At 70.4% G+C, this 45,680-nt stretch carries 40 protein-coding genes and 2 tRNA genes; 35 read left to right on the top strand and 7 right to left on the bottom strand.

Annotated features, from left to right (window positions below; all coding sequences use genetic code 11):
- Positions 1-1,096, top strand: a 1,096-nt coding sequence (locus GWK61_RS19850) for a hypothetical protein (RefSeq protein ID WP_228562597.1), incomplete at its 5' end; no start/stop codon positions are given.
- 72 nt (positions 1,097-1,168) lie between these two features.
- Here GWK61_RS19850 and GWK61_RS19845 read toward each other — a convergent pair.
- The 3 genes from GWK61_RS19845 to GWK61_RS19835 all read right to left on the bottom strand — a co-directional run bounded on the left by GWK61_RS19845 (position 1,169) and on the right by GWK61_RS19835 (position 5,050).
- The gene (locus tag GWK61_RS19845; protein WP_194910180.1) at positions 1,169-3,310 is read right to left on the bottom strand and encodes an alkaline phosphatase family protein; all 2,142 of its coding nucleotides are present in this window, start codon (positions 3,308-3,310) and stop codon (positions 1,169-1,171) included.
- Between the two features lie 139 nt (positions 3,311-3,449).
- A complete protein-coding gene (locus GWK61_RS19840; RefSeq protein ID WP_194910177.1) occupies positions 3,450-4,733 on the bottom strand; it encodes a hypothetical protein in 1,284 nt (427 codons plus the stop codon).
- A gap of 158 nt (positions 4,734-4,891) precedes the next feature.
- Positions 4,892-5,050 (bottom strand): DUF5679 domain-containing protein, encoded by a 159-nt coding sequence (locus GWK61_RS19835; protein ID WP_015796484.1) that lies wholly within the window; start codon positions 5,048-5,050, stop codon positions 4,892-4,894.
- A gap of 105 nt (positions 5,051-5,155) precedes the next feature.
- Here GWK61_RS19835 and GWK61_RS19830 point away from each other — a divergent pair, with 105 nt between their 5' ends.
- Together GWK61_RS19830 and GWK61_RS19825 are read left to right on the top strand one after the other, a co-directional pair.
- Positions 5,156-5,959, top strand: a complete 804-nt coding sequence (locus GWK61_RS19830; RefSeq protein WP_194910175.1) for an enoyl-CoA hydratase/isomerase family protein — start codon at positions 5,156-5,158, stop codon at positions 5,957-5,959.
- A 217-nt stretch (positions 5,960-6,176) separates the two neighbouring features.
- Positions 6,177-6,719 carry a M48 metallopeptidase family protein gene (locus GWK61_RS19825; protein ID WP_194910172.1) on the top strand — a complete coding sequence of 181 codons (543 nt, stop codon included), beginning with the start codon at positions 6,177-6,179 and terminating at the stop codon, positions 6,717-6,719.
- Positions 6,720-6,759: 40 nt separating this feature from the next.
- On the opposite strand, the gene GWK61_RS19820 is transcribed toward GWK61_RS19825, so the two are convergent.
- Positions 6,760-8,349: a zinc-dependent metalloprotease gene (locus tag GWK61_RS19820; protein WP_194910170.1), complete on the bottom strand. Its 1,590-nt coding sequence runs from the start codon at positions 8,347-8,349 to the stop codon at positions 6,760-6,762.
- Between the two features lie 97 nt (positions 8,350-8,446).
- Between GWK61_RS19820 and GWK61_RS19815 the strand changes: the two genes are divergently transcribed.
- The 4 genes from GWK61_RS19815 to GWK61_RS19800 all read left to right on the top strand — a co-directional run bounded on the left by GWK61_RS19815 (position 8,447) and on the right by GWK61_RS19800 (position 11,410).
- On the top strand, positions 8,447-9,553 hold the full coding sequence (locus GWK61_RS19815; RefSeq protein WP_194910169.1) for an NAD-dependent epimerase/dehydratase family protein: 1,107 nt from the start codon (positions 8,447-8,449) through the stop codon (positions 9,551-9,553).
- A 32-nt stretch (positions 9,554-9,585) separates the two neighbouring features.
- On the top strand, positions 9,586-10,041 hold the full coding sequence (locus GWK61_RS19810) for a molybdenum cofactor biosynthesis protein MoaE (protein WP_369125595.1): 456 nt from the start codon (positions 9,586-9,588) through the stop codon (positions 10,039-10,041).
- Between the two features lie 40 nt (positions 10,042-10,081).
- Positions 10,082-10,270, top strand: a complete 189-nt coding sequence (locus GWK61_RS19805) for a hypothetical protein (RefSeq protein ID WP_194910167.1) — start codon at positions 10,082-10,084, stop codon at positions 10,268-10,270.
- A gap of 69 nt (positions 10,271-10,339) precedes the next feature.
- Positions 10,340-11,410, top strand: coding sequence for a YlbL family protein (locus GWK61_RS19800; protein ID WP_194910165.1), 1,071 nt, complete (start codon positions 10,340-10,342; stop codon positions 11,408-11,410).
- A 23-nt stretch (positions 11,411-11,433) separates the two neighbouring features.
- Here the strand turns inward: GWK61_RS19800 and GWK61_RS19795 are convergent, their stop codons facing one another.
- A complete protein-coding gene (locus GWK61_RS19795; protein WP_194910162.1) occupies positions 11,434-11,982 on the bottom strand; it encodes a PPA1309 family protein in 549 nt (182 codons plus the stop codon).
- Between the two features lie 225 nt (positions 11,983-12,207).
- Between GWK61_RS19795 and GWK61_RS19790 the strand changes: the two genes are divergently transcribed.
- The 20 genes from GWK61_RS19790 to GWK61_RS19695 all read left to right on the top strand — a co-directional run bounded on the left by GWK61_RS19790 (position 12,208) and on the right by GWK61_RS19695 (position 34,343).
- Entirely contained in the window at positions 12,208-15,186 is a 2,979-nt protein-coding gene (locus tag GWK61_RS19790) for a UPF0182 family membrane protein (protein ID WP_323747649.1), read from the top strand.
- Between the two features lie 85 nt (positions 15,187-15,271).
- Positions 15,272-15,345: transfer RNA gene (locus tag GWK61_RS19785), tRNA-Met, on the top strand.
- Between the two features lie 204 nt (positions 15,346-15,549).
- Positions 15,550-16,137, top strand: a complete 588-nt coding sequence (locus GWK61_RS19780) for a PadR family transcriptional regulator (protein WP_194910160.1) — start codon at positions 15,550-15,552, stop codon at positions 16,135-16,137.
- Complete coding sequence (locus GWK61_RS19775; RefSeq protein WP_194910158.1) at positions 16,134-16,820, top strand: ABC transporter ATP-binding protein; 687 nt, start codon at positions 16,134-16,136, stop codon at positions 16,818-16,820. Before GWK61_RS19780 ends, GWK61_RS19775 begins: the two co-directional genes overlap by 4 nt.
- An 11-nt stretch (positions 16,821-16,831) precedes the next feature.
- Entirely contained in the window at positions 16,832-19,222 is a 2,391-nt protein-coding gene (locus GWK61_RS19770) for an ABC transporter permease (RefSeq protein ID WP_194910156.1), read from the top strand.
- An 86-nt stretch (positions 19,223-19,308) separates the two neighbouring features.
- Complete coding sequence (locus GWK61_RS19765; protein WP_228562596.1) at positions 19,309-20,136, top strand: sensor domain-containing protein; 828 nt, start codon at positions 19,309-19,311, stop codon at positions 20,134-20,136.
- 482 nt (positions 20,137-20,618) lie between these two features.
- The gene (locus tag GWK61_RS19760) at positions 20,619-21,962 is read left to right on the top strand and encodes an ABC transporter substrate-binding protein (protein ID WP_194910152.1); all 1,344 of its coding nucleotides are present in this window, start codon (positions 20,619-20,621) and stop codon (positions 21,960-21,962) included.
- The gene (locus GWK61_RS19755; protein WP_194910147.1) at positions 21,959-22,963 is read left to right on the top strand and encodes a carbohydrate ABC transporter permease; all 1,005 of its coding nucleotides are present in this window, start codon (positions 21,959-21,961) and stop codon (positions 22,961-22,963) included. Before GWK61_RS19760 ends, GWK61_RS19755 begins: the two co-directional genes overlap by 4 nt.
- Positions 22,960-23,874 carry a carbohydrate ABC transporter permease gene (locus tag GWK61_RS19750; protein WP_194910144.1) on the top strand — a complete coding sequence of 305 codons (915 nt, stop codon included), beginning with the start codon at positions 22,960-22,962 and terminating at the stop codon, positions 23,872-23,874. Before GWK61_RS19755 ends, GWK61_RS19750 begins: the two co-directional genes overlap by 4 nt.
- Positions 23,875-23,940: 66 nt before the next feature.
- A complete protein-coding gene (locus tag GWK61_RS19745) occupies positions 23,941-24,744 on the top strand; it encodes a DeoR/GlpR family DNA-binding transcription regulator (RefSeq protein WP_194910143.1) in 804 nt (267 codons plus the stop codon).
- 96 nt (positions 24,745-24,840) lie between these two features.
- Complete coding sequence (locus tag GWK61_RS19740; protein WP_194910141.1) at positions 24,841-25,203, top strand: nuclear transport factor 2-like protein; 363 nt, start codon at positions 24,841-24,843, stop codon at positions 25,201-25,203.
- 79 nt (positions 25,204-25,282) lie between these two features.
- Positions 25,283-26,092 carry a 3-hydroxybutyrate dehydrogenase gene (locus tag GWK61_RS19735; protein WP_194910139.1) on the top strand — a complete coding sequence of 270 codons (810 nt, stop codon included), beginning with the start codon at positions 25,283-25,285 and terminating at the stop codon, positions 26,090-26,092.
- A 22-nt stretch (positions 26,093-26,114) separates the two neighbouring features.
- Positions 26,115-28,064, top strand: coding sequence for a helix-turn-helix domain-containing protein (locus GWK61_RS19730; RefSeq protein WP_228562595.1), 1,950 nt, complete (start codon positions 26,115-26,117; stop codon positions 28,062-28,064).
- Positions 28,065-28,138: 74 nt separating this feature from the next.
- Complete coding sequence (locus tag GWK61_RS19725) at positions 28,139-28,873, top strand: CoA transferase subunit A (protein ID WP_194910137.1); 735 nt, start codon at positions 28,139-28,141, stop codon at positions 28,871-28,873.
- 1 nt (position 28,874) lies between these two features.
- Positions 28,875-29,540 carry a CoA transferase subunit B gene (locus GWK61_RS19720; protein WP_194910136.1) on the top strand — a complete coding sequence of 222 codons (666 nt, stop codon included), beginning with the start codon at positions 28,875-28,877 and terminating at the stop codon, positions 29,538-29,540.
- A 10-nt stretch (positions 29,541-29,550) separates the two neighbouring features.
- A complete protein-coding gene (locus GWK61_RS19715; protein WP_194910135.1) occupies positions 29,551-30,789 on the top strand; it encodes a substrate-binding domain-containing protein in 1,239 nt (412 codons plus the stop codon).
- Positions 30,790-30,791: 2 nt separating this feature from the next.
- Complete coding sequence (locus GWK61_RS19710; protein WP_194910134.1) at positions 30,792-31,583, top strand: ABC transporter ATP-binding protein; 792 nt, start codon at positions 30,792-30,794, stop codon at positions 31,581-31,583.
- Positions 31,580-32,407 carry an ABC transporter ATP-binding protein gene (locus GWK61_RS19705; RefSeq protein ID WP_194910133.1) on the top strand — a complete coding sequence of 276 codons (828 nt, stop codon included), beginning with the start codon at positions 31,580-31,582 and terminating at the stop codon, positions 32,405-32,407. Before GWK61_RS19710 ends, GWK61_RS19705 begins: the two co-directional genes overlap by 4 nt.
- Positions 32,404-33,279 carry a branched-chain amino acid ABC transporter permease gene (locus GWK61_RS19700; protein WP_194910130.1) on the top strand — a complete coding sequence of 292 codons (876 nt, stop codon included), beginning with the start codon at positions 32,404-32,406 and terminating at the stop codon, positions 33,277-33,279. Before GWK61_RS19705 ends, GWK61_RS19700 begins: the two co-directional genes overlap by 4 nt.
- Positions 33,280-33,293: 14 nt before the next feature.
- Positions 33,294-34,343: a branched-chain amino acid ABC transporter permease gene (locus GWK61_RS19695; protein ID WP_194910184.1), complete on the top strand. Its 1,050-nt coding sequence runs from the start codon at positions 33,294-33,296 to the stop codon at positions 34,341-34,343.
- On the opposite strand, the gene GWK61_RS19690 is transcribed toward GWK61_RS19695, so the two are convergent.
- A complete protein-coding gene (locus tag GWK61_RS19690) occupies positions 34,317-35,528 on the bottom strand; it encodes an ROK family transcriptional regulator (RefSeq protein ID WP_194910128.1) in 1,212 nt (403 codons plus the stop codon). The two genes, GWK61_RS19695 and GWK61_RS19690, sit on opposite strands and share 27 nt — an antisense overlap.
- Before the next feature lie 281 nt (positions 35,529-35,809).
- On the opposite strand from GWK61_RS19690, the gene GWK61_RS19685 reads away from it, so the two are divergent.
- From GWK61_RS19685 to GWK61_RS19670, 4 genes are read left to right on the top strand one after another with little or no spacing between them, the layout of a single operon-like run.
- On the top strand, positions 35,810-37,084 hold the full coding sequence (locus tag GWK61_RS19685) for an ABC transporter substrate-binding protein (RefSeq protein WP_194910125.1): 1,275 nt from the start codon (positions 35,810-35,812) through the stop codon (positions 37,082-37,084).
- A 4-nt stretch (positions 37,085-37,088) separates the two neighbouring features.
- Entirely contained in the window at positions 37,089-38,078 is a 990-nt protein-coding gene (locus GWK61_RS19680; protein WP_194910123.1) for a carbohydrate ABC transporter permease, read from the top strand.
- Positions 38,071-38,889, top strand: coding sequence for a carbohydrate ABC transporter permease (locus GWK61_RS19675; RefSeq protein ID WP_194910121.1), 819 nt, complete (start codon positions 38,071-38,073; stop codon positions 38,887-38,889). Before GWK61_RS19680 ends, GWK61_RS19675 begins: the two co-directional genes overlap by 8 nt.
- A gap of 26 nt (positions 38,890-38,915) precedes the next feature.
- Positions 38,916-40,100, top strand: a complete 1,185-nt coding sequence (locus tag GWK61_RS19670) for a Gfo/Idh/MocA family protein (RefSeq protein WP_194910120.1) — start codon at positions 38,916-38,918, stop codon at positions 40,098-40,100.
- A gap of 66 nt (positions 40,101-40,166) precedes the next feature.
- Here the strand turns inward: GWK61_RS19670 and GWK61_RS19665 are convergent, their stop codons facing one another.
- Positions 40,167-41,000 carry an alpha/beta fold hydrolase gene (locus GWK61_RS19665; RefSeq protein ID WP_194910118.1) on the bottom strand — a complete coding sequence of 278 codons (834 nt, stop codon included), beginning with the start codon at positions 40,998-41,000 and terminating at the stop codon, positions 40,167-40,169.
- Positions 41,001-41,189: 189 nt separating this feature from the next.
- Between GWK61_RS19665 and GWK61_RS19660 the strand changes: the two genes are divergently transcribed.
- From GWK61_RS19660 to GWK61_RS19645, 4 genes are all read left to right on the top strand, one after another.
- Positions 41,190-41,266, top strand: a tRNA-Met gene (locus tag GWK61_RS19660).
- A 54-nt stretch (positions 41,267-41,320) separates the two neighbouring features.
- Positions 41,321-41,809, top strand: coding sequence for a MarR family winged helix-turn-helix transcriptional regulator (locus tag GWK61_RS19655; protein WP_194910116.1), 489 nt, complete (start codon positions 41,321-41,323; stop codon positions 41,807-41,809).
- 390 nt (positions 41,810-42,199) lie between these two features.
- Positions 42,200-43,033 carry an ABC transporter ATP-binding protein gene (locus GWK61_RS19650; RefSeq protein ID WP_194910114.1) on the top strand — a complete coding sequence of 278 codons (834 nt, stop codon included), beginning with the start codon at positions 42,200-42,202 and terminating at the stop codon, positions 43,031-43,033.
- A 22-nt stretch (positions 43,034-43,055) separates the two neighbouring features.
- A complete protein-coding gene (locus GWK61_RS19645; RefSeq protein ID WP_194910112.1) occupies positions 43,056-45,629 on the top strand; it encodes an ABC transporter permease in 2,574 nt (857 codons plus the stop codon).
- Positions 45,630-45,680 lie beyond the last annotated feature (51 nt).

Raw genomic sequence — 45,680 nt, 5'->3', positions numbered from 1 at the left:
CCACCGAGGGGCAGCCGTGACGATCCTCCCCATGCTCCTGGCCGCCACCGGCATCGGCATCGGCCACGCGATCCTCCCCGACCACTGGATGCCCCTGGCCCTCCTGGCACGCACCCGGAACTACCCACCCCGCCGCACAGCCCGCCTGGCCCTGGCCGCGGCGGTGACGCACGTGGTGGTGTCGGTGTTGCTCGGCACGGCCCTGGCCGCGGTGGGTCTGCGCTTTCGCGAGACGGTGGCGCAGCACGCCGGCATGGCGGTCGGCGGGGTGCTGATGGCGACGGGGGTGGTGCTGGCGGTGATGGAGGTCATGGGGCGCGGGCATCAGCATGCACACTTGGGGCACGAGCACGAGCACGCCTGCGACGACGACCATGTCGACCCGCCTGCCACTGCGCTACTCCAACTGCCAGCCCAAGCCGCTCGCCGATCCGGCCGCAGCACGGCAGTGCTCGAACGACCGATCGCCACTCTTGAACCCGAATCGCACCACAGCTCGGCACCACTACTCGGCCCGGCAGCACGGTCCGCGGCCCATGCGCCCCGCCGCGACCTGCCGTTATCACCCGGCCCGGCAGTGCCCGAGACCGATTCGCCGTACCGCAGCCTGCCACCACAGCCCGGCCCGGCAGCCCATCCCGCATCCCGCCGCAGCCTGCTGCCACTTCCTGGCAGGGCAACGCGTTCTGAGACCGATTCGCCCCGCCGCAGCCCGCTGCCGCTGCTCGGCCGGGCAGCCCATCCCGCATCCTGCCGCAGCCTGCTGCCACTTCCTGGCAGGGCATCGCGTTCTGAGCCCGATTCTCCCCGCCGCCGCAACCTGCTGACTCTCCTGGCCCCCTTCGGCGCCGCCGCCAGCCCCGACCTCACCATCCTCCCGCTCTTCCTCACCGCCGGCGCGCTCGGCGTCGGCCCCGCGCTCGGCGTCCTCGCCGCCTTCTCCCTGGCGACCGTCGCCGTCATGGTCGGCCTCACCCTCGCCGCCGCCAGCGGTGCCCGCCGCCTGACCGCGCCCTGGATCGAGGAGCGCGCCACCCTCCTCACCGCCGCCACGCTCCTGGTCATCGGCGTCCTCGTCGTCGGCGGCGCTCTCTAGGCCGTCAAAAGGGCCCCGCTCCACCCGGAGCGGGGCCCTCGCACTTCCTCAGCCGCGGACTCAGCCGCGGACTCAGCCGGCCAGCGTGTGAGCCTGCGCCAGCAGGCACTCCGCCTGCGCCGTCAGCACCCAGGCCTCGGCGTCGCCGACGTGCCCGTGGTGGAACGCCGCGCGGTCCAGCGCGGTCGCGATCCGCTGCGCCAGCGCGTCGCGCTGCGTGCCCAGCTTCGTCAGCGCCGCCTCGGTGTCCTTGAACTTCGCGTCGTTCGGCGTGGTCGACTCGATGCCGGCGGTCGCCGCCTTCAGCGTGTCCGAGCCGAAGGCCCCGACGCTCGCGTCCAGCTGCTTGTACGCCGCCTCCAGGTCGCTGACCTGGTCGCCGTGCAGGCCGCTCGGCAGCGCGTTGCTGCGGATGAACTGCACCAGCGGGATTCCGTCGTGCACGTAGTCGTCCCGCAGCCCGAGCGCCGTCAGCATCGTCGGGCGCAGGTCGGTGTGGTCGGACCAGACCGCCTTCGTCACGCCCAGCTTCCTGAACGTCGGCCCGACGAACCCGACCCACGTGGTGTTGATGTCCGGCGAGAAGTCGCCGTGGTTCCACGCGTAGCCGGCCTCCTGCTGCACGCACGGCGAGTTGCAGTTCGGCGCCCCGGAGTACACGTAGTAGTTCGGGTCCGCGAACTCGGTGAGCGTCGGCGTGCGCAGCGGGTCGGAGGTGACCATGTGCAGCAGCTTCATCTCGGTCTGGTCGGCGAAGTAGTTCGCCATCGTGTCGGTCTTGCCGGTCATCGGGTTGACGGCGGTCAGCCCCGCGAGGTCGTGCTCGAAGGACCGGACCTGCGGCGCGTTCGCCGCCGGGTTCCCGTTGACCCAGAAGTTCGGCGCCGAGTCGGAGTGGATGCCGTAGGCCGTGGTGTCGCCGGTCTGCGTCGCCAGCAGGCCCTTGACGTTCGCGTTCAGCTCGCCGGTCTGGGTGTAGGTGCACGGCACCGTCACGCCGTCGCAGTTCGCCGGGCTGGCCTTGCCGCCGACGAAGTGGTCGTTCTCGTCGGAGGTGACCACGAACATGGTGTTCTTGGCGTTGATCCCGTCCTTGCCCAGCCGCTGGAAGAACTGGTTGAAGGCGGTGTCGTAGGTCTTCAGCTGGGCCACGTAACCGGCCTCGCCCGGACCGAACGCGTTCCCGCCGGTGTGGCTGTCGTGCGCGTCGGAGATGTAGGCGTACGTGACCGGCACCCCGGCCTCCTGCATCTGCGCGACGTAGCCCAGCGAGTTCGCCGCCGACATGCCGTCGAAGCCGGGGAACCCGGGACGGCCCAGGCTGTCGGCGATCGTGGTGCCGCCGGAGACGTCCTTGACCGGGCCCTTCGGGGCGATCACCGGGTCGGTGTACTTCGCCCCGAACAGGCCGTCGTAGCCGGTGTAGCCGCCGGGCTCGTCGGGCAGCACGTCCGGTTTGGCGTTCTTGCCGGCCGCGGCGCACAGCTTGGAGTCCTTCGCGCAGTGCACGCCGATGCCCACGAAGTCGGTCTGCGCCAGGTTCTTGTTGGTCTTGTCGGCGGCCTCCGCGGCTTCCGGGGAGTTGGCCCCGAACACCTTCGGCACGTCCGGCCCGGTGTTCTCCAGCACGGTGTTCGCCGTGGCGACCGCGCCGAAGTCGCAGCCGGCGCGGGTGTAGGCCACCCACGGCGCCGGGGCGATCTTGCCGTTCTGGTCGACCATCGTCGGCGTGGTGTCCGTCGGGGTGCTGGTGTTGAAGTCGTCCACACCGTCGGTCCAGTACGCGAACGTCCCAGCGGCCTGCGACACCCCGGCCGGGTTGTAGTACCGGTAGGAGTTCGCGATCGGCTGCCCGTGCTTGTCCCCGTAGACGCCGGTCAGCGACGTGAGGATGTCGTTGCCGGTGTGCGCGATCAACGGGGTGTGGTGGTTGTCGTCCAGGGTGCCCTGCGACTCCAGGAAGTTCAGCAGGTGCGGCATCTGCTCCAGGTCGCTGGGGACGTTCGGGTTGTCCCGCGTGAAGTGCACGTTGTCGAACTGCAGGTAGATCACATGCTTCACCGCCGAGCCCCCGGCGCCGAGCCGGCAGTCGCCGGCCCCGCCCCCGCCGCTGGTGTGTGCCTGGGCCGTGCCGGTCATCGCCGCCGTGCTGCCGGCGGTGGCCGCGATCACGGCCAGCGCGGCCGCGGCCGCGTAGCTGCGCCTTCTGCGCATCTGTGTTTCCCCTCCGTCGTGAAGTGCCTGAGTCGGACCACGAACATGTCGGAGAGTAATGACAGGGTTCAGATACGGACAGGTGTCCGCTTACTGCGGCCAGATGAATTCCCTGGCAACTGTGCACGAGTGGACGACGTCACCTGTGCACCAGCGGCGTTGGGGCGGCCGCCGCGGCCTCGGTTCCGGTGACCAGGCACCCGCAGTCCGGATGCGGCGGCCGGTCGTAGCGGGTCTGCGCGCCGAACGGCGGCACCACCTCCAGCGCGGCGTTCACCGTCGGCGGCGGGTCGCCCTCGACGAAGGCCAGGACGTGCAGCGTGGCCTGGACCGCCACCAGCGTGGCCAGCATGACGTCGCAGGCACGGTCCTCCACAGCCGGCACCGCGTCCACGCCGCCGAACGGCACCATCGCCCGCGGCCATCCGGGGTCACGCGCCGTGCGGTACAGGTCGCGGCAGCGCAGGCACGAGCTGCGCCCCGGCTGCACGAACGGCCCGAGCACGCCGGTGGTCTCGTGCACCTCGACCGACAGGTGCGGGACGCCGTCGGACTGGAGCGAGGAGGCCAGCGCGGGGTAGCCGTCGGCGATCGGCGCCAGGATCGCGACGTCGGGATGCTGGCGGTTGGTCGGCAGCGTGGTGCGGGTCGAGGGGGCCGTGGCGCGGATCAGGGCCCGGACGAGGTCCTGGCGACGTGGTGGGGGAGCGGCGAGGCCGGATTCGGCGGCGAGCTCAGGGCCGGTGTCAGCCTCTGCTGCGGCAGCCGTGTTGCCGGCCGTCTTGTCAGCCGTCTCGTCAGCTGTTTTGTCAGTCGTCTTGTCGGCCGCCTGCGTCGTACGTCCCCGCCGCGGTCCCGGAACCTCCCGCTCGTCCCGGTGACTCAGTCCTCGCGGATTGCCGAACCCGGCCGGCGCCGCGTCCGCGGGTCGCGCCCGCCCGCCGTCGATCGGCACCACGCACCCGACTCCGGCCGCGGCCAGCATGTGTGCGACCGACGCGCCGACGCGTCCGCACCCGTACACGGCGATCACCGCCGTGCGCCGCCGCGTCATCGCCCGCACCGCGCCGCCCGGAACCAGGTAGCCCAGTGCCAGCGCCGCCATGTCGGGGGCCAGCCGGTCGGTCTCGGCGACGTCCAGCGCGCGCAGCGCGGGACCCGGATCGTAGCCGGCGTCGTCCAGGAATCCGGCCCGGGCCAGGACGTCGAGCAGCGTCGTGGCCTGCGCCCCGGGCAGCCCGAGCTCCTCGGCCAGGGTCAGCAGGCCGGCGATGTCCCGGCGGCCGTCCAGCGCGCCCACGAACGCGGTCGCGGCCGGGCCCAGCCCGTTCAGCAGCAACGACCGCCCCGGTGTCACCCCCACCTGCAACGCACCGCCGGGCCGCCACAGTCTGCGCAGCCCCGCCTTCAGCACCGGACGCACGCCCCGACCTCCCACCGTGCCAGTCCAAGCATTCGCCTCGCCGTACTCACCCGCTGCCTTCCAGCCTGCGGTACCCGCCCCGCTCCCCGCACCTGTCAGCTCTCTAATTCACCCGTACGGCGGCCGGTGGACCGGCCGCCGCCTGCGTGCGCCGAACCTCAGGCCTTGCCCAGGATCCGGTTGAGCTTGGTCCCGCAGGTCGGGCAGATTCCCTGCGCCATCCGCCGGCCCGAGTCGCTGACCTTCACCTCGCCGGTGAAGTTCTTCTTCTCCTTGCACTTCACGCAGTAGGCGTCCCCGGTGTACGACTCCGCCATGGTTTGTCACTACCTTCCGTATCTGAGGCCATACGTACCTTTCACCCCGAACGCGGAACACCATACGGCAGCGCGGGGCCCAAACCGCACCGCTACGCTGACGCCATGCCTGAGTCGCGCGAATATCCCCTCCTGGCCGTTAACCGCACGTCGGATGGTGTGCTGACCGTGACGTTGGACGACCCGGACCGGCGCAACGCGATGACCGCGCCGATGACGGAGTCGTGGAAGCGGCTTATGCAGGAAATCGCGCAGGACGAGGAAGTGCGCTGCGTGGTCGTCACCGGCGCCGGCTCCGCCTTCTGTGCCGGCGGCGATCTCGGGTGGATCGGCGCGGAGCCGGGCGCGCCTGTGGAAAAACTCCGCGACAAGATGCTGCCGTTCTACCGGATCTGGCTGAGCCTGCGGGACCTGCCGGTGCCGACCATCGCGGCGGTGAACGGGCCCGCGGTGGGCGCCGGCGCGTGCCTGGCCCTGGCCTGCGACCTGCGGTACGCGGTGGACACCGCGAAGTTCGCGGTGCCGTTCACCAAGCTCGGCATGCACCCCGGGATGGCCGCGACGTGGCTGCTGCCGGAGGTCGTGGGGATGGCTAACGCGCGGGAACTGCTTTACACCAACCGTGCAGTGAGCGGCGCTGAAGCGGTCGCGCTCGGCGTTTACAACAGGGTGTTCCCCGCCGGGGACTTCCCTGGGGAGATCGAGCGGATCGCCGCCGACGTGGCCGCCGGCGCCCCGGTCGCGGTGAAGCTCACCAAGCAGGCGCTGATCGGCGCCGGTCACGAGTCCTTCGAGGCCGCGCTGCGCTGGGAGGCCCTGGCGCAGCCGATCACGATGGCCACCGAGGACCTTCAGGAAGGTCTGGCGGCGCAGCGTGAGCGGCGGGCACCGCGCTTCACCGGCCGCTGATCACGCCCACCCGTCTCCCACCACCACCCGTTAAGGGGGCGCTTCGCGCCGCAAGCTTGATTTTGTGAGGAAACCCACAGGATCGAGCTCCCTGTGGATAACTCTGTGGATAACCTGTGCATGGCATGTGGACAATCAGATTTCCGCCGTTCCCGACGCCCCGTGATGTCATTTCGGTAACGCCATGAGGGGGTGCCACGCGCTAGGGTCCCTTGCCGTGGGACTCGACGAAGCCCCCCACCAGGGCGCCCAGATCGAGGTGCGGCGCAGCAACCGGCGGCGGCGCACCGTCTCTGCGTACCGGGACGGCGACAAGACAGTGGTGCTGATCCCCGCGCAGATGACGCGCGCGGAGGAGAAGCAGTGGGTCGACAAGATGGTCGCCCGCCTCGCCGGCCAGGAGCGCAAGCGCCGGCCGGACGACGAGGAGCTGTCCCGCCGCGCCCGTGACCTGTCGGTTCGCTACTTCGACGGCCGCGCCGTGCCCTCCAGCGTGCGCTGGGTCGCGAACCAGCAGACCCGGTGGGGCTCGTGCACGCCTGTGGACGGCACCATCCGGATCTCCGACCGGGTTCGCGGCATGCCGGAGTACGTGCTGGACTACGTCCTGCTGCACGAGCTCGCGCACCTGCTGGTGCCCAGCCACGGGCCGCGGTTCTGGGAGCTGGTGAGCGTGTATCCGAAGACGGAGCGCGCTCGCGGGTTTCTGGAGGGGTTCGCGAGCGCGGGCGGCGGGGCCGCTGGGGACGACGCGGACTGAGCTGGACTGAGGGGCAGGCGGCAGCCCGCCCCTCGCCGCACTACTCCTTCGGCTTGTCCTTGTCGGTGCTTCCGTCCTCGTCTTCGTTCTTGTCTTCGTTCTTCGGCTTCTCGGCCTCGTCGCCGGAAGCCGCGGCCGTGCCGCCTCCCAGCAGCTCGTCCAGTCCGGAGAAGTCGAACTCCAGCCCGTCCTCGGAGTCCCGGCCGTGCACGAAGCCGTCCGGGTCGTCCAGGTCGGCCGAGGTCGGCAGCAGGTCCGGGTGCGACCACACCGCGTCGCGTCCGTCCAGACCGCGGGCGTCGGTCAGCGAGGCCCACAGGCGGGACGCGTCGCGAAGGCGCCGCGGGCGCAGCTCCAGGCCGACCAGGGCGGAGAACGTCTGCTCCGCCGGGCCGCCGGCCGCGCGGCGGCGGCGCAGGGTCTCGCGCAGGGCGTCCGCCGCCGACAGCTGCGGGGCCGCGGCGGCGTGCACCACCGCGTCCACCCAGCCCTCGGCCAGGGCGAGCAGGGTCTCCAGGCGGGCCAGGGCCGCCTTCTGGGCCGGGGAGTCGACCGGGGTGAACAGGCCGCCGCCGCCCAGCATGTTCTCCAGCTGGGAGGGGTCCAGGTTGGACAGGTCCATCTGTTCGGCCTGCTGGGCCAGCTCGCTGAACTTGGAGGCGTCGACGGTGATGCCGCGCGCGTACTCCTCGACCGCGCCGAGCAGGCGGGGCTTGAGCCACGGCACGTGCGAGAACAGGCGCTGGTAGGCGGCCTCGCGCAGCGCCAGGTAGAGGCGGACCTGCTCGATGTCGATCTCCAGGCCCTCGGCGAAGGCGTCCACGTTCGCCGGGAGCAGGACCGCCTTGCCCTCCGGGCCCAGCGGCAGGCCGATGTCGCTGCCGGACACCACCTCGCCGGCCAGGGAGGCCAGGGCCTGGCCGACCTGGGAGCCGAACATCGCGGTGCCCATCTGCTTGAGCATGCCGCCGAGCGGGTTCGCGCCGCTGGGCTGGCCGGCCTCGGGGCCGGTGCCGGAGCCCGGCGCCGTGCCGCCGCCGAACAGGTTGCCCAGCATGTCGCCCATCCCCGGCGGCAGGCCCGCCGCCTCCGGGTTCTCCGGCATGCCCAGCTCGCCGACCGCGCCGCCGACGGCCTCGCCCATCGCCGCGGTGATCCGCTCGGCGACCGGCTCGACCAGCTGCTTCCAGACCGGGAGGGTCTCCTCGATCCACTGCGCGCGGGACCACACGCGGGTGCCCGCGGTGCCGGCCGGGAGCGAGGTGACCTGGTCCAGCCAGTGCTCGGCGAGCTGGACGGCGCCGTCGTAGGTGCGCTGCTCGCCGTCGGTGGGCGAGGGGTCCGGGCCGGCCGAGGCCACGGCGTTGCGCGCCATGGTCTTGGCCAGGTCCCAGTTCACGGCGCCGTCACCGCCGCCGGTCATCAGGGCCTGGATCTGGCTGAACACCATCTGCAGCATCTGCGGGTCCGGCATGCCCGGGATGTTCGAGCCCGGGGACTGCGCCCCGGTTCCGCCGAACATCTGCTGGAACATGGCCCCCAACGGATCAACGGGGCCGTCCGGGCGCTTACCCTGGTTCTGCGACTCGTCGTCGTCCGAGGGGTTGTGGTCTTCGGGGTTCTTGTTCACGGCGGGCGACCTCACGGACGACGGGGGAGAAGGATCGGTTTAACAGCGCGGAGACTGACTTCCTCTATACATCTAACGTAACCACAGGAGAGCCTCAGTGAGTTCCTCGCCGGACCGCAAGCGCCCCGGCCGCACCAGCAAGCCCACCATCGCCGTCACCGGCGCGGCCGCCCGGCTGGGCGAGGCGCTGACCGGCAAGCTCGCTTTCGGCGGCGAGGTACGCCGCGTGGTGGGGCTGGACGCCGAGCGCGGGGCCGCCCCGGCGACCTGGCGCCTGGGCGAGGTCACCGACCCCCACCTGGCCGAACGTCTGTCCGGGGTGGACACGCTGGTGCACCTGGCGGTGGACTCCGACCTGAACTCCGAGCCGCGCGAGCGGACCGCGCGCAACGTCCGCGCCGCGCAGACCGCGATCACCGCCGCGGCCGCCGCCGGCGTCCACCATGTGGTCCTGCTGTCCACGGCGATGGTCTACGGCGCGCTGCCGGACAACCCGCTCCCGCTGGAGGACGACGCCCCGCTGCGCGCCATCCCGGACGGCACCCTGGTCGGCGACCTGCTGGAGATCGAGCGGCTGGCGGCGATCGCCCCGCGCGCGCACCCCGGCCTCACCGTCACCGTGCTGCGCCCGGCGGCCATAGTCGGTCCGGGCGTGGACACCTATCTGACGCGGCACTTCGAGGCGCCGCGCCTGCTGGTGGTGCGCGGGACGAAGCCGGTCTGGCAGTTCTGCCACATCGACGACCTGCTCTCGGCCCTGGAGTACGCGGCGTTGGGGAAGGTGAACGGGGTCGTCCCCGTGGCCTCCGACGGCTGGCTCACACAGGAGGAGATCGAGGAGATCTCCGGCATGCGCCGGATGGAGCTCCCCGAAGGCCTCGCGGTCGGCGCCGCCGAGCGGCTGCACCGGCTGCACCTCACCCCGGCTCCCGCGAGCGACCTGCAGTACGTGATGCATCCTTGGGCAGTCTCGAACAAGAAGCTCCGTGAAGCCGGGTGGGAACCTGTCTTTACCAACGAGGAAGCGTTCGGCCAGCTTCTCGAGGACATCGACGGCCACCACGCCGCGCTGGCCCGGCGCCTGGGCAAGAAGGACGCCGCGGCCGGTCTCGGCGCGGCCGGCGCCACCGTCGCGCTGGTCGGCACGGCGGCGCTGGTGCGGCGGGCACGGCGCAAGCGCCGTGGGGGAGGATCAGTGACGTGATCGACAACGTGATCGACGAGAAGGAAACGGCCGTGGAGGCGGAGCGCAGCGTCACCCACGCCGCCATCCACACCGCCATCCACACCGACGTCCGCGAGGAGCCGCTGTCCGTCGACGAGGTCGTCGCCGCGGTCTCGCACCAGACCGCCGGCGGCATCGCGCTGTTCCTCGGAGTCGTCCGCGACCACGACCACGGCCGGACCGTCACCTCTCTGGACTACAGCGCGCATCCTTCCGCCGCGGAACTGCTCAGGAAAGTCGCAGAAGACGTCGCCGCCGCACACCCGGACGTGGTCGCGCTCTCCGCGATCCACCGAGTGGGCGCACTGGCCGTCGGCGACCTCGCGGTCGTGGTCGGGGCCTCCGCGCCGCACCGGGCCGAGGCCTTCGCGGCCTGCCGCGCCTTCATCGACACGCTCAAGGAGCAGGTGCCGATCTGGAAGCGCGAGGGGTTCGCCGACGGCGACCATGAGTGGGTCGGCTGCTAGGTTCACTGCGGGTGACGGATCCGTGCGTTACAGTCACGGTGTGCTGTCGATCCTGGCTTGGTGGGCGATCCCGGTCGGCGCCGTGGTCCTGGCGGCGGCTGTGTCCGCCCTTGCCCGTCGCGTGCGACGGCCCAGTGACGACGACACGATTCACGCCTACCGGCGTTTCCGCGAGGCCATCTCCAACGAGGACCCGATCGCGGTGGCCGAGGCCGCGCCTCCCGTGTAGGCCGTGACCCCTAGGCCGTGACCCCGGTCTCAGCGCCGCTTGCAGACTGCAACAGATAGCATCTGTGGAATGCAGCGCCGTGCCCTCACCCTGAGTCTTGCCGGAACGACGGTCGCCCTGCTCACGGCGTCGGCATTCCTGATCCCGACGCCCTACGCGGAGATGTCGCCGGGCCCGACGTACGACACGCTGGGCAGCTACTCCACGGATACCGGGCAGCCGGCCAAGCCGGTCATCGACATCAGCGGCACCCAGACCTTCCCGCACAGCAGCGGCGGGCAGCTGCGCATGGTAACCGTCGAGGTGTCCCGCGCGGACTACAAGCCGAACAGCGTCGAGGTCCTGTCCGGCTGGCTGTCCAGCGACAAGATCGTCGTCCCGCGCACGGTCATCTACCCCGCGGGGCAGACCGCGCAGGAGGCGACCCAGCAGAACACCGCGATGTTCGATGACTCCGAGGACCAGGCGATCACCGCGGCGCTGGCCGCCAAGGGGATCAAGCCGGTGAAGACCGAGGTGGTCGTGGACTCGGTGACGCCCGGCAGCCCGGCCGACGGCAAGCTGCAGCCGCAGGACGTGATCGACGCCGTGGACGGCACCGCGCTGGTGAACCCCGACGACGTCCACACCCTGATCCAGAAGCACAAGCCGGGCGACACGGTGGTGTTCACCGTGACCCGCGCCGGCAAGCAGCAGCAGGTCTCAGTCGTCACGACGCAGTCGCACGACAGCGGGCCCTCCCGAGCGCTGGTGGGCTTCCTGCCGGGCACCCAGAACGTCTTCCCGTTCAGCGTGAAGATCCAGCTGGACAACGTCGGCGGACCCAGCGCCGGCATGATGTTCGCGCTCGGGATCATCGACGAGCTCTCGCAGCAGGACCTGACCGGCGGCCTGAAGATCGCCGGCACCGGCACCATCGACGCCACCGGCAAGGTCGGCCCGATCGGCGGCGTGCAGATGAAGACGCTGGCCGCCAAGCGGGACGGCGCGACCGTGTTCCTGACCCCGGCCGACAACTGCGCGGACGCCGCCAAGAACGCCCCGAGCGGGCTGCGCCTGGTGAAGGTGAACACGCTGCAGGACGCGCTGACCGCGCTGAACACGCTGCGGGCCGGCGGGACGCCTCAGGGATGCAGCTGAGGTAGGCCGGCCGCCCTACTCGTTCACTCCTCGAACGTCCCCAGCAGCGCCGTCGCGAGGTTCGGCACCAGGTCCGGACCGGACAGCACCTCCATGTCCGAGTCCTTCGACCGCAGCCGGATCGCGGCCTGCCGCGTCCCGTCGCGCAGCACGGCGACCGCCATCCGCACGTCCTGGCGCTCCGGGTGCTTCGCCACCCAGCGCTCCAGCGCCGCGCCCTCCAGGTCCTGCGGGATCTGGGCCTCGGCGCTCGGCGGCAGCATCTGCGACTCGATGACCAGCGCGCAGCCCTCGACCGTCTTCGGCCAGACCATCTTGGCCAGCATCTCGTCCAGGGGCTGGTCCAGGGCCAGGCCGTCCTGTTCGATCGAGGTCAGGGTGGGGATGCCGCCGGACTCCGCCGCCTCGTCGGTGAGTCCGAGGGCCGCGGCCATGCGGGGCTGGGTGATCAGCAGTTCGGCCGTCGGCACCAGGGCGAACATGCGCGGGCGCTGGTTCCAGCCGTCGGCGGCGACGTGCTGCTCGATCTCGACCACGGACTGCATCAGGGCCACGCTGGCGACAGAACTCATGGCGCCATTCTCCCTCGCCTCGTCGATACCGCCGACCGGGCGTCGGCGAGGCTTGGGTGAGGCGCTGGCGAGGCACCGGCGAGGCGTCGGCGAGGCACCGGCGACGCGCCCGCCGAGTGCCGCGCAGAGCGCGCTCGCGACATCCGGGCTGCTCCGGGCTTTCCATCCGAAGAACACACATGCGGCGGCCGTCGTCCCGCCCCGCCCTCGGCGTACGCTGAGGCCGTGGCGTTCGAGAACTTCGGCGGGGAAGACAGGGACGCCGGGGGCGACGGGAGCGGGCACCCGGCTGGATCATCCGGGAGGTTCGGCTCCGCGGGCGGGCGTCGGGTGGCTTTCGGGGTTCCGCCGCGCCGGACCAGGGTGCTGGCCATCACCATCGTGATCATGGCCGTGCTGGTCGCCCTCTTCCTGATCTTCGACGGCGTCTACACCTCCTACCTGTGGTACCACTCGGTCGGCGCGGGCCCGGTCTACCGGACCCGGACGATCACCCAGATCGTGCTGTTCCTGGTCTTCGGCGCGCTGATGGCGGCCGCCGTCGGCGCCAACGTCTGGCTCGCCTACCGCTTCCGGCCGCCGCTGACCGGGGTCTCGATGGAGCAGCAGGCGCTGGACCGCTACCGCATGGGCCTGGCGCCGTTCCTGGCGTGGATCCTGGCCGGGGTGTCAGTCCTGTTCGGCATCGCCTCCGGCGCGTCGTCCGCCGGGTCGTGGCGCACCTACATGTTGTGGGCCAACGCCGTCCCGTTCGGCACCGAGGACCCGCAGTTCCACAAGGACGTCGGCTTCTACGTCTTCACGCTGCCCTGGCTGCGCCACATCCAGGGCTTCCTGGTCGCCGCCGTGCTCCTCAGCCTGCTGGTCGCGCTCCTCACGCACTACCTCTTCGCCGGCGTCGCCCTGACGCCGCCCACCGGCACCCGCACCGCGGGCCGGTTCCTGGGCTCCCGGGCGACCCGCGCCGCGCAGGTCCACATCTCGGTCCTGCTCGGTTGCCTGGTCCTGGTGAAGGCATACGCCTACTGGCTCGACCGGTACTCGCTGTCCGTCGCCACCTCCACCATCACCGGCGGCTGGGCCGGTCCGACCTACAAGGACGTGCACGCGGTCATCCCGGCCAAGGAGATCCTGCTGGTGATCGCGGTGCTGTGCGCGCTGCTGTTCTTCGGCAACGCCGTGCGCCTGCTGGTCCGGGCCCAGCTGCCGGACATCGACCGGGGCGGCCACGCGTGGGCCCTGCCGGCGCTCGGGGTCTCGCTGATGGTGCTGGCCGCCGTGGTGATAGGCGGGGTCTACCCGCTGGCGGTGCAGCAGCTCCAGGTGAACCCGAGCCAGGGGTCGAAGGAGGCGCCGTACATCCAGCGGAACATCGACGCCACGCGGGCCGCCTACGGGCTCGACGGCATCCAGACGATCCCGTACACGGCGACGACAGGTGTCGCGAAGAACCAGTTGTCCGGAGACGGCAAGACCGTCGCGCAGATCCCGGTCGTGGATCCCTCGGCGATCTCGGAGGCCTTCGACCAGCAACAGCAGGGCCAGGGCGGCTACAGCTTCGCGGACAGCCTGACCGTGGACCGCTACCAGGTCGGCGGCAAGACGCAGGACACCGTCATCGGCGTCCGCGGCCTCAAGCCCTCCGGCGTGCCGGCCTCCCAGCACACGTGGATCGACGACCACCTGAAGTACACCCACGGCTACGGCGTCGCGGCCGCCAAGAACAACGCCGTGCTGGCCGACGGCTCGCCGGACTACATCGAGCAGAGCGTCCCGGCGACCGGCGCCCTCGGCGGCTACGAGGAGCGCGTCTACTTCGGCCCGGGCCTGCCGGACTACTCGATCGTCGGCGGCCTGCCGAAGGCCGCGCCGGTCGAGTTCGACTATCCCGACAACGCCTCGCCGACGTCGCAGCAGAGCACCACGTACAGCGGCAAGGGCGGCGTCCAGGTCGGCTCGTTCATGAAGAAGCTGCTGTACGCGGTGAAGTTCCGGGAGCCGAAGATCCTGCTGTCCAACGCGGTGAACAAGGACTCGCGGATCATGTACGACCGCGATCCCGGGCAGCGCGTCCAGGCCGTGGCGCCGTGGCTGACCGTCGACGGGACCCCGTACCCGGTGGTCGAGGGCGGCCGCATCCTGTGGGTCGTGGACGGCTACACGAGCACGGCGGCGTATCCGTACTCGACGACGACGCAGCTCGGCAAAAAGGTCAACTACGTCCGCGACGCGGTGAAGGCCACGGTCGACGCCTACGACGGCACCGTGACGCTGTACGCCTGGGACGAGAGCGACCCGATCCTGAAGACCTGGATGAAGGCCTTCCCCGGCACCGTGAAGCCGCGCTCGGCGATCAGCCCCGACCTGCTGGCGCACCTGCGCTACCCGCAGGACTTGTTCACCGCCCAGCGCGACCTCCTCGGCCGCTACCACGTGCTCACGGCCTCGGAGTTCTTCGCCGGCACCGCGTTCTGGAACGTCCCGGCCGACCCGACGAAGGACGGCGCCGACGGCCCGCCCCCGCAGTCTCCGTCCTACCTGACGCTCCAGCTGCCGGGCCAAAGCGCGCCGACGTTCTCCCTCACCTCGACCCTGGCCTCGGCCGATCGCGGCACCCTGGCGGCGTTCATGGCGGTGGACTCCGATCCCGGCCCGGACTACGGCAAGATCAGAGTGCTGGAACTGTCGCCCGGCACCACGGCGCCGGGCCCCGGACAGCTCCAGAACACCTTCCGCGGCACCTACGCGAGCCAGCTAGGCGCCCCGAGGACGGTCGAGGGCAACCTGCTGACGCTCCCGGTCGGCGGCGGCCTGCTGTCCGTGGAGCCGGTCTACGCGCCACCCCTCGCCGGCCCGACGACCGCCCCGCTGCTGAAGGGCGTCCTGGTCGCCTTCGGCGGCAAGACGGCCTTCGAACCCACGCTGCAACAGGGCCTCGACGAGATCTTCGGCGGCAGCTCCGGCGCCACCACCGGCGAGAACCCCGCACCCCCGGGCTCCAAGGCCTCCCCGCTTCCCGGAGGCCCCACGGCCGACGCGCTGAAGAAGGCGCTCGCCGACGCCGTCGCGGCCCAGAACACGGCGGCCGCCGCCCTGGCGAAGTCGCCACCGGACTGGAAGACCTTCGGCGAGGCCGAACAGGCCGTCCAGAAGGCCCTCGCCCAAGCCCAGGCCATCGAGAACGGCCAGCCGCCGCCGAAATGACACGCGTGGGACACGGGGGCGGGATGGTGCGGCGCTTGTTCGATTTGCTCTGACGGCCCCCCGCGGGTTACCTTTGATTCACCGACGCGGGGTGGAGCAGCTCGGTAGCTCGCTGGGCTCATAACCCAGAGGTCGCAGGTTCAAATCCTGTCCCCGCTACTAGGGAAGGGCCCGGTTCTTCGGAACCGGGCCCTTCGCTTTTCCCGGGTGTTTTCGCCGGTGCCCTGTGGACGACTTCGCCGCAGCCGGCCCGTCGCGGTCGCCTCTGGCCGCCTCGTCGACGGAAATCCATCTGACCTGCCGAATCCCTCCCTCGCGACAGACTATTCACTCGGGTTATACCTCCGGTGTATAGTCCTTCCCGTGAGCGTCCCCCTGACTCTGCTGGGCCTGCTGGCCCGAGGCCAGCCGACCCACGGCTACGACCTCAAGCGCGACTACGACAGCCACTTCGCCAACGGCAAGCCGCTGCCCTACGGCCAGGTCTACTCGACCCTCGGCCGGCTGGCGCGGGACGGGAAGGTCGTCGGCGGCGAGGCCGAGCCGGGGGACGGGCCGGACCGCAAGCGCTACGCGATCACCGATCTGGGGCGCGGCGAGGTCATGGACTGGCTGTCGCAGACCGTGGAGCCGGAGCCGCACCTGCAGACGGTCCTGTTCTCCAAGGTCGTGCTGGCGCTCATGCTCGGCGAGGACGCCGAGGGCTACCTCGACGCCCAGCGGGCCGCCCACCTCAAGCGCATGCGCGAGCTCACCGAGCTCAAGCGGACCGGCCCGACGGTCGACGCGCTGCTGGCCGACTACGGACTGTTCCACCTCGAAGCCGATCTGCGCTGGATCGAGCTGACCTCGGCCAGGCTCACCGCCCTGGCCCGCGTCGTGACCGACGACCAGAAGGACGACCAGAAGCACGACCAGAAGCACGACAAGCAACAGGGGGAAACGCAATGAGCGAGTACATCCTCGAGGCGCGGGACGTGCACCGCGCCTTCGGTCAGACGCAGGCGTTGCGCGGGGCGAGTGTCGCCGTGCAGCGCGGCGAGCTGCTGGCGATCATGGGGCCGTCCGGCTCCGGGAAGTCGACGCTGCTGCACTGCCTGGCCGGCATCTACACGCCGAACCAGGGCGAGGTGTGGTTCGACGGCGCACGGGTCGACACGCTGAACGAGACCAAGCGCACCGAGCTGCGGCGCGACGCCTTCGGGTTCGTGTTCCAGTTCGGCCAGCTGGTGCCCGAGCTGACCGCGCTGGACAACATCGCGCTGCCGCTGCTGCTGGCCAAGAAGCCGCGCCGGCAGGCGTACGCGCAGGCCGCGCCGTGGCTGGAGCGTCTCGGCCTGCAGGAGCACGGCGACCACCGCAGCGGCGAGCTGTCCGGCGGCCAGGCGCAGCGCGTCGCGCTGGCCCGCGCGCTGGTGCACAAGCCGCGCGTGCTGTTCGCCGACGAGCCCACCGGCGCGCTGGACACCCTGACCGGCGAGACCGTGATGAACCTGCTGGTCACCACGGTCCGCGAGGAGGGGACGACGGTCGTGCTGGTCACCCACGACGCCCGGGTGGCCGCCTACGCCGACCGCGAGATCGTGGTGCGCGACGGCCGCGCGCTCACCACCCCGAGCTCGGCGGTGGCCTGACCATGATCCGCATGGGGATGCGCCTGACGCTGCGCGGCGGCCGCGAGGCCGTGGTCCGCCTGGTCGTGACGTCGCTCGCGGTGGCCGTCGGGGTCGCCGTCATGCTCGGCGTCTTCAGCCTGTTCAACGCCTACCAGAGCACCACGACCCGGCAGTGCTGGGAGTGCTCGCCGACCGGACTGGCGACCTCGAACAGCACCCCCGGGCCGCACCGTGGTGCCGGGCCGAACGGCGCGACGAACGCCGACACGAACGCCGACGGCACGATCAACGTGGCGGCCGCCAAGCAGGCCGGCGCCAAGGAACTGTGGAACTTCTCCCAGGACTTCTACCAGGGCACGGAGCTGCGTCGCCTGGACGTCGCGGCGCTCACGGCCGACGCTCCGACCCTGCCCGGCATGACCGCGGTGCCCGCCGCCGGCGAGTACTACGTCTCCCCGGCCCTGTCGCACCTGCTCGCGACCGTCCCGTCCGCAGAGCTCGGCGACCGCTTCCCCGGCCACCAGGTCGGCATCATCCCGCAGACCGCGCTCTACAGCCCGCAGGAACTGGCCATCGTCATCGGCCACACCCCGGCCGACCTCGCGAACCGCCGGGCCACCGAGTCGATCACCGCCATGTCGACGGCCAAGGAGGTGAAGGGCACCACCACGATCTACCGGTTCGCCTTCGCCTTCGGCACCGTCGCGCTGCTGCTCCCGATCATCATCATGGTCGGCACCGCGACCCGGCTGTCGGCCGCCCGCCGCGAGGAGCGCTACGCCGCGATGCGCCTGGTCGGGGCGACGCCGAGGCAGGTGGCGACAGTCGCCTCGGTCGAGTCCTTCGTCGGCGCGGCACTGGGCTCGGTCCTCGGAACGCTCGTCTATCTCGCGGTGAGCGCGCAGGTCGCGAAGGTCAACGTCACCGGCACGCTGTTCTTCCCCTCCGACGTGTCCCCGCGACTGCTGGGGTATCTCGGGACCCTGATCCTGGTCCCGGTGGTCGCCGCCTTCGCCGCCGTGCGTTCGCTGCGCCGCGTGCAGTACGACCCGCTGGCGGTCACCCGCAAGGCCACGCCGAAGCCGCCGACCGTCAAGCGCCTGATCCCGCTGGTGCTCGGCGTGGCGCTGTTCGTGGTCGCCGTCAACATGCCGGCCACGTCCAACACCGACGGCGTGGTCTACCCCTCGCTGATCCTCACGATGTGGGGCGTCGTCTTCGCCGGGCCATGGGTCACCATGTGGGCCTCCCGCCTGCTGGCCCGCGTCGGCGGCGGCGCGGCCACCACCCTCGCCGCCCGGCGCCTGGCCGACGACCCGAAGGCGACGTTCCGCACGGTCGCCGGCGTGACCGTGGCGGTCTTCGTCGGAACGGCCGTGGCCGGGGTGCTCCCGACCGCCGTCGCGGCCGAGACCTCCGGCCAGCGCGCACCGCTCACCGACGTGCTGCGTCTGCGCTACGACATGAGCGGACTGGGACAGCAGGACGGTCTCAGCCCCGCACAGGCCGTGACCACCCTGAGCGACCTGCGCGCCATGCCGGGCGTGTCGGCCATCCCGATCTACCTCGGCGCCGACACGTCGGGCTGGACCCCGGACAGCGGCACTCCGCCGCCGCTCGGCTGGCAGCCGCCGATGCAGTACGTGAGCTGCGCGGACGTGAAGGTGCTTCCATCGTTGGGCAGCTGCGCTCCGGGCCAGACCGTCTCGGTGATCGCCGGCGACGAGCTGTTCATCGACAACCCGCTGATGCTGCACCTGCCGGTGCTGGGCTTCAGCGAGGTCGATCGCGTGTCCGGCAACGGTACGGCCGCGTCGGCCCCGTCCGGCCTGGACCTGACCAAGCTGAACGTCACGACCCTGATGGTCGCCGCGGCCAGCCCCGCGACGCTGGAAGGCGCACGCACCTACCTGGACGTCCACGCCCCGGTCCTGATCGGCATGGGCAGCCCGGACCAGTGGTCCACCAATGCCGCGGGTCCCATGACCTTCGGCGAGGTCGCCTCGGTCCGCGGGGAGCAGTACCGCGCGGCGCAGCAGATGATCCTGTTCGTGGTCGGCCTGACCCTGTTCGTCGCCGGCTGCGGCATCGCCGTGGCCACCGCCGGCAGCCTGGTCGAGCGCAAACGGCCGTTCACCCTGCTCCGCCTGTCCGGCGCCCCGCTGGCGGTGCTGCGCCGGGTGGTGTTCCTGGAGTCGGCGCTGCCCCTGGTCGCGGTCTCGGTCCTGGCGGGCCTGGCCGCGTACGCCATGGCGCTGATCGCCGTGCGCACCATGGCGAAGGGCGTCTCGATGTCGTTCCCGCTGGCGACGTATTCGATCACCGTGTCCGTCGTGGTCGTCGCCGCCCTCGGCGTGATCCTGGGCTCGATGACGCTGCTGAGCCGGATGACGCGCTCGGAGTACGCGCGGTTCGAATAGCGGGGCCGCACAAACGGGGGGAGGCGGCCGGGACCGGACACTTCGTGTCTGCCCGGCCGTCTCTGCGTGCTGCTATGTTGACCGCCATGCCGTCCGGGACCAAAGGCGTTTCCATAGCCGTGCTCACCGCAATCGTGCTGGCCACGGCGGCTTGCGGGGGGTCGGCGAAGAAGACCGCCGCGCCGCCTGCGACCTCCGGTACCGGGTCGGCCACAGCGGCTGCATCGGCCACGTCGACCACCTCGACTACGTCGGCTACCTCGGCCGCGTCCTCCAGCGGCGCCCCGACCGGTGCCCCCGGCGGCAGCCTGACCACGGCCCAGATCAGCAAGCTCCTGCTGACCGACAAGGACGACGCCGGCTACACCTTCAACGCCTCCCAGGACGGCACCGCGGTCACGACCGCCCAGGACGCCGTGACGACCGGAGGCGCGGCCTGCCAGGCCTTCGTGGACGCCGAAGAAGCCCTGTCCACGAAGTACGGCACCACCGCCGAGGTCGACCGCCAGCTCACCAAGCCGAACGTGGCCATCGGGATCGAGTCCTCGGTGATCGCCTTCCCCTCCGCCGACAAGGCCGCGGCGATGATCAGCGACCTGGCCGCGGCCCTCAAGACGTGCAAGAACCTGGCCATCACCCAGTCGAGCACCGTCTCGGTCGTCATGACCCCCAGCGCCATCCCGGAACTGACCAAGGACGGCCAGGCCGGCTACATCGACTACATGAGTGCCGGCGGCAAAACCGAACTGATGGCGGCCGACCTGGTCCACGTCGGTACGGCGGTCTCCGTGGTCGCCTTCATCGGCCCGATGAGCAACGATCCGGCCCTGTTGCAGCAGATGGGCGGCAAGCAGCTCTCGCATCTGTCCGACGTCCAGGTCGGGCGGCTGAAGACCGCGCAGGGCCTGAGCTGACACCGGCTGATCTGACACCGGCTGATCTGACCCCTGCTGAGCTGACCCCGGCTGAATTGACGCTGAATTGACACTGTCGACGACCCGGAACTTGCTGTTCGATGTCAACAGAAATCAAAATTGTTAACAGCTTCCAACAGGCCGCGCCATACCCCGTGGCCAGGGGCGTCGAGTGACTTCGTGCGCCCGGCCCGGCTCGGCTGTGGACCTTCCCGAGCTGCGGTGGCGCACCTCCGGCGCGGTGCGGGGCGACCCAGGGGCCTGCGACCAGCCGCGACGCCCGAGAACCCAACAGTTCCGGACATGTTCGGCCATGAACATGCTCCAAAGACCCGCCTGGCTCCGGTTGCAACTGGGTAACGGATGGCTTCCGGAGTGTTACGGGATCTTGACAGTACCCGTTCAGCCGAGTGTGATGTGCGACACCTGTTCGTTCATGTTCGATCCTGGTGGCATTCTCACTCGGCAGGGAGACCTTCCACATGACTTCCCCTCGGATTCCCCAAAACTTCGAACGGCCCCTCGCACGGCGAGGCCTGCTCAAGGGGATGGGCGCGGCTGCGGCGTTCGCGACGGTGCCGGGCGCGCTGGCTGCCTGTTCCTCGAGTAAGAGCTCCGGCTCCTCGGGCGGCAACGCCGGCTCGGTCACCTCCCCGGTGACGTTCGGATCCAACTATTCCGACGCCAGCCCCAAGGCTGCGTTCGCGGCGCTGTGCGCGGCGGCCACCGCGGCCGGCGGCCCGAAGGTGACCATCAACACGGTCGACCACAACACGTTCCAGACGAACATCACCAGCTACCTGCAGGGCACCCCGGACGACCTGTTCACCTGGTTCGCCGGCTACCGCATGCAGTACTTCGCGGCGCAGGGACTGGCGCTGCCCCTGGACGACGTCTGGGCGAAGATCGGCGGCAACTTCAGCGCCTCGGTGAAGACGCTGTGCACGGGCCTGGACGGCCACCAGTACTTCGTGCCGATCTACAACTACCCGTGGGTGGTCTTCTACAACAAGAGCCACTTCGCCGCGAAGGGCTACACCGTCCCGACCACCTGGGACGACTTCATCGCGCTGTGCAAGAAGATGAAGGCCGACGGCATCGTCCCGCTCGCCTTCGCCGACAAGGACGGCTGGCCCGCGCTGGGGACCTTCGACATCCTCAACATGCGGATCAACGGGTACGAATACCACCAGAAGCTGATGAAGCACCAGGTGCCGTGGACCGACCCCGGGGTCACCGCGGTGTTCGACAAGTGGGCCGAGCTGATGCCGTACATGCAGACCGGCGCCAACGGCCGCATCTGGCAGGACGCGGCCAAGACGCTGGAGCAGAAGCAGGCCGGCATGATGTTCCAGGGCACCAACCAGGTCGCCGCGCAGTACGTCACCGACAACGCGAACCTGGACGACCTGGACTTCTTCCCGTACCCGGCGATCAACCCGACGTACGGCCAGGACTACATGGACGCCCCGACCGACGGCTTCATGATCAGCAAGAAGGCGAAGAACCCGGCCGGCGCCAAGGCGATCCTGGAGTACATAGGCACCGCCGCCGCCGAGTCGACGTTCCTGAAGACCGACCAGTGGGACGTGGGCGTCGCCACCGGGCTGCAGGCGCCGTCGTACGACGCCATCCAGAAGAAGTCGGTCACGGCGATCTCCGGCTGCAAGGCCGTGGCGCAGTTCATGGACCGCGACGCCGACCCGGCGATGGCCACCGCGATGATCTCGATCATCCAGAAGTTCATCGACGACCCGAGCGCCGGCAACATCACCAGTCTGCAGAGCAGTGCCGAGCAGCAGGCGAAGACGATCTACACGTCATGACCGATCACGAACTCGACCCGGTGACGGCCGGGGCGCCCCGTGCGCCCCGCCGTCGCCGGGTGGGGAGGCTCAGCGGCCGGGACAAGGCCGTGGTGGCCGTCCTGCTGGGCCTGCCCATCCTCATCGACCTCGCGTTCATCTGGGGCCCGGCGCTGGGCACGGTCGGTCTGTCGTTCACCAAATGGAACGGCGTGGGCGGTCTGTCCACGAAGACCTGCCAGCCGAACGTCCCCTCGATCCTGAACAACGGATGCCTGTACGGCATCCAGAACTACCACCAGGCCGCCACGATCTACCCCGAGTTCTGGCCGGCCGTGCGGCACAACCTGATCTGGCTGGCGGTGTTCGTGTTCTTCGCGACCCCGCTCGGCATGCTCTTCGCCGTCCTCATCGACCGCGGCATCAAGGGCAGCCGGATGTACCAGAGCATCCTGTTCCTGCCGGTGATGCTGTCGCTGGCGCTGGTCGGCATCATCTGGGAGTTCATGTACTCCCAGAACTACGGCCTCATCAACACCGTCATCGGGCACAACCACAACGGCAACGCCATCGACTGGCTCGGCAATCCGAAGCTGAACCTGTGGTCGGTGCTCGTCGAGGCCAGCTGGCGGCAGGCCGGGTACGTGATGGTGCTCTATCTGGCCGGCCTCAAGGCGGTGGACCCGCAGCTGCGCGAGGCAGCCGTCATGGACGGCACCAACGCCTGGCAGACCTTCTGGAAAGTGGTCTTCCCGGTGATGCGGCCCATCAACATCGTCGTCATGGTGGTGACCGTCATCGAGTCACTGCGTGCCTTCGACCTGGTCTACATCACCAACAAGGGCATCAACGGCCTGGAGTTGTTGTCGGTCCTGGTCACCTCCAACATCGTCGGGGAGACCCAGCGAGTCGGCTTCGGGTCGGCGCTCGGCGTGGTTCTGCTGGTCATCTCCCTCGTGCCGATCTGTACGTTCCTGTACTTGACGTTCCGCCGCGAGAGCCAACCCAAGGGCGCCCGATGACTGCACAGACCATTCACAGGACGACGCCGCGCGCCTCGGCCGGCGGCCGCCGGAAGTCGCCGCGCTGGGGACAGCTGGCCTCGCAGGCGTTCCTGATCAGCGCGTGCGTGTTGTGGCTGCTGCCGATCGGCTTCGCGCTCTACGTGGCGCTCCGCCCGTATTCGGAGACCCAGAAGTACGGCTACGTGTCGATGCCGCACCACCTGACGCTGAAGAACTTCAGCGACGCGTGGAGCCAGTCGGACATGCTGCACTACTTCTGGAACTCGGTGCTGATCACCGTGCCCTCGGTGATCATCGTCCTGGCGCTCGCCTCCGGTCTCGCGTTCGTCCTCACCCGGGTGAACGTCAAGATCAACGTGACCCTGCTGATCGTGTTCACGGCCGGGAACCTGCTGCCCCAGCAGGTCATCATCACCCCGCTGTACCGGCTCTTCCTGCAGATCCACCTGCCGACCTTCCTGGCCGGCAGCGGGCTGCTGTACAACTCGATCACCGGCCTGATCGTCATCAACGTCGCCTTCCAACTCGGCTTCTGCACCTTCGTGCTGAGCAACTACATGAAGTCGATCCCCGACGAGATGTACGAGGCCGCGCTGGTCGACGGAGCGGGGCTGTGGACCCGGTTCAGGAAGCTGACGGTCCCGCTGTGCCGCCCGGCGCTGGCGGCCCTCGCGACGCTGTTGACGACCTGGATCTACAACGACTTCTTCTGGGCCATCACCCTGATGTCGTCGGGCGACAAGCGGCCCGTCACCTCCGCGCTGGCCAACCTGCAGGGCCAGTTCGTGAGCAACCAGAACCTGATCGCCGCGGCCGCGATGATCGCGGCGATTCCGACCCTGGTCGTGTACGTGCTGTTGCAGAAGCAGTTCATCGCCGGGCTGGCCCTGGGGAGCAGCAAGGGCTGAGTCCGGCGGGAGATCGACATCGCGACACCCCGCAGCGGGCGGGCGACACGAGGGGCGGGACGGCGGATGCTGGCAGCGCAGCGGCAGGCGTGGATCCTCCAGGAAGTCCGGCAGCGCGGTGCCGTGCGGGTCACGGAGCTGGTCTCGGCGTTGCGCGTGTCCGACATGACGGTGCGCCGGGACCTGGACTCGCTGGCCGAACAGGGCCTGGTCACCAAGGTGCACGGCGGCGCCACGGCGCGCGGCGGCAGTTCGACCGACGAGCCGGCGTTCAGCGTGAAGGCGGCCCGGCAGCGGCGGGCCAAGGAGGCGATCGCGCGGGCCGCCGCGGATCTGGTGCGCCCCGGGACCGCGATCGGCGTGTCGGCGGGGTCGACCACGTACGCGTTCGCGCAACAACTGGCCCGGGTCCCGGACCTGACCGTGGTGACCAACTCGCCGCCGGTGGCCGACCTGCTCCACGCGCTGCCCGGCCCGCCGCAGACGGTGATCCTCACCGGCGGCGTGCGCACCATCTCCGACGCGCTGGTCGGGCCGGTGGCGATCCAGGCGATCCGCCGCCTGCACCTGGACTGCGTGTTCATCGGGGTGCACGGCATCGACGCCGAGGCCGGGTTCACCAGCCCGAACCTGATGGAGGCCGAGACCAACCGGATGCTGGTCTCCACGGCGCGGCGGCTGGTCGTGCTGGCCGACCACACGAAGTGGGGCGTGGTCGGGCTGTCCGAGATCGCCGCTCTGCACGACGCCTCGGTGCTGGTCAGCGACGACGGCCTGCGCTCGGGCGCGCGGCAGGTGCTGCGCGAGTCGGTGGGGGAGTTGATCGTCGTCCCGGTCGAAGGGGCCGTGCCGGACGAGGAGGAAGACTAGCCAGGCGCCTCAAGCTCGGGATCCACGAGAGCGCCGGCAAGGCGACTTATGGCGGTCCGGGTTGCGCGCGGCACCGGGGCATCCGATCATCGCCTCATGATGCCGACCTCGGAGCTGGTGGACCCGGCGGTGCGCACGTTCGTCGACGCGCTCAACGCCAACGACCCGGCGGCCGTGCGGGCCGCCATGACCGGGAACGCGACGATGACCGACGACGGCACGCCGCGCCTGCTGGGGGACTGGCTCCAGCGCGAGGTCTACGACACGCACGGCCGGATGGACGTGATCGTGCAATCCCCGGACGGCCGCGACCTGATCGCGGAATACACGAACGAGCAGTGGGGCGGTATGAACACCCGCTGGCACTTCGAGGTCGTGGACGGCAAGATCGCGCACTTCGACACCGGCCAGGCCGGGGAGCCGCCGTACGATCCGGCGTCATGGCTGGGGCAGCCATGAGCCGAGCCGGGTATGTGGCGTCGGCCGACATGGGAAGCGTGAAGAGCGCTCTCTAGCGTGATCGGGTATGACGCCTTCTATGGACGCTGCTGCCACGTCTGCCGCCTCCGCAGCCTCCGCCGCCGCCCCGGCCCCCCTGGACCTGTCCGGCCGTACCGCGCTGGTCACCGGTGCGGCCGGCGGCATCGGCCTGGCCTGCGCCGAGCGGCTGGCCGCGGCCGGGGCCAAGGTGGTGGTGGCCGACATCAGCGCCGACGGCGCGCACGCCGCCGCCGAGCGGATCGGCGGGGTGGCGCTGGTCGCCGACCTGAGCGACCTGGACCAGGCCTCGGCGCTGCCGCACCGGGTCGGCGGCGTGGACGTGCTGGTGAACAACGCAGGGTTGCAGCACGTGGCGCCGCTTCACGAGTTCCCGGTCGAGCGCTTCTCGCTGATCCTGCGGCTGATGCTGGAGGCGCCGTTCCGCCTGATCCGCGAGTCGCTGCCGCACATGTACGAGCGCGGCTGGGGCCGGGTCGTGAACATCTCCTCGGCGCACGGTCTGCGGGCCTCGGAGTTCAAGGCCGCCTACGTCACGGCGAAGCACGGTCTGGAGGGGCTGTCGAAGGTCGCGGCGCTGGAGGGCGCACCGTACGGCGTCACCTCGAACTGCGTGAACCCGGCCTACGTCCGCACCCCGCTGGTCGAGAACCAGATCGCCGACCAGGCCGCCGCCCACGGTATCCCCGAGGACGAGGTGATCGCCAAGATCATGCTGGAGCGTTCGGCGGTCAAGCGGCTGATCGAGCCAGCCGAGGTGGCCGAGCTCGTGGCCTACCTGTGCTCACCGGCTGCCGCCTCGGTCTCCGGCGCCTCGTTGGCCATGGATGGCGGATGGACAGCGCGGTGAGGCGCGCGTGATGCTGGGCGCCATGTCCGCGCTCGCCACCCCCTCGGTGTTCCTCGACCTGCTGGCCCGCGACGCCGCCGCCATCGAGTACGACGGCCCGGTGGTCGCCGCCCGCGTGGCCGGCGCGGGCGCCGAGGAGCTGGCGGAGCTGGAGGCGGCCAAACGGGTGGCGTTGGAAGTCCGTGCCACGCTGGCGCGTTCGCGCCGTCGCGAGGCGGAGCTGGTCGCGCTCTTCGAGACCGCCGGCGACCTGGCCGCACTGCGTGACCTCGACGCGGTCCTGAAGGCGATCGTCACCCGCGCACACACGCTGATCGGCGCCGACGTCACCTACCTGACCCTCGACGACCCGGACCGCGGCGACACATACATGCGCGTGACCCACGGCTCGGTCTCAGCCCGCTTCCAGTCCCTGCGCCTGCCGATGGGCGCCGGCCTCGGCGGTCTGGTGGCGCAGACGGCGAAGCCGTACGTCACCTCCGACTACCCGCGCGACAGCCGCTTCCGCCACACGAACGAGATCGACGAAGGCGTCGGCGAGGAGGGGCTGACCGCCATCCTCGGCGTCCCGCTGGTGCTGGGCAGCCGGGTGATCGGCGTCCTGTTCGCGGCGAACCGCTCGGCCCGGCCCTTCGCGCGCCACGAGATCACGCTGCTGAGTTCCCTCGCGGCACATGCCGCGGTCGCCATCGACAACGCGCGCCTGCTGCAGGCCACCCGCGATGCCCTGAGCGAGCTGCGCTCGGCGAACGAGCTGGTGCGCGCACACAGCGAGTCGGTGGAGCGCGCCGCCGCGGTGCACGACAAGCTGGCGGATTTGGTGCTGCGCGGCGGGGATGTGGAGGGGATCGCGGCGGCGGTGGCGGAGGCTGTCGGCGGAGGGTTGGTGGTGGTCGACGCGGATGGGGTGGTGACGGCGACTGCTGGAGATGTGTCCGGGCTCGATGATGCTGGTGTCAGCGTTCGAGCTGGTGCTGGTGCTGGTGCTGGTGCTGGTGCTGGTGCTGGTCGCGGTGGCGGCGGCGCCGGCGATCTGATCGTTCTGTCCGCAGCGACCGGCCATGCGGTCCGCTCCGGTGACCTGGTCGTCTCTGCCGTCGCCGCCGCAGCCGAACCCCTCGGCGCCCTGATCCTCCGCGCCCCCGAATCCTTCAGCGACGTCGATCAGCGCATCCTCGAACGCGCGGCGCTCGTCGTCGCCCTCCATCTCCTGATGCGCCGCTCCGAAGCCGAGGCCGCTGAGCGGTTGGGCGGCGATCTCCTGGACGACCTCCTCGCCGTCCCCGTCCGCCACACCTCCACCCTTGCCGAGCGTGCCCGCCGCGTCGGCGTGGACCTCGACCGCCCGCACATCGTCGTGGCTGCCGACGCCGCACCCGCCGACCGTCCCCGCGCGCACTTCGCCGCCGGGCGCCTGGCCAAGTCCGAAGGCGGCCTGGCCGGCTCCCACGAAGGCCGCATCGTCCTCCTGCTGCCCGGCGACGACCCCGCTCCCGCGGCGCAGCGCGTCCTGTCGGCGCTCCGCGGCGGCCTCGCGCATCCGGTCACCGTCGGCGCCGGCGGTCCGAAGTCCGACGTCGCCGCCTACGCCGACGCGCACGCCGAAGCCGTCCGCTGCCTCGGCGCCCTGCACGCCCTCGGCCGCGTCGGCTGTGCCGCCGCCTCCTCCGACCTCGGCTTCCTGGCGCTCGTCCTGGGCGGCGGCGATCCCGGCACCGTGGTGCGCAAGGCCCTCGGCCCGCTCGTCGACTACGACGCCAAGCGCGGCACCGACCTGCTCGGCACCGTCGAGCAGTACTTCGCCTGCGGCCGCAGCCTCGGCCGCACCGGCGAGGCGCTGCACATCCACGTCAACACCGTGACCCAGCGCCTGGACCGCACCGCGCGCCTGCTCGGCCCCGACTGGCAGGAGCCCGGCCGCAGCCTGGAGATCCAGCTGGCGCTCCAGGTCCGGCGCGTGATGGGGCTCTGAGGCATAGCTGTACGTGATCTTGTAGTGCTTGAAGACATATCAAAGGGCGCAGGTCACTCCTACCGTCCATCCCCATGGACAAGACAGCCCCGACCCCGTCGCACGCGGTGGCGGACATCCCCTCGGCCGCCACGCTCGCCGTGGGCGGCTTCGGCCTCTGCGGCATCCCCAGCACCCTGATAGCGGCTCTGCTCGACCAGGGCGCGACCGGGCTCTCCGTGGTCTCCAACAACTGCGGCGTCGACGACTGGGGCCTGGGCCTGTTGCTGAACGCCGGCCGCATCACCAAGATGACCAGCTCCTACGTCGGCGAGAACAAGGAGTTCGCGCGCCAGTACCTGGCCGGCGAGCTCGAGGTCGAACTCCTCCCGCAGGGCACGCTCGCCGAGAGCCTGCGCGCCGGCGGCCTGGGCATCCCCGGGTACTACACGCCGGCCGGCGTCGGCACGAGCGTCGCCGAGGGCAAGGAGACGCGCGTTATCGACGGCCGCGAGTACCTGCTGGAACGCGCCATCACCGCCGACTTCGCGCTGGTCCGCGCCGCGAAGGGGGACCGCCACGGCAACCTCGTCTTCCACTCCTCGGCCCGCAACTTCAACCCGGTGGTGGCGATGGCCGGCCGGGTGACCGTCGCAGAGGTCGAGGAGCTGGTCGAGCCCGGTGAGCTGGACCCGGACGAGATCCACCTGCCGGGTGTGTTCGTGCAGCGCGTGGTCGCGGTGCCGGCGGACCAGCGGGAGAAGCGCATCGAGAAGCGGACTGTGTCTGTCGTCGCCGCCGCCACCGCCACCGTGAACGGAGCAGTTTGACATGCCCCTGACCCGCGACCAACTGGCGGCCCGCGCCGCGCGCGAACTCCGCGACGGCTCCTACGTCAACCTCGGCATCGGCCTGCCGACCCTGATCCCCGGCCACCTGCCGCCCGGCGTCGAAGTCGTCCTGCAATCGGAGAACGGCATCCTCGGCCTAGGCCCCTACCCGGCTCCGGACGACGTCGACCCCGACCTGGTCAACGCGGGCAAGGAGACCGTCACCGTCCGCCCCGGCTCAAGCTTCTTCGACTCCGCCGTCTCCTTCGGCATGATCCGCGGCGGCCACATCGACACCGCGGTGCTCGGCGCGATGCAGGTCTCGGCCGCCGGCGACCTGGCGAACTGGACCGTGCCCGGCAAGCTGGTCAAGGGCATGGGCGGCGCGATGGACCTGGTGCACGGCGCGCGCCGGGTGCTGGTGGTCATGGAGCACACGGCGAAGGACGGCTCCCCGAAGCTGCTCCGGGAGTGCACGCTTCCGTTGACCGGCAAGGGCGTCGTCGACCGCGTCATCACCGACCTGGCGGTGCTCGACGTGACGCCCGCCGGCTTCCGGCTGGTCGAGCTGGCGCCGGGCGTTACGGTCGAGGAGGTGATGACCAACACCGGAGCGCCCCTCGATGTGGCGGCGGGCCACATTTCGGGGCCCGTAACGCGGACTTAACGTTCCGGCCATGCATTCCACCAGCATCCTGCGCAGATACAGCGCTCCGTATATAGCGGCAGCCATAGCCGCCGCGTCGATCGCGGCGCTGGCCGCGTGCGGGAGCCCGAGCACGGCGGCCGGCGGGTCGTCGGGCGGGGGCGGGGCGTCCTCCGGCGGGTCCGGCGCGCCGATCAAGGTCGGGCTCGTCTACTCCGAGACCGGACCGCTCGCCGCCTACGGCAAGGACTACTACCAGGGCTTCCTGGCGGGCCTGGACTACGCCACGCACGGCACCGGCGCCGTGAACGGCCACAAGATCGAGGTGACGCAGCGCGACGACGCAGGCGACCCGGCCAAGGCCGTCGGCGCCGCCAAGGACCTGATCGGCCAGGGCTACCGCATCCTGGCCGGCTCCACCGCCTCCGGCGTGGCGCTCCAGGTGGCGCCGCTGGCCGCGCAGAACAAGGTGCTGTTCGTCTCCGGCCCGGCCGCCACCGACGCGGTCACCGGCCTGAACAAGTACACGTTCCGGTCGGGCCGCGAGACGTATCAGGACATCGCCACGGCCGCGTCCTTCCTCGGCGACCTGACGAACAAGCACGTCACCGTCCTGGCCCAGGACAGCGCCTTCGGCCAGGCGAACGTCGAGGCGGTGAAGGCGGTGCTGGGCGCCAAGGGCGCGAAGGTGGACTCGGTCCTGGCCCCGCCGAGCGCCACGGACCTGACGCCGTTCGCCACCCAGGCCAAGAACGCCAAGCCGGACCTGCTGTTCGTGGCCTGGGCCGGCACCACGGCCTCGGCGCTGTGGACCGCGCTGTCGCAGCAGGGCGTCCTGGACGCCACGACCACCGTCACCGGCCTGGACGTGCGTGCCTCCTACCCGGTGTTCGCCTTGACCGGCGGCAAGGTGTCCTTCCTCGCGCACTACGTCCCCGACGGGACCAGCAACGACGCGGCCAAGGCGATGGACGCCTACCTCTCGGCGCACGGCGAGCAGTCCGACCTGTTCAGCCCCGACGGCTTCACCGCCGCGCAGATGGTCGTGCACGCCGCGGAGAACGGCGACACCGACGTGGACGCGATGGTGAAGAACCTGGAGGGCTGGAGCTTCGACGGGATCAAGGGCGCCTACGCGATCCGTGCTTCGGACCACGCGCTGCTGCAGCCGATGTTCCAGGCCAAGCTGAACGGCACGACGCCGACCGTGGTGAAGACGCTGGACCCGAACGCGGTCGCGCCGCCGGCCAAGAGCTTCCCGGCGAGCTGATGATGAGTGACGGACTGACCTCTCGCGACGGACTCTCCTCCGGCGCCGCGGCGCCCGATGGCCGCTCGCCCGACGGCCGCGTGCCCGACGTGCTCACTGTGGCGGGGCTCTCCTGGACCGTCGGCGGCTCGGCGATCCTGTCCGAGGTGGACCTCGCGGTCAGCGAGGGCGAGTTCGTCGCAGTGATCGGTCCCAACGGCGCGGGCAAGACCTCGCTGTTCAACCTGATCAGCGGCCTGAACCGAGCTACCGCCGGCCGGATTGCTCTCGACGGCACGGACATCACCACCGAACCACCGCACAAGCGCGCCCGGCGGGGGATCGGCCGGACCTTCCAGTCCTCCAGCGTCTTCCCGACCATGACCGTCGCCGAGCATGTCGCGCTCGCGCAGCAGGTCGCGGCGAAGCGGCGCGGGGTCGTCTCCGACCCCTTGGAGCGCGTCCGCCTGACCGAGAAATCGAGCGCTCTCGCCGCCGACCTCTCCCACGGCGACAAGCGCAAGCTGGAGTTGGCCATGCTCCTGGCCTCCGGCGCCGAACGCCTGCTCCTGCTCGACGAACCGATGGCCGGCGTCGCATCCGGCGAGGTCCCCGAACTGGTCGACGTCATCAGGACCCTGCACCGCGACGAGGGCCGCACGGTCCTGATGGTCGAGCACCACATGGAGGTCCTCCTCGGCCTCGCCGACCGCGTCGCGGTGATGCACCACGGCGCGCTGCTCGCGATCGACACACCGGAGCGCATCATGGCCGACGCCCGCGTGCAGGAGGCTTACGTGGGGGACGCGCTGTGATCCTCGAACTCGACGACGTCCGCGTCACCCTCGGCGGCTCGCACATCCTGCAGGGCGTCTCGTTCACCGTGGCGCCGACCGGCGTGACCGCCCTGCTGGGCCGCAACGGCGTCGGCAAGACGACGACGGTCAAGGCCATCCTCGGCCTAGTCCCCCGCACCGGCCGCATCACCTTCGCCGACACCCCGGTCCAACGCCTGCGCACCCACGAGATCGTCCGCCGAGGCATCGGCTACGCCCCAGAAGACCGCTGCGTCTTCGCAAAACTGACGGTCGCGGAGAACCTGACCCTCGCCGAGCGCCGAGGCACCGCCCACGCCTACGACCTGATCTACGAACTCTTCCCAGAGCTGAAAACGCGCGGCACCCAACCCGCCGGCACCCTCTCCGGCGGCCAGCAGCAAATGGTCGCCATCGCCCGCACCCTCCTCAACGACAACCGCCTCCTCGTCGTCGACGAACCAACAAAGGGCCTGGCCCCCAAGGTAGTGACCGAAGTAGCGGAGGTCCTGGAACGCGCCGCCGAGCGCGTGCCCATGCTCCTGGTCGAACAGAACCTCGCCCTGGTGCGCCGCCTGGCCGGCGACGCCGTGGTGCTCGCGGCAGGGCAGGTGGTGCATCGCGGCCCGGTGCGCGACCTGCTGGCGGATGCTGCGCTTACGCGGGAGTTGCTGGGCGTCGGCCAGGCACGCGGCGAGAACTCGGCCCCATCCTTACACCCCGCCCCTTCCAGGGGGACAACCCACCCTCAGTCAATTGTCAACCACCGTCAACCGCCGAAAGAAGTGTCGGCGCCGCAATCCACCCGATCGGACGCGCCGTGAGCACCCTCGTCCTCCTCGCCCTCACCGGCCTCGGCCTCGGCGCCCTCTACTTCCTGATCGCAAGCGGCCTCTCGCTCATCTTCGGCCTGATGGACGTCCTCAACTTCGCCCACGGCGCGCTCGTCACCGCCGGTGCCTATGCGGCGTGGCGCCTGACCGGGCATCTGCCGTTCGCCGTGGCCATCGCGGCTGCGGTCGCCGCCGGGGCTGTCCTCGCCGCGCTCATCGAGACCGTCCTCATCCGGCCCCTCTACTCGCGCCCCAAGGACCAGATCCTCGTCACCGTCGGGCTCGGCCTCGCGCTCCCCGCCCTCGTGCAGGGCATCTGGGGCGCCGATGCCCGCCAGTTCCTGCCGCCCAGGCAACTCGCCGGGACCGTCAGCCTGCTCGGCGCGAAGGTGCCGACCGACCGCTTCGTCCTCATCGCCGCCGCGCTGGTGGTCCTCGCCGCGCTCAAGCTCTTCCTCGGCCGGACCCGGTACGGGCTCGTCGTCCGGGCCGGCGTCGAGGACCGGGCCATGGTCACCGCCCTCGGCATCGACGTGCGCAAGGCCTTCACCCTCGTCTTCGCGATCGGCGGCGCGCTCGCGGGGCTGGCCGGCGCGCTGGGCGGCGTGTACTTCGGCAGTGTGTCGCCGGATCAGGGCACGTCGTTGTTGGTGTTCGGGTTCGTCGTCGTGGTCATCGGCGGGATGGGGCGCACCGACGGGGTCGCGCTCGCCGCGGCGGCCGTCGGGCTGATCCAGCAGTTCACCAACTACTACGCCGCCTCGGGCCTCGGCGACTTCGCCGCGGTCGCGATCCTCGCCGTCGTGCTGCTCGCCCGCGGCAACCGGGACGGCATCCAGCGGCTCATCCGGAGGACCGCGTGAAGCGACACGGCAAGATGAAAATCAACAACCTGATACCACTCGTGGTCCTCGCGGTCCTGCTCAGCCTGCCCTACTCGACGCTGAGCATCCCCGGCGTCTTCGACGGCGCCGTCAACACCCCCGGCTCGCTCCAACTCCTCGCCCTCTGCCTGCTCTTCGCCGGCCTAGCCGTCGGCTACGACCTGCTGTTCGGCCGCCTCGGCCTGATGTCCTTCGGCCACGCGCTCTATGTCGCGATCGGCGCCTACAGCGCGGAGCTCGCCATGAAGGACATGCACCTGCCGCTCGCGGCCGCCGCGGTGCTCGCGATCGCCATCGGCGCGGCGGTCAGCACCCTGCTCGGCGCAGTTTCCCTGAAAGGTGTCGGAAAGCTGGGCTCCGAAAATCTGGGAACCGTCGGCTTCGCCATGGTCACCCTGGCGTTCGCGCAGGCCGGGTCCATCCTGGTCGGCCGCGATCCGAAGACCACCGGCGGCGAGGAGGGACTGCCGCTGAGCACCGAGAAGGTGCCCGCGGCCTTCGTCGGCGTGGTCAACACCGTCAACCTGTACTGGCTCGCCCTCGCCTACCTCGTCGTGGTCTGCGGCGTCGTCTGGTGGCTGACCGGGAGCCGCGTCGGCCGGGTCTGGCAGGCCGTCCGCGACAACGAGCGGCGCGCCGAAGTCCTCGGCCTGAACCCGTTCCGCTACCAGCTCGGCGCCTTCGTGCTGGCCGGGACGCTCGGCGCGGCTGGCGGCGTGGTGCACCTGCTGGTCACCGCCGGCGCCACGCCCGGGACGACGACCACCGACTTCACCCTCGCGCTGCTGGTGATGGTGGTCCTCGGCGGGTCCGGTACGCGCTGGGGCCCGGTCCTCGGCGGTGTGCTCTACACGCTCCTGGACCACCGGCTCGGCGCGGTCGCCACCTCCAACTCGGTCGCGAGCCTGCCCGCCGTCCTGCGGATCCCGCTGTCGCAGCCGCTGGTGCTGCTCGGCGTGCTGTTCGTGCTCGTGGTCTACGCCGTCCCCGGCGGTCTGGCCGCCCTGCCGAACCGGCTACGCCGCCGACGAAGACCCGGCTGAGGAGGACCCGGCCGCGGAAGCCTCGGCCGCGGAAGACCCGGTCCCCGACGACAACGAAGCGAACAACACCGGCTCGGCGTGGTCGAGGGCGAGCCGAACCGCCCCCATCCCGACCGCGTCGCCTCCGAGCTCTGACACCTTCACGTCCGGCGGATACAGGCACACCTCACCGAGCAGGGCCCTGATCGGCTCGGTGAGGTGCTCGCCGGTCTGCGCCAGGCTCCCGCCGATCACCACCAGGTCCGGATCCAGCGGCGTCACCAGGCTGACCAGCCCCTCGGCCAGCGCCCGGGCGAAGGACTGGAACGCCGCCGTCGCCTTCTCGTCCCCGCCGGCCGCCCGCTCCATCGCGAACAGCGCGGCCTGCGACGGCGCCCGCAGCTCGCCCGGATCGGCGGCCATCGCGTAGTCCATGACGTGCTGGAACGCCGCCCACCGGCTGTTCGGGTGCCCGCCGAGCTCGCCCGCGGCGGCGTGCGAACCGCGGTACGGCACCCCGTCGAACAGCAGCCCCAGCCCGATCCGCCGGCCGGTGTGCAGATACAGCACGTTGTCGTGCTCGGACGCCGCCCCGCGCCAGTGCTCGGCCAGCACCGCCAGCCGCATGTCGTTCTCGATCACGACCGGGACCGGCAGCCGCGCGGCCAGCTCCGCCTGCAGGTCCACCCCCGACCAGTCGGCCAGCGCCACGCTCTTGAGCACCCGGCCCTCGTTGTCGATGACGCCGGTGGTGCCGACGCCGACCGCGGCCAGCCGGCTCAGCGGCACGTCGGCCGCCCCAGCCGCGCGCTCCAGCACCCGCTGGACGGCGTCCAGCCGCTCGGGCGCCGACAGCTCCGGGCTCAGATGCTCCGCCGCCCGCCCCGCGACCGCCCCGTCCAGGTCGGCGACCATCGCGGTGACCCCGGAGCCGCCGATCGCCACCCCCGCGACGTGCGCCGCGGCCGCGCGGAAGGCGTAGCGCCGGGCCGGCCGCCCGCGCTGGCCGTCGGCCACCGCCTCGGCCTCCACCACCCAGCCGTTGCGCTGCAGCGAGTCCATGATGACCTCGGTCGTGGCCCGGGACAGCTGCGCGGCCCGGGCGACCTCGGCCAGGGTCGGCGTCCCGGTCTCGCGCAGTGCGCGCAGCACCGCCACCTCGTTCAGGCTCCGCAGAAAGCTGCCGTCGCCGCTGGTCCGTCGCATGGCGGCCATCTTAGGCCGGGAGCGCGCGGTACGCCCGGTATTTATGACGATCACTGGCGTAAAGATGTCCGACTCATCTCGATACCAGATCACGGCCCGGTCTCGGAACGAGTACTTTTTCGCGTCTCGTGCATGACCCTGCTCGATTAACACTGGTCTCAAGCAAAAACGGCGGCTAGTGTCCCGGGTCACGGGAGGCCCGCCTCCCACCCCTCACCCTCATCAGGCCTCTGACAAGCGGCGACGCCGTCGACGGCTCACGAAAACGTTGGGAGACGCGGATGTTCCGAAAGGCGTTGGTGCTGGCCGGAGCCGGAGCCGGAGCCGGGGCCCTGGCCCTGGCCGCGACCGGCTGTTCCTCCTCGAAGTCCGCGTCTTCCGGACAGGCCGGATCCGGCCCGGTCACCCTGACCTACGGCATCTGGGACTCGAAGCAGAAGCCGGCGATGCAGGAGATGGCCGACGCCTTCCACGCGTCCCATCCGAACATCACCATCAACATCCAGCTCACGCCGAACGCCGACTACTGGACCAAGCTCCAGACCGCGGCCGCCTCGGGCACCGCCCCGGACGTCTTCTGGATGAGCACCACCCGCATCGGCCTGTACGCCGGCCAGAAGCAGCTGCTGTCCATGTCGGACAAGCCCGGCTTCGACAACAGCCCGTTCCCGAAGTCGCTGAACGACGTCTACACCCTCGACGGCAAGCAGTACGGCATGCCGAAGGACTTCGACACCGTCGGGCTCTGGTACAACAAGAAGCTTTTCGACGCCGCCGGGGTCAAATACCCGACCGCCAGCTGGACCTGGCAGGACGTCATCAGCGCGGCCCAGAAGCTGAACGACCCGGGCAAGGGCGTCTGGGGCATCGCCTCCCCGGACTGGACTCAGGAGAACCTGTACAACACCATGCTCCAGGCCGGCGGCCAGCCCATCACCCCCGACCACAAGAAGTCCGGGTTCGACGACCCCAAGAGCCTGGCCGGCCTGCAGTACGCGCTGGGCTTCATCACCAAGTACCACGTCTCGCCGACCGCGCAGCAGATGACCGATACCCAGCCGGACCAGCTGTTCGCCTCCGGCAAGGTGGCGATGTTCGCCGACGGCGACTACGACATGCCCGAGTACAAGGCGGCGGCCGGCCTGGAGGCGGACGTCGCGCCGCTGCCGGCCGGCCCGGACGGCAAGAAGGCGACCGTCATCAACGGCCTGGCGAACGTCATCTACGCCAAGACCAAGCACGCGCAGGCGGCCTGGGAGTTCGTGCAATACCTCGGCACGAAGGAGGCCAACGAGATCCAGGCCAAGACCGGCACCGTGATCCCGGCCTACAACGGCCTGTCCGCGACCTGGGTGGCCTCGACCCCGCAGTACCACCTGCAGTCCTTCATCGACCAGCTCGATGACGCCGTGCCGTACCCGGTGTCGAAGAACACCGCGGCCTGGACCACGCCGATGCAGGCCGCCCTGGACCAGATCTGGGGCGGCAAGCTCGATCTGACCACCGGCGTCAAGCAGATCGCGGACCAGATGAACGCCGAACTGGCCAAGGAGTAGCCGGGTGTCAGCCACTGAATCCCCCTCCATCGCCGCCGGCAAGGCGGCGGTGGAGGCCGGTCCGGAGCGCGGGCCGGCCAAGCGGCCCGTCGCCGGCCGGCGACCTCGCTTCTCCAAGGCGCACCTGAAGGAATGGGCCTGGGGCTACGCGATGATCGCGCCCCTGTTCGCCGGCCTCGTGATCTTCTACCTCTGGCCGATCGTCCAGTCCGCCTACTTCAGCTTCACCTCGTGGGGCGTCTTCGGCGGCCAGCAGTGGGTCGGCTTCCAGAACTACAGCTCGTTCATGTCGGATCCGCAGCTGCCGCGCGCGGCCTGGAACACCGTCAAGTACTCGCTGATCATCCTGGCCGGCATCCCGCTGTCGATCGTCTTCGCCGCGCTGATGAACCAGGTCAGCGGCAAGTACGCGAGCCTGTACCGGGTCCTGTACTTCATCCCCGTGGTCACCATGCCGGCCGCGGTCGCGATGATCTGGCGCTGGCTCTACAACGGCGACTACGGCCTGATCAACTACCTGCTGTCGCTGGTCGGGATCCACGGCCCGCACTGGGTCTCCGACGACCGGTACACGGTCTGGGCCATGGGCCTGGTGGGCATCTGGAGCTCGCTGGGCTACAACATGATCATCTTCGCCGCCGGGCTGAAGAACATCCCGCGCCAGTACTACGAGGCCTCCTCGCTGGACGGCGCCGGCCGGATCCGGCAGTTCTTCTCGATCACGCTGCCCCTGCTGAGCCCCAGCATCTTCTTCGTCTCGGTGCTGTCGGTGATCGGCGGCCTGCAGATGTTCGACATGGTCCTGATGATGCTCGGCAAGACCAATCCGGCGCTGGCCGGCAGCAAGACGATCGCGTACCTCTTCTACGAGGACGCCTTCGTCACCGGCAACCAGGGGCTGGCCGCGGCGATCGCGGTGGTGCTCACGCTGGTGCTGCTGGTGCTGACCGCGCTCCAGTTCCGGCTGCAGAAGAGGTGGGTCCACTATGGGTAACGGCAGGCAGCGGTTGTGGCCGGTCCACGTGATCCTGGCGGTCGGCGCGGCGGCGATGGTGGCCCCGTTCCTGTGGCAGCTCGTCACCTCGCTGCAGACCACCGGCGAGACCACCAGCGTGCCGCCGCACTTCCTGCCCTCGTGGCACTGGTCGAACTACAGCCAGGTCTTCCACGACACCAAGTTCGCCCAGCAGTTCCTGAACTCGGTGCTCCAGACCGTCGTCAGGGTCCTGGCCCAGGTGCTGTTCTGCTCGATGGCCGCCTACGCCTTCGCGCGGCTGCGCTTCCCGGGCCGCAACGCCCTGTTCCTGCTCATGCTCGCGGTCCTGATGGTGCCCAGCCAGGTGTACCTGCTCCCGCAGTACCAGCTGGTGCAGAACATGGGCCTGCTCAACACCCTGGCCGGCGTGGTGCTGCCCGGACTGTTCAGCGCCTTCGGCACGTTCATGCTGCGGCAGTTCTTCATGTCGCTGCCGAACGAGGTCGAGGAGGCCGCGCGGCTCGACGGCGCGGGCCCCTTCCGGATCTTCTGGACCGTGATGCTGCCGCTGGCCAAGCCCGGGCTGATCTCGATGGGCGTGCTCACGGTGCTGTGGTCGTGGAACGACCTGCTGTGGCCGCTGGTCGTGGTGAACGACGACGCCAAGATGCCGCTCACCGTGGGCCTGTCCACGCTGCAGGGCGAACACCTCACCGAGTACCCGCTGCTGATGGCCGGCTCGCTGCTGGCCAGCCTGCCGATGATCCTGCTGTTCCTGGCCGCGCAGCGCCGCATCACCGAGGGCATCGCCCTCACCGGCACCAAGTAAGACTTTTCAGAAAGGCACCCTTTCCTGTGAGCAACCTGCGCTTCGGTGTGATCGGCCTGGGCCTGCGCACCTCTCTCGCCGTCGCGGCGCATCAGCCGGACCGCGGTTTCGAGGTCGCCGCGCTGTGCGACACCGATTCCGCCGCGCTCGCCAAGGCCGTCGAGCGCGTCGGGGTCACCGACCCCGTCGTTGACACCACTCGCGACTACCGCAAGCTGCTGATCCGCCCCGACATCGACGCCGTCATCATCATGACGCCGGACGACACCCACGAGACCATCGCCGTCGACTGTCTGCGCGCCGGCAAGGCGGTCTACCTGGAGAAGCCGATGGCCATCACCATCGAGAGCTCTGACGCGATCCTGCGCGCCGCCTACGAGACCGGGACCCGGCTCTACGTCGGCCACAACATGCGGCACATGGGCGTGGTCCGCACGATGCGCGACATCATCGCGCGCGGCGACATCGGCGAGCCGAAGACGGTCTGGGTCCGGCACTTCGTGTCCTACGGCGGCGACTACTACTTCAAGGACTGGCACGCCGAGCGCGACCGCACCACCGGCCTGCTGCTCCAGAAGGCGGCGCACGACCTGGACGTCGTGCACTGGCTGGCCGGCGGCTTCACCGAGCGGGTCAGCGCCTTCGGCGACCTGATGGTCTACGGCGACCTGCCGCGGCGCGTGCAGGGGTCGCCGCGGCCGGCCGGCTGGCTCAAGGAGTTCGACTGGCCGCCGACGGCGCGCCGCGACCTCAACCACAAGATCGAGGTCGAGGACGTCTCGGTGATGAACATGACGCTGGACAACGGCGTCATCGCCGCCTACCAGCAGTGCCACTTCGCGCCGGACTACTTCCGCAACTACACGGTGATCGGCACCGAGGGCCGGCTGGAAAACTTCGGCGACTCGCCCGGAGACCTGGTGAAGGTCTGGAACACCGGCCCGACCGGCTACCGCGGCGACGCCGACATCGCCTACCGGGTCCCGGACGCCTCGGGCAGCCACGGCGGCGCGGACGGCGCGATCATGGCCGAGTTCGCACGCTTCGCCCGCGACGGCGGCGCCACCGACACCTCGCCGGTCGCGGCGCGGATGAGCGTGGCCGCCGGCTACATGGCCACCCTCTCGCTGCGCGACGGCGGCACCCCGTTCCAGGTCCCGCCGCTGGATCCGGAGCTGGCCGAGTACTTCGATCGGGGGCAGGTGCGCTGAGGGCGTCCGCACCGGGTGCGGGTTCGAACCCGTACCCGGCCTTCCGATCGGGAGCGGGGCACTGCGCTACAGCAGCGCCCTGACCGCCTCGGCGACCGCGGCGATCCCGCGGTCGCCGAGCAGGATCGAGTAGTGGTTGACGTCCGGGACGAAGCGCACGTCCACCCCGGCGTCGGCGAGCTTCGCCGCGGCCACGACCTCGGGGGAGTAGAGCCCGGCGGGCTCGTTGAGCAGGCCGCGCTCGGCGTACAGGAACACCGCGGGCATCGGCAGCCGGTGGATCGCGCCGATCACGTCGGGGTTCTGGAGCTCGTCGGCGGCGTCGTCGCGGACCGCGTCCAGAATGCAGGCGGAGCGCAGCTCCGGCTCCGTGCCGATGATGTCGCGCTCCTGATACGCCTCGACGGTCGGCGAGTACACGTCCACCAGCGACGGGTGGTTCCGCCACGGCGCCAGGAACTCCTCCCGGCTGGTGAAGACGGTCCGCAGCTTGGCCATCGCCGGACCGAGCAGGCTGTCGAGCAGCTGGTCCAGGTCGGTGCCCTCGGGCAGCGGGTACCCCAGGCCGCCGTCGACCAGCACCACGCCGCCGAACCGCTCCGGGTACCGCACCGCCGCCACCGCGGCGACCCAGCCGCCCATCGAATGGCCCATCAGCGTCGCACGCTCCACCCCGAGGTGATCGAGGGTGCGGATCAGGTCGTCGGCGTGCGCGCCGATCGAGTAGGGGCCACCGACATCGCGCGAGTGTCCACGGCCGCGCAGGTCCGGGGCGACGAAGTCGACCTCCGGCAGCGTCTCGGCGACCGGGGCCCAGGCCAGTCCGTTGGCGGTGATGCCGTGCGCGGCGATCACCGTCGGCGTCGACTCGGCTACTCCAGGTCCTGGCCAGCGAGTCACAGCGTACGAACCCGCACCCGAGGGGAAATTGATCTCCGCGCTCTGTCGCATCCCGTCAGATTCCCGGCTCCGGACCTGCCTGGCAATGGGTCGCGGCACCATATTCGCCGCTATCGGTGTGGGGTGCCGGGTTAATAATGCGTTCTGGCGGTGGCAAAGAGGTGTTACAGTAGAGAAGAAGCAAAACGGCGCGGGGTGGAGCAGCTCGGTAGCTCGCTGGGCTCATAACCCAGAGGTCGCAGGTTCAAATCCTGTCCCCGCTACCAACGAGGCCCCTCAGATTCTGAGGGGCCTCGCGTCTTTATAGCAGGAGCCTTTTTATGGGTCGCGAACCAGAACCCGATATGAGCGTGGTCACTGCTCTCGTCCGGTCAGCGTTCTTGGTTGATGCCACCTATGAGAACGTGGCCCGCAAACACCAGCTCACCTCGCAGCAGGGCCAGTTGCTCTGCGTCCTGATGGGCAAGCCCGAAGAGGGCTTCGGCATGGGTGAACTGGTCCGGATCCTGGGTCTGGCCAAGTCCAGCCTCACCGGTCTGGTGGACCGCTCGCTGCGCCGCGGCCTGGTCCGGCGCGAGGCGGACAGCACCGACGGCCGCGCGGTCCGCGTGTTCCTCACCGAAGAAGGCGACAAGGTCGCCGAGGAGTTCTACAGCGAGACCGTGCTCCGCGTCGCCGAGCTCCCGGTCATGTTGTCCGACGAGGAACAGGCGCAGCTCGCCGGGCTGTTGGGCCGGCTGGTGCTGGCGAATCAGGTGCCTGTCGTGTTCGGGGACGACTTCACCTGCGAGAAGCCCGAAGACGCGTAGGCCAGTTCCTTGTGCGCGCGGCGCGGTGCGGCCAGCGCGTCGTCGGGAGCCCCGCCGTAGCCGCCACCGACTATCGCAACCTTCTTACGCATGGGAGCCGTCCCCTCGCGGCGGCAGGCCGGGCTGCCGCACGCAGTCATTCGTGACACGAACAGAATCGTTCGCGTCACGAACCTTAGCCCGCCTCGGATGTTGTTCGCAATGCGAACCAAGCGTCTGGCCAGCGTGGGCTTCCGTACCCTAAGAGCAGGCCGGTAGCGCAGCGGTGGGGTTAGCCCTACCGCCGGACACCTGTTGGCTCCGTGGCGACGCCTCGGGGGCGGCTGGCAGCCTTAGTGACGTCGATCGACACCGACCCAGCACCGCTGAAAGCCATCTGAGGGGAAGATCATGACAACGGCAGCACAGGCCGCGGTCACCCACCGCACCGTCGGCACCGCCGCCCGAGCCCAGGCCGTGTCCAAGCGCTACGGCCAAGGGGAGACCGCGGTCACCGCGCTGGACCAGGTCGACGTCGACATCGAGCGGGGCCGGTTCACCGCGATCATGGGGCCCTCCGGCTCCGGCAAGTCCACGCTCATGCACTGCCTGGCCGGCCTGGACGCGGTCAGCTCGGGCAAGATCTGGATCTACGGCCGGGACGGCGTGGCCAGCGAGCTCACCGCGATGAAGGACAAGGAGCTGACGAACCTGCGCCGGGACCGGATCGGGTTCATCTTCCAGTCGTTCAACCTGCTGCCCACGCTGAACGCGGCGGAGAACATCACGCTGCCGATGGACATCGCCGGCCGCAGGCCGAACAAGGCCTGGCTGGACCGGGTGATCGGCACCGTCGGGCTGGAGTCGCGGCTCAAGCACCGCCCCAACGAGCTCTCCGGCGGCCAGCAGCAGCGCGTGGCCGTGGCCCGGGCCCTGGCCGGCCAGCCGGAGATCATCTTCGGCGACGAGCCGACCGGCAACCTGGACTCCCGCAGCGGCGCCGAGGTCCTGGGCTTCCTGCGCCGCTCGGTCGACGAGCTGGGCCAGACCTTCGTCATGGTCACCCACGACCCGTCCGCCGCCGCCTACGCCGACCGCGTGCTGTTCCTGGCCGACGGCCGGATCGTCGACGACATGGCCGCGCCGACCGCCGACAAGGTCCTGGACCGCATGCGGCAGTTCGACCTGCACGGCCACGCTGTGCACGACCAGAACCTGCGCGGCGACGCCGCCGGTCAGCGCTGAGCCGGGCCGGGGGGTATCGATCATGTGGAAGGCATCCCGCCGCAACTTCTTCGCGCACAAGGGCCGGCTCTCGCTGTCCTTGATCGCCGTCGTGCTGAGCGTGGCGTTCGTCACCGGCACCCTGATGTTCACCTCGACCATCACCACCACCTTCGACCGGCTGTTCGCGACCACCGCCTCGGACGTCGCGGTCTCGGCCAAGGCCGACAAGGACGCGCTGCCCGGCGCCCCGGAGCAGACCGTCTCGGCCTCGGTGCTCGACACCGTCAAGGCGGTGCCCGGCGTACAGGCCGTCTACGGTGACGTCACCACCGACCGGCTGGCCGTGGTCGGCGCCGACAACAAGGCCATCTCCAATTCCTCCGGCGGCCCGACCATCGGCGCCAACTGGTACGTCACGCCGCACCCTGCGGTGAACCTGACCTCCGGACGTCCGCCGGCCGGTCCGGCCGACGTGGTCGTCGACGCCGACACCGCGGCCAAGAAGCACCTGACGCTCGGCTCGCCGCTGCGCATCGTGACCGGCACCGCCGCCGGCACCTTCCAGGTCACGGTCAGCGGCATCGCGACCTTCCGGACCACCAACCCCGGCGCGACGCTGTTCTACTTCGACACGGACACCGCGCAGACCAAGCTGCTCGGCAAGACCGGCGTGTTCACCGGGGTGAACCTGGACGCCAAGCCGGGCACCTCCGACGACGTGCTCAAGGCCGAGGTGTCCGGCAAGCTCGGCGCCGGCTACGACGTGAAGACCCGGGCCGAGCAGGAGGCCGCCGGCCGCAACAGCGTGGGCTTCATCGGCTTCATGAAGTACGTGATGCTCGGCTTCGCCGGGATCTCGCTGATGGTCGGCGCGTTCCTGATCATCAACACCTTCCAGATGCTCGTCGCGCAGCGCACCCGGGAGCTGGGCCTGCTGCGGGCGCTGGGCGCCAGCCGCCGGCAGATCAACCGCTCGGTCCGCTTCGAGGCGCTGATGCTGGGCGTCATCGGCGCCACCGTCGGCATCGCCGCCGGCGCGGGCCTGGCCTACGGCCTGATCGCCATCATGAACGCCGTCGGCATGAACCTGCAGGCCTCGGACATGTCGGTGACGGCGTCCTCGGTGATCGCCGGCTACGCGGTCGGTGTGCTGGTCACCCTGCTCGCGGCCTGGGTCCCGGCCCGCCGCGCGGCCCGCGTCACGCCGATGGCGGCGCTGCGCGAGGCCGGCACCCCGGGCGACCGCCGGGCCTCCTGGCTGCGCAACGGCATCGGCCTGGCGATCGCCGGCGGCGGCGCGGCGGCCCTGGTCGGCGGCGCGGTCAACGGCGCCACCGCGACCGGGGGGCTGCTGCTGGGCCTGGGCGTGCTGGTCACCCTGATCGGCGCGATCCTGCTCGGCCCGCTGCTGGCCGGCGTGGTGATCCGGGTGCTCGGGGTCTGGATGCCGGCGGCCTACGGCTCGGTCGGCACCATGGCGCAGCGCAACGCCCTGCGGAACCCGCGCCGGACCGGCGCCACCGCCGCGGCCCTGATGATCGGGCTGTCGCTGGTGTCCGGGATGGCCGTGGTCGGCTCCTCGCTGGTCACCTCGGCGACCTCGGAGATGGACAAGAGCGTCGGCGCGGACTACATCATCACCACCAACGGCGGTCTGGAGATCACCCCGGAGGTGCTGGCCAAGGCCCAGGCGACGCCCGGCTTGGCGCACGTCACCGAGAACAAGTTCGTGAACGCCGCGGTGTCGGGGGCTTCCGGCGACGGCAAGGGCGGCGGCACGATCGTGATCTCGGCCTCCTCGCCGACCCTGACGCAGGACTTCGACGCGGCCACCACGTCCGGCTCGCTGTCCGACGTGTTCACCAAGGAGGGCATCGCGATCCCGGCGGCCGAGGCCAAGACCCGGAACGCGGCCGTCGGCTCGGTCCTGACCGTCGCCTTCCACGGCGGCGCACCGCTCAAGCTGCCGGTCCTGGCCATCCTGAGCGACAAGACGGTGTTCAACCACGGCGACGGCTACGTCTCGCTGGACACGCTGGGCAAGTCGCTACCAGCGTCCGCGCAGCCGGCCTCCGAGCTGCTGTTCGCCAAGGCCGACAAGGGCCGGCAGGACCAGGCCTACGCGGCGCTCAAGGCCGACCTGGCGCCCTTCCCGCAGGTGACGGTCAAGAGCCAGACCGACTACAAGCAGCTGATCCACGACCAGGTCGGCGGCGTGCTGAACATGGTCTACGGGCTGCTCGGCCTGGCGATCGTGGTCGCGATCCTGGGGGTCGTCAACACCCTGGCGCTGTCGGTGGTGGAGCGCACCCGCGAGATCGGCCTGATCCGGGCGATCGGCATGGGCCGCCGCAAGACCCGCCGCATGATCCGCCTGGAGTCGGTGGTGATAGCGCTGTTCGGCGCGACCCTGGGCGTCGGCCTGGGACTGGCCTGGGGCGTGGCCGCCCAGCGGGTGCTGTCCGGGATCGGCATCAGCACCCTGGCGATCCCGGTCGGCACCATCGTGGCGGTGTTCCTGGGAGCCGCGGTGGTCGGCCTGCTGGCCGCCCTGGCCCCGGCGTTCCGGGCTTCACGGATGAACGTGCTGCGGGCGATCGCGGCCGACGGCTGACGCCTCGTACCGCTTGCAGCCGGGGGGACCACGGGGATCGGGGGATCGGGG

The sequence above is a fragment of the Catenulispora rubra genome (genome assembly GCF_015356825.1).
GTDB classification, from domain to species: Bacteria; Actinomycetota; Actinomycetes; order Streptomycetales; family Catenulisporaceae; genus Catenulispora; species Catenulispora rubra.
This window is presented reverse-complemented; position numbering and strand designations above follow the sequence as displayed.

Coding starts and splice junctions, on each gene's coding strand:
- GWK61_RS19845 (WP_194910180.1), bottom strand. CDS start 3,310: ATGCGCAGAAGGCGCAGCTACGCGGCCGCGGCCGCGCTGGCCGTGATC.
- GWK61_RS19745 (WP_194910143.1), top strand. CDS start 23,941: ATGCTGGCAGCGCAGCGGCAGGCGTGGATCCTCCAGGAAGTCCGGCAG.
- GWK61_RS19770 (WP_194910156.1), top strand. CDS start 16,832: ATGGGGATGCGCCTGACGCTGCGCGGCGGCCGCGAGGCCGTGGTCCGC.
- GWK61_RS19645 (WP_194910112.1), top strand. CDS start 43,056: ATGTGGAAGGCATCCCGCCGCAACTTCTTCGCGCACAAGGGCCGGCTC.
- GWK61_RS19650 (WP_194910114.1), top strand. CDS start 42,200: ATGACAACGGCAGCACAGGCCGCGGTCACCCACCGCACCGTCGGCACC.
- GWK61_RS19800 (WP_194910165.1), top strand. CDS start 10,340: ATGCAGCGCCGTGCCCTCACCCTGAGTCTTGCCGGAACGACGGTCGCC.
- GWK61_RS19765 (WP_228562596.1), top strand. CDS start 19,309: ATGCCGTCCGGGACCAAAGGCGTTTCCATAGCCGTGCTCACCGCAATC.
- GWK61_RS19695 (WP_194910184.1), top strand. CDS start 33,294: ATGAAAATCAACAACCTGATACCACTCGTGGTCCTCGCGGTCCTGCTC.
- GWK61_RS19655 (WP_194910116.1), top strand. CDS start 41,321: ATGGGTCGCGAACCAGAACCCGATATGAGCGTGGTCACTGCTCTCGTC.
- GWK61_RS19735 (WP_194910139.1), top strand. CDS start 25,283: ATGGACGCTGCTGCCACGTCTGCCGCCTCCGCAGCCTCCGCCGCCGCC.
- GWK61_RS19730 (WP_228562595.1), top strand. CDS start 26,115: ATGTCCGCGCTCGCCACCCCCTCGGTGTTCCTCGACCTGCTGGCCCGC.
- GWK61_RS19710 (WP_194910134.1), top strand. CDS start 30,792: ATGAGTGACGGACTGACCTCTCGCGACGGACTCTCCTCCGGCGCCGCG.
- GWK61_RS19795 (WP_194910162.1), bottom strand. CDS start 11,982: ATGAGTTCTGTCGCCAGCGTGGCCCTGATGCAGTCCGTGGTCGAGATC.
- GWK61_RS19690 (WP_194910128.1), bottom strand. CDS start 35,528: ATGCGACGGACCAGCGGCGACGGCAGCTTTCTGCGGAGCCTGAACGAG.
- GWK61_RS19715 (WP_194910135.1), top strand. CDS start 29,551: ATGCATTCCACCAGCATCCTGCGCAGATACAGCGCTCCGTATATAGCG.
- GWK61_RS19750 (WP_194910144.1), top strand. CDS start 22,960: ATGACTGCACAGACCATTCACAGGACGACGCCGCGCGCCTCGGCCGGC.
- GWK61_RS19685 (WP_194910125.1), top strand. CDS start 35,810: ATGTTCCGAAAGGCGTTGGTGCTGGCCGGAGCCGGAGCCGGAGCCGGG.
- GWK61_RS19740 (WP_194910141.1), top strand. CDS start 24,841: ATGATGCCGACCTCGGAGCTGGTGGACCCGGCGGTGCGCACGTTCGTC.
- GWK61_RS19775 (WP_194910158.1), top strand. CDS start 16,134: ATGAGCGAGTACATCCTCGAGGCGCGGGACGTGCACCGCGCCTTCGGT.
- GWK61_RS19835 (WP_015796484.1), bottom strand. CDS start 5,050: ATGGCGGAGTCGTACACCGGGGACGCCTACTGCGTGAAGTGCAAGGAG.
- GWK61_RS19675 (WP_194910121.1), top strand. CDS start 38,071: ATGGGTAACGGCAGGCAGCGGTTGTGGCCGGTCCACGTGATCCTGGCG.
- GWK61_RS19720 (WP_194910136.1), top strand. CDS start 28,875: ATGCCCCTGACCCGCGACCAACTGGCGGCCCGCGCCGCGCGCGAACTC.
- GWK61_RS19830 (WP_194910175.1), top strand. CDS start 5,156: ATGCCTGAGTCGCGCGAATATCCCCTCCTGGCCGTTAACCGCACGTCG.
- GWK61_RS19755 (WP_194910147.1), top strand. CDS start 21,959: ATGACCGATCACGAACTCGACCCGGTGACGGCCGGGGCGCCCCGTGCG.
- GWK61_RS19725 (WP_194910137.1), top strand. CDS start 28,139: ATGGACAAGACAGCCCCGACCCCGTCGCACGCGGTGGCGGACATCCCC.
- GWK61_RS19760 (WP_194910152.1), top strand. CDS start 20,619: ATGACTTCCCCTCGGATTCCCCAAAACTTCGAACGGCCCCTCGCACGG.